This window comes from Polaromonas sp. C04, from assembly GCF_002002705.1.
In the GTDB taxonomy this organism is placed as follows: Bacteria; Pseudomonadota; Gammaproteobacteria; order Burkholderiales; family Burkholderiaceae_C; genus Rhodoferax_A.
The window spans coordinates 1-56,354 of record NZ_MUNS01000022.1; the positions used below are offsets into that span (position 1 = coordinate 1).

Annotated in this window: 51 protein-coding genes and 10 pseudogenes (1 of these 61 running past the window's edge); 22 read left to right on the plus strand and 39 right to left on the minus strand. The window is 59.0% G+C overall.

Annotated elements, in window-relative coordinates:
* Positions 1-150: 150 nt before the first annotated feature.
* Positions 151-393 (minus strand): transposase, encoded by a 243-nt coding sequence (locus tag B0E49_RS03770; RefSeq protein ID WP_286137786.1) that lies wholly within the window; start codon positions 391-393, stop codon positions 151-153.
* A gap of 452 nt (positions 394-845) precedes the next feature.
* Between B0E49_RS03770 and B0E49_RS20805 the strand changes: the two are divergent.
* Positions 846-1,082, plus strand: a pseudogene (locus B0E49_RS20805) (pseudouridine synthase family protein); the annotation flags it as partial.
* Positions 1,083-1,147: 65 nt separating this feature from the next.
* Here B0E49_RS20805 and B0E49_RS03785 read toward each other — a convergent pair.
* The 11 genes and pseudogenes from B0E49_RS03785 to B0E49_RS03840 all read right to left on the minus strand — a co-directional run bounded on the left by B0E49_RS03785 (position 1,148) and on the right by B0E49_RS03840 (position 15,306).
* Positions 1,148-3,235 (minus strand): protein kinase domain-containing protein, encoded by a 2,088-nt coding sequence (locus B0E49_RS03785; protein ID WP_168174990.1) that lies wholly within the window; start codon positions 3,233-3,235, stop codon positions 1,148-1,150.
* Positions 3,235-4,932, minus strand: a complete 1,698-nt coding sequence (locus tag B0E49_RS03790) for a response regulator (protein ID WP_077560652.1) — start codon at positions 4,930-4,932, stop codon at positions 3,235-3,237. The genes B0E49_RS03785 and B0E49_RS03790 overlap by 1 nt, the downstream gene beginning before the upstream one ends.
* Positions 4,929-5,999 (minus strand): chemotaxis-specific protein-glutamate methyltransferase CheB, encoded by a 1,071-nt coding sequence (gene cheB / locus B0E49_RS03795; protein ID WP_077560653.1) that lies wholly within the window; start codon positions 5,997-5,999, stop codon positions 4,929-4,931. The genes B0E49_RS03790 and cheB overlap by 4 nt, the downstream gene beginning before the upstream one ends.
* Before the next feature lie 14 nt (positions 6,000-6,013).
* Positions 6,014-8,326: a hybrid sensor histidine kinase/response regulator gene (locus B0E49_RS03800; protein ID WP_077560654.1), complete on the minus strand. Its 2,313-nt coding sequence runs from the start codon at positions 8,324-8,326 to the stop codon at positions 6,014-6,016.
* 23 nt (positions 8,327-8,349) lie between these two features.
* Positions 8,350-10,077, minus strand: a complete 1,728-nt coding sequence (locus B0E49_RS03805) for a methyl-accepting chemotaxis protein (RefSeq protein ID WP_077560655.1) — start codon at positions 10,075-10,077, stop codon at positions 8,350-8,352.
* A 28-nt stretch (positions 10,078-10,105) separates the two neighbouring features.
* On the minus strand, positions 10,106-10,654 hold the full coding sequence (locus B0E49_RS03810; RefSeq protein ID WP_286137787.1) for a chemotaxis protein CheW: 549 nt from the start codon (positions 10,652-10,654) through the stop codon (positions 10,106-10,108).
* Positions 10,651-12,111: a CheR family methyltransferase gene (locus tag B0E49_RS03815; RefSeq protein WP_077560657.1), complete on the minus strand. Its 1,461-nt coding sequence runs from the start codon at positions 12,109-12,111 to the stop codon at positions 10,651-10,653. The genes B0E49_RS03810 and B0E49_RS03815 overlap by 4 nt, the downstream gene beginning before the upstream one ends.
* Positions 12,105-12,572 (minus strand): chemotaxis protein CheW, encoded by a 468-nt coding sequence (locus B0E49_RS03820; protein ID WP_077560658.1) that lies wholly within the window; start codon positions 12,570-12,572, stop codon positions 12,105-12,107. The genes B0E49_RS03815 and B0E49_RS03820 overlap by 7 nt, the downstream gene beginning before the upstream one ends.
* A gap of 274 nt (positions 12,573-12,846) precedes the next feature.
* Positions 12,847-13,545 carry a hypothetical protein gene (locus B0E49_RS03825; RefSeq protein ID WP_077560659.1) on the minus strand — a complete coding sequence of 233 codons (699 nt, stop codon included), beginning with the start codon at positions 13,543-13,545 and terminating at the stop codon, positions 12,847-12,849.
* A gap of 783 nt (positions 13,546-14,328) precedes the next feature.
* A pseudogene (locus B0E49_RS03835) lies at positions 14,329-14,589 on the minus strand (IS110 family transposase); the annotation flags it as partial.
* 402 nt (positions 14,590-14,991) lie between these two features.
* Positions 14,992-15,306: an HU family DNA-binding protein gene (locus B0E49_RS03840; RefSeq protein ID WP_077560661.1), complete on the minus strand. Its 315-nt coding sequence runs from the start codon at positions 15,304-15,306 to the stop codon at positions 14,992-14,994.
* Positions 15,307-15,520: 214 nt separating this feature from the next.
* Between B0E49_RS03840 and B0E49_RS03845 the strand changes: the two genes are divergently transcribed.
* The 3 genes from B0E49_RS03845 (at position 15,521) to B0E49_RS03855 (ending at position 16,999) form a co-directional block, all read left to right on the plus strand.
* Positions 15,521-15,874: an H-NS histone family protein gene (locus tag B0E49_RS03845; protein WP_077560662.1), complete on the plus strand. Its 354-nt coding sequence runs from the start codon at positions 15,521-15,523 to the stop codon at positions 15,872-15,874.
* A gap of 112 nt (positions 15,875-15,986) precedes the next feature.
* Complete coding sequence (locus tag B0E49_RS03850) at positions 15,987-16,310, plus strand: ATPase with chaperone activity (protein WP_286137788.1); 324 nt, start codon at positions 15,987-15,989, stop codon at positions 16,308-16,310.
* Positions 16,311-16,774: 464 nt separating this feature from the next.
* Entirely contained in the window at positions 16,775-16,999 is a 225-nt protein-coding gene (locus tag B0E49_RS03855) for a hypothetical protein (protein ID WP_077560663.1), read from the plus strand.
* Positions 17,000-17,078: 79 nt separating this feature from the next.
* Here B0E49_RS03855 and B0E49_RS20665 read toward each other — a convergent pair whose 3' ends face one another.
* From B0E49_RS20665 to B0E49_RS03875, 4 genes are all read right to left on the minus strand, one after another.
* Positions 17,079-18,959 carry a UvrD-helicase domain-containing protein gene (locus B0E49_RS20665; RefSeq protein ID WP_217349211.1) on the minus strand — a complete coding sequence of 627 codons (1,881 nt, stop codon included), beginning with the start codon at positions 18,957-18,959 and terminating at the stop codon, positions 17,079-17,081.
* A gap of 558 nt (positions 18,960-19,517) precedes the next feature.
* Positions 19,518-20,354 carry a hypothetical protein gene (locus B0E49_RS03865; RefSeq protein ID WP_077560665.1) on the minus strand — a complete coding sequence of 279 codons (837 nt, stop codon included), beginning with the start codon at positions 20,352-20,354 and terminating at the stop codon, positions 19,518-19,520.
* Positions 20,355-20,494: 140 nt separating this feature from the next.
* Positions 20,495-22,288 (minus strand): DUF927 domain-containing protein, encoded by a 1,794-nt coding sequence (locus B0E49_RS03870; protein WP_077560666.1) that lies wholly within the window; start codon positions 22,286-22,288, stop codon positions 20,495-20,497.
* Between the two features lie 96 nt (positions 22,289-22,384).
* Entirely contained in the window at positions 22,385-22,609 is a 225-nt protein-coding gene (locus B0E49_RS03875; RefSeq protein ID WP_077560667.1) for a helix-turn-helix transcriptional regulator, read from the minus strand.
* Between the two features lie 241 nt (positions 22,610-22,850).
* Between B0E49_RS03875 and B0E49_RS03880 the strand changes: the two are divergent.
* Positions 22,851-23,628, plus strand: a pseudogene (locus tag B0E49_RS03880) (transposase); the annotation flags it as partial.
* Between the two features lie 3 nt (positions 23,629-23,631).
* Here B0E49_RS03880 and B0E49_RS19975 read toward each other — a convergent pair.
* The 3 genes and pseudogenes from B0E49_RS19975 to B0E49_RS20810 all read right to left on the minus strand — a co-directional run.
* Positions 23,632-24,222: a hypothetical protein gene (locus tag B0E49_RS19975; RefSeq protein WP_144264417.1), complete on the minus strand. Its 591-nt coding sequence runs from the start codon at positions 24,220-24,222 to the stop codon at positions 23,632-23,634.
* 294 nt (positions 24,223-24,516) lie between these two features.
* Positions 24,517-25,599 carry an IS630 family transposase gene (locus B0E49_RS03885; protein ID WP_077560668.1) on the minus strand — a complete coding sequence of 361 codons (1,083 nt, stop codon included), beginning with the start codon at positions 25,597-25,599 and terminating at the stop codon, positions 24,517-24,519.
* Positions 25,600-25,802: 203 nt separating this feature from the next.
* Positions 25,803-26,095: pseudogene (locus tag B0E49_RS20810) on the minus strand (transposase); the annotation flags it as partial.
* A 187-nt stretch (positions 26,096-26,282) separates the two neighbouring features.
* Here B0E49_RS20810 and B0E49_RS03890 point away from each other — a divergent pair.
* The 5 genes and pseudogenes from B0E49_RS03890 to B0E49_RS03915 all read left to right on the plus strand — a co-directional run bounded on the left by B0E49_RS03890 (position 26,283) and on the right by B0E49_RS03915 (position 30,996).
* Positions 26,283-27,245, plus strand: a complete 963-nt coding sequence (locus tag B0E49_RS03890) for a Bug family tripartite tricarboxylate transporter substrate binding protein (RefSeq protein WP_077560669.1) — start codon at positions 26,283-26,285, stop codon at positions 27,243-27,245.
* Positions 27,246-27,279: 34 nt separating this feature from the next.
* Positions 27,280-28,461 (plus strand): FAD-dependent monooxygenase, encoded by a 1,182-nt coding sequence (locus tag B0E49_RS03895; protein ID WP_077560670.1) that lies wholly within the window; start codon positions 27,280-27,282, stop codon positions 28,459-28,461.
* Positions 28,462-28,643: 182 nt separating this feature from the next.
* A pseudogene (locus tag B0E49_RS03900) lies at positions 28,644-28,885 on the plus strand (transposase); the annotation flags it as partial.
* A 129-nt stretch (positions 28,886-29,014) separates the two neighbouring features.
* Complete coding sequence (locus B0E49_RS03905) at positions 29,015-29,830, plus strand: IclR family transcriptional regulator domain-containing protein (protein ID WP_077560671.1); 816 nt, start codon at positions 29,015-29,017, stop codon at positions 29,828-29,830.
* Between the two features lie 839 nt (positions 29,831-30,669).
* On the plus strand, positions 30,670-30,996 hold the full coding sequence (locus tag B0E49_RS03915; protein WP_077560672.1) for a hypothetical protein: 327 nt from the start codon (positions 30,670-30,672) through the stop codon (positions 30,994-30,996).
* Between the two features lie 433 nt (positions 30,997-31,429).
* On the opposite strand, the pseudogene B0E49_RS03920 reads toward B0E49_RS03915, so the two are convergent.
* The 5 genes and pseudogenes from B0E49_RS03920 to B0E49_RS03940 all read right to left on the minus strand — a co-directional run bounded on the left by B0E49_RS03920 (position 31,430) and on the right by B0E49_RS03940 (position 35,893).
* A pseudogene (locus B0E49_RS03920) lies at positions 31,430-32,480 on the minus strand (porin).
* A 109-nt stretch (positions 32,481-32,589) separates the two neighbouring features.
* The gene (locus tag B0E49_RS03925) at positions 32,590-32,916 is read right to left on the minus strand and encodes a LysR family transcriptional regulator (RefSeq protein ID WP_077560673.1); all 327 of its coding nucleotides are present in this window, start codon (positions 32,914-32,916) and stop codon (positions 32,590-32,592) included.
* A 4-nt stretch (positions 32,917-32,920) separates the two neighbouring features.
* Positions 32,921-33,385 (minus strand): annotated as a pseudogene (locus B0E49_RS03930) (IS630 family transposase); the annotation flags it as partial.
* Positions 33,386-33,450: 65 nt separating this feature from the next.
* Positions 33,451-34,686, minus strand: coding sequence for an MFS transporter (locus B0E49_RS03935; RefSeq protein ID WP_077560674.1), 1,236 nt, complete (start codon positions 34,684-34,686; stop codon positions 33,451-33,453).
* Positions 34,687-34,714: 28 nt separating this feature from the next.
* On the minus strand, positions 34,715-35,893 hold the full coding sequence (locus B0E49_RS03940; RefSeq protein WP_077560675.1) for a flavin reductase: 1,179 nt from the start codon (positions 35,891-35,893) through the stop codon (positions 34,715-34,717).
* 143 nt (positions 35,894-36,036) lie between these two features.
* Between B0E49_RS03940 and B0E49_RS03945 the strand changes: the two genes are divergently transcribed.
* Complete coding sequence (locus tag B0E49_RS03945; protein ID WP_077560676.1) at positions 36,037-36,576, plus strand: flavodoxin family protein; 540 nt, start codon at positions 36,037-36,039, stop codon at positions 36,574-36,576.
* A gap of 41 nt (positions 36,577-36,617) precedes the next feature.
* Here the strand turns inward: B0E49_RS03945 and B0E49_RS03950 are convergent, their stop codons facing one another.
* Positions 36,618-38,057 carry an aldehyde dehydrogenase family protein gene (locus B0E49_RS03950; RefSeq protein ID WP_077560677.1) on the minus strand — a complete coding sequence of 480 codons (1,440 nt, stop codon included), beginning with the start codon at positions 38,055-38,057 and terminating at the stop codon, positions 36,618-36,620.
* A 66-nt stretch (positions 38,058-38,123) separates the two neighbouring features.
* On the opposite strand from B0E49_RS03950, the gene B0E49_RS03955 reads away from it, so the two are divergent.
* Complete coding sequence (locus B0E49_RS03955; protein WP_077560678.1) at positions 38,124-39,563, plus strand: LLM class flavin-dependent oxidoreductase; 1,440 nt, start codon at positions 38,124-38,126, stop codon at positions 39,561-39,563.
* A gap of 50 nt (positions 39,564-39,613) precedes the next feature.
* Here the strand turns inward: B0E49_RS03955 and B0E49_RS03960 are convergent, their stop codons facing one another.
* Positions 39,614-40,303, minus strand: coding sequence for a TetR/AcrR family transcriptional regulator (locus B0E49_RS03960; RefSeq protein WP_168174991.1), 690 nt, complete (start codon positions 40,301-40,303; stop codon positions 39,614-39,616).
* Between the two features lie 364 nt (positions 40,304-40,667).
* Between B0E49_RS03960 and B0E49_RS03965 the strand changes: the two genes are divergently transcribed.
* The 5 genes from B0E49_RS03965 (at position 40,668) to B0E49_RS20670 (ending at position 44,870) form a co-directional block, all read left to right on the plus strand.
* Complete coding sequence (locus tag B0E49_RS03965) at positions 40,668-41,696, plus strand: ABC transporter substrate-binding protein (RefSeq protein ID WP_144264418.1); 1,029 nt, start codon at positions 40,668-40,670, stop codon at positions 41,694-41,696.
* A 64-nt stretch (positions 41,697-41,760) separates the two neighbouring features.
* On the plus strand, positions 41,761-42,585 hold the full coding sequence (locus tag B0E49_RS03970; RefSeq protein ID WP_144264419.1) for an ABC transporter permease: 825 nt from the start codon (positions 41,761-41,763) through the stop codon (positions 42,583-42,585).
* 4 nt (positions 42,586-42,589) lie between these two features.
* Positions 42,590-43,435 (plus strand): ABC transporter ATP-binding protein, encoded by an 846-nt coding sequence (locus B0E49_RS03975; RefSeq protein WP_217349212.1) that lies wholly within the window; start codon positions 42,590-42,592, stop codon positions 43,433-43,435.
* 14 nt (positions 43,436-43,449) lie between these two features.
* Positions 43,450-44,652, plus strand: a complete 1,203-nt coding sequence (locus B0E49_RS03980) for a CaiB/BaiF CoA transferase family protein (RefSeq protein ID WP_144264420.1) — start codon at positions 43,450-43,452, stop codon at positions 44,650-44,652.
* Complete coding sequence (locus B0E49_RS20670; protein ID WP_077560682.1) at positions 44,652-44,870, plus strand: hypothetical protein; 219 nt, start codon at positions 44,652-44,654, stop codon at positions 44,868-44,870. Before B0E49_RS03980 ends, B0E49_RS20670 begins: the two co-directional genes overlap by 1 nt.
* A 99-nt stretch (positions 44,871-44,969) precedes the next feature.
* Here the strand turns inward: B0E49_RS20670 and B0E49_RS03990 are convergent.
* The 6 genes and pseudogenes from B0E49_RS03990 to B0E49_RS20820 all read right to left on the minus strand — a co-directional run.
* Positions 44,970-45,062 (minus strand): annotated as a pseudogene (locus B0E49_RS03990) (transposase domain-containing protein); the annotation flags it as partial.
* Between the two features lie 52 nt (positions 45,063-45,114).
* On the minus strand, positions 45,115-45,273 hold the full coding sequence (locus B0E49_RS20435; RefSeq protein WP_168174992.1) for a hypothetical protein: 159 nt from the start codon (positions 45,271-45,273) through the stop codon (positions 45,115-45,117).
* Positions 45,274-45,519: 246 nt separating this feature from the next.
* On the minus strand, positions 45,520-45,726 hold the full coding sequence (locus B0E49_RS04000) for a hypothetical protein (RefSeq protein ID WP_077560684.1): 207 nt from the start codon (positions 45,724-45,726) through the stop codon (positions 45,520-45,522).
* Positions 45,727-45,738: 12 nt separating this feature from the next.
* Positions 45,739-45,939 (minus strand): annotated as a pseudogene (locus tag B0E49_RS04005) (transposase domain-containing protein); the annotation flags it as partial.
* A 44-nt stretch (positions 45,940-45,983) separates the two neighbouring features.
* Positions 45,984-46,229: a hypothetical protein gene (locus B0E49_RS04010; RefSeq protein ID WP_286137809.1), complete on the minus strand. Its 246-nt coding sequence runs from the start codon at positions 46,227-46,229 to the stop codon at positions 45,984-45,986.
* Positions 46,230-46,527: 298 nt separating this feature from the next.
* Positions 46,528-46,737: pseudogene (locus B0E49_RS20820) on the minus strand (thiolase C-terminal domain-containing protein); the annotation flags it as partial.
* A 41-nt stretch (positions 46,738-46,778) separates the two neighbouring features.
* Between B0E49_RS20820 and B0E49_RS20990 the strand changes: the two are divergent.
* On the plus strand, positions 46,779-46,904 hold the full coding sequence (locus B0E49_RS20990; RefSeq protein WP_353647341.1) for a hypothetical protein: 126 nt from the start codon (positions 46,779-46,781) through the stop codon (positions 46,902-46,904).
* 520 nt (positions 46,905-47,424) lie between these two features.
* A complete protein-coding gene (locus B0E49_RS04030; protein WP_077560688.1) occupies positions 47,425-48,732 on the plus strand; it encodes a site-specific integrase in 1,308 nt (435 codons plus the stop codon).
* 149 nt (positions 48,733-48,881) lie between these two features.
* On the opposite strand, the gene B0E49_RS04035 is transcribed toward B0E49_RS04030, so the two are convergent.
* Positions 48,882-49,424 carry a thermonuclease family protein gene (locus tag B0E49_RS04035; RefSeq protein ID WP_077560867.1) on the minus strand — a complete coding sequence of 181 codons (543 nt, stop codon included), beginning with the start codon at positions 49,422-49,424 and terminating at the stop codon, positions 48,882-48,884.
* A gap of 482 nt (positions 49,425-49,906) precedes the next feature.
* On the opposite strand from B0E49_RS04035, the gene B0E49_RS19995 reads away from it, so the two are divergent.
* Positions 49,907-50,272: a hypothetical protein gene (locus B0E49_RS19995; protein ID WP_144264421.1), complete on the plus strand. Its 366-nt coding sequence runs from the start codon at positions 49,907-49,909 to the stop codon at positions 50,270-50,272.
* Positions 50,265-50,621, plus strand: coding sequence for a hypothetical protein (locus B0E49_RS04040; RefSeq protein ID WP_144264422.1), 357 nt, complete (start codon positions 50,265-50,267; stop codon positions 50,619-50,621). Before B0E49_RS19995 ends, B0E49_RS04040 begins: the two co-directional genes overlap by 8 nt.
* Before the next feature lie 243 nt (positions 50,622-50,864).
* On the opposite strand, the gene B0E49_RS04045 is transcribed toward B0E49_RS04040, so the two are convergent.
* Both B0E49_RS04045 and B0E49_RS04050 read right to left on the minus strand, forming a co-directional pair.
* Positions 50,865-51,596, minus strand: a complete 732-nt coding sequence (locus B0E49_RS04045) for a hypothetical protein (protein ID WP_144264423.1) — start codon at positions 51,594-51,596, stop codon at positions 50,865-50,867.
* 119 nt (positions 51,597-51,715) lie between these two features.
* Positions 51,716-52,201 (minus strand): helix-turn-helix domain-containing protein, encoded by a 486-nt coding sequence (locus B0E49_RS04050; RefSeq protein ID WP_168174993.1) that lies wholly within the window; start codon positions 52,199-52,201, stop codon positions 51,716-51,718.
* On the opposite strand from B0E49_RS04050, the gene B0E49_RS20440 reads away from it, so the two are divergent.
* On the plus strand, positions 52,200-52,340 hold the full coding sequence (locus tag B0E49_RS20440) for a hypothetical protein (RefSeq protein ID WP_168174994.1): 141 nt from the start codon (positions 52,200-52,202) through the stop codon (positions 52,338-52,340). The genes B0E49_RS04050 and B0E49_RS20440 overlap by 2 nt on opposite strands.
* Before the next feature lie 105 nt (positions 52,341-52,445).
* On the opposite strand, the gene B0E49_RS04055 is transcribed toward B0E49_RS20440, so the two are convergent.
* From B0E49_RS04055 to brxL, 4 genes are all read right to left on the minus strand, one after another.
* Complete coding sequence (locus B0E49_RS04055) at positions 52,446-52,871, minus strand: hypothetical protein (protein WP_077560692.1); 426 nt, start codon at positions 52,869-52,871, stop codon at positions 52,446-52,448.
* A gap of 231 nt (positions 52,872-53,102) precedes the next feature.
* On the minus strand, positions 53,103-53,648 hold the full coding sequence (locus B0E49_RS04060) for a hypothetical protein (protein WP_077560693.1): 546 nt from the start codon (positions 53,646-53,648) through the stop codon (positions 53,103-53,105).
* Positions 53,649-53,738: 90 nt separating this feature from the next.
* Entirely contained in the window at positions 53,739-53,951 is a 213-nt protein-coding gene (locus B0E49_RS20000) for a hypothetical protein (RefSeq protein ID WP_144264424.1), read from the minus strand.
* A 1,188-nt stretch (positions 53,952-55,139) separates the two neighbouring features.
* On the minus strand, positions 55,140-56,354 hold the 3' portion of the coding sequence (gene brxL, locus B0E49_RS04070; protein WP_144264425.1) for a protease Lon-related BREX system protein BrxL. Its footprint extends 831 nt past the window's final position; 1,215 of the gene's 2,046 nt are visible here — the last part of the coding sequence; its start codon lies beyond the right edge, outside the window; its stop codon occupies positions 55,140-55,142.

Consider the following 56,354-nt stretch of genomic DNA (forward strand, 5'->3'; position numbering starts at 1 on the left):
TCCCCACCCACTACAACCCCCAATTACCGCAGGTAGGCAGTAAATGTGGGTACCCACGCGCTGCATTCAGGCCACTGCGCGATACCGACAATAACTCGCACATCATCGTCGTCGTGTCGGTCCGTCGATGTTGTTCAATCCATGTGTACTTCACATCGACTCCCTGGCAAAGTACGCCGCCGCTTTCTTTAGGATTTCCTTCTCCAGCCGCGACCGGGCGTTCTCCTGTCTCAAGCGGCTCAACTCCGCCTCAATTTCCGCAACCGGCTTTGCCGGCACACACATGAGCAGCGCCTGACCCTTGCGGGCTCGGTACACCCAGTTGGCCAGCGTCTTGCTCAATATCTCCAGCGACCGTGCCATCGCCGAAATTCCTCGCCCGCCATCTATCAATTACTTGACGCCGAGTTACGAAATTCAATCGTGTAAATCCTAGCAGCGCACCCAGGACACTGTGAGGAGGCCGGCTCGAGCCAACGCTTGGGACGGGGGATGCGGGCTTAGAACTCAGTCTTGAGGACGACGAATTTATCCCCGGACTTCTTCTCGGTCATCACCTGGCCCTTGAACATCGGGTGCGGTGGGTAACCGGGCGACGCCGCGGAGATAACTTTCTGGCTCACTTTTGGCGCCGGCGGGCGCGCCACAATCCTCAAGGAAACCTGAAAGCTGGTGCTGCCTTGTTCCGCGCCAACCGACATCGGCTGCATCAATGTAGCCAAGGCAATGAAGATGGTTGAAGCGAAACATCGCTTCGCCCTCAGGCGCTCGCTTCCTCCACCGAACAACTCGCGCGCCTGCGCCACGGCCTGCGCCACGGCCTGCGCCACGGCCTGCGCCACGGCCTGCGCCACGGCCTGAGCCTGGGCGGCCAGCTCCTCAAGTCGGCAAAAGTTGGCTGGCAAAACCCCGAACAGCTGCGCTTTGTGCTGACCGAGTGCAAGAAGCGCCAGATCCGGCGCATATGCGAGCAGGTCGGCCTCAAGGTGGTGGGCCTCAAGCGCATCCGCATCGGGCTCGTACTGCTCGCCAATCTGCCCGTGGGCCAGTGGCACTACCTGGCGCCGCATGAACGGTTTTGAGCGGGCAGCGCGACGCTTCTTGTGCGCCTTCGAAGAACGCGCAGTGGCATGCATGGTTGCTTGTGTCATTCCCCCTGTCGGACCAGCGCCAGATCGCGCAGGAGATCTTGCGCGCGCGCGTAGCGCAGGCCAGGATCTTTAAGCATCAGCTTGTCGACAACAGGCTGCAGCACGGCATGTTCTTTGGGTAGCATAGGCGTTGGCTCACGCGCATGAAGTGCCAGCATCGAAACCAGGGTGTCGGCTTGAAATGGCCGCTGACCCGACAGTAATTCAAACATCACCACCCCCAGACTGTAAAAATCCGTCTGTGGCGTAATCCGCTGGCCACTCACCTGCTCCGGGCTCATGTAGGAAGGCGTACCGATCAGGTCCCCGTGGCGGGTCAGGGCCAGATCCGGGTTGTCGGATTGGAATATGGATTTGGCAATGCCGAAATCCGTCAAGACTATTGAGCCATCGGCGCGCAGCAACAAGTTCTCGGGCTTCAGGTCGCGATGCACCACGCCCAGGTCATGTATCACCGACAACGCGCCAGCGATCTGGGATACCAGCGCGATGACACTTCGTTGGTCCACTGCGCCACCCATCCGGGAACGCAGGTTGCCACGTTCAAAGTACTCCATGGCGGTGTAGGCATGGGTGTCGCTAAATCCCTGTTTGAATATCTTGACGATATTGGGGTGGTCGATTTTTGACAGCAAGGTATATTCTTGGATAAAGCGCGCCATGCGGGCGGCCGATTGACTGCCTGTATTGAGCACCTTCAACACGGTCGGCGTATCGTCCAGTTCATGTACGGCCAGATAGACGTCCGACATCCCGCCGGTCCCGATCCGCCGAAGGATCCGGTACCCCGCCAGGCGCAACGGCGCTTCGGCCCCGGCAAACGAGAGGTGCTTGAGCGCCGCCAGTTTTGACTCAAGGGCTCCCTTGACGGCGCGTGCCACCATCTCGGAGTTTCTTTTGAGGGCAGTTTGAACTTCGTTGGTCTGCTGTCCCAGACTCCCCGTCGTACTGATCGTGTCGTCCATGGAAGTATCCATGCCCCGCACTTCGATCACCTTCACGCCCGTACTTTTGCCTTGAATCTCCAACGACGTCGAGGCCCCAGTCTGCACGTGGGGGCCGGCCTGCTGCAGCACGGTTGCGCTGGCGACAATCAGCCAGCCCAATTGCTTGCTGGCGAACTGAAGCCTTGCCGCTGTATTGACGGCATCGCCTGTCGGTATGGCCTCCTTGCTTTGCAGGGAGTCCGGCCGGCACATCGCGACGTCTCCCGCATGGAGTCCTATTCCCACCGCCACGGGCGGCAGGCCACGATCGGCAAAGCGTCGTTCGAGCTGCCATCGAAACACGCTGGTGGCCAGCACGATGCCCAGCGCCGCCGCCACAGCCCGACCGGCGGCGGGTACGGCTTCGTCCGCGCTGTCGGGGAAAACGGCCATCAAACCGTCACCAAGCTGCCTGAGGTACTGCCCCCCGTTTCGCCGTACAGGTTCGTGAATTCTTTCAAAGTATTCGCTAAGAAGTTCCGCAACTTCCGCCGTCGTGAGCTTCTCCGCCAACGAGGTAAAACCGAGGATGCCCGAAAACAGAACGGTTGCCTGAATCGCTGGTTCCGCCACCGCACCAACGGGTGGTGCAAGCTCGAACTTGCCGAACGAGTTGCCGCCCCCGAGGCTGTCGCTGTAGGCTCGGCGCAAACGTTCTTCCTGCGCCGTCTGTGCCGCCGCGATGGCACCTTGAATGCGAAAGTTTTTCTTGATCAGGCCTTCGAGTGCATTGAGCAACTCGACGTCGGTGAAGGGTTTGACCAAGTAGTCGTCGGCTCCGAGCGTCATGCCCAGACGCATGCTGTCGCGCGTGCCCCGTGTGGTCAACAGCATGACCTGTGTTGAAGCCAGGCCGGTGTCATTGCGAATGGCCTCCAGCAACTGAAAGCCATCCATCTCGGGCATGTTGACATCGGAGATTACGACGTCCGGTTTGATTTGCATCGCCATTTCAAGGCCAAGTCTCCCGTTGGCTGCAGACACGAGGTGAATGCCTTCGAGGGTCAGGCAACGAATGATGCCGTTACGAACGACTTCATCGTCATCGACGACGAGAACCGTGACTATGTTCGATGCCAACTGCTTCGTATGGGTCATCATGATCTCCCTGCGGGTAGCGAAAAGTGGAACACCGCGCCGGCATGGGGCTTGCTCTGCGCCCACACCCGACCGCCATGGCGTGTCACCACTCGGTGCACAATGGCCAGACCGACGCCCGACCCCTCGAATTCCCCGGCGCCGTGCAGGCGCTCGAACACTTCAAACAGCTTGGGGTAATGCTCCATACTGAAGCCCGCGCCGTTGTCCTGAACTGAATAAACGATCTCGCCGCCCTCTGTGCGCCCACTCACCTCGATCTCGGGATTGGGAGATTTGCCACTGTACTTGACGGCATTGGAGAGCAGGTTCATCCACACTTGCCGAAGCAAGCCGGGGTCTGCGCTCGCCGGTGGCAGCGGGCCCACTGAAAGCCTGGGTGTTTTGCCCACCGGATACCCCTGGAGCACTTCCTGGACGACGCCATGGACCAGCTGATTCATGTCCAGATCAGCGCTGGCGATGGTCTGCTGGGAGCATCGGGAGAAGGCGAGCAGGTCGTAGATCAGTTGGCTCATTAACTTGACGTTGCTGCGGATCGTGGACAGATACTCAAGCCCAGTCTGGTCCAGCTGGCCGGCATACCTTTTCTCGAGCAGGCCGACATAGCCACCGATCACGCTCAGCGGTGAGCGAAGATCGTGTGAGGCAGAGTAGCTGAAGCTCTCCAGATCCTTGTTGACGGCTTCAAGATGCTTCGCGCGTTCCTGGAGTTCGGTGTTCAGTTTCCGTATTTCCCGTTCCATCTCCCTTTGCTCGGTCACATCCTCGGAGATTCCCAGCAGATGCCCTGGCCGCCCAAGGCCGTCGGGCACCAGGACCTTCTTGGTGTGAAGCATTCGTATGCCCTTGTCACGGGTCTGCACCGCTTCCTCGCGGATGTCCAGAGCCGTACCGTGCGTCAGCACTTCCCGGTCCTGCGCGGTGAAGTGGTCGGCCAGTTCCCTTGGATAGATGTCACGGTCGCGTTTGCCCACCACGGCGTCGCGCGCGTGGCCGAGCAAGGCTTCGCCCGCGCGGTTCCAGCGGACATATCGCAAATCCACGGCGTCCTTGATGAACACCAGGTTGGGCATGTTCTCGATCACGGAGTCGAGAAAGAGATTCGCCGCCGCGACCTCGGCCGAGCGCCGCTCCAGCGTATCCCGGATTTGCCCGAGTTCCTTGTTGCGCTGTATCGCTGCGTCGTAAGTGGATAGCAGCAGGTTGAGGATCTGCAGCCGGCCGGCCGTGATGTAGTGTCGCTGGCCATTGAAAAAGATCTCCACCCCCATGCCTGAATTTTCAGTCGCACCGAACTCGTGATTGAGCAGCATGTACTGCACGCGCCCGAGCAAATACCGCTCCTCATACGGTTTGAGAATAAAACCGTCGGCACCACATGCCAGTCCGCGGATCACGTCGTCGGGGTCGGACATCGTGGTCACGAGAATCACCGGAATCCTGGCAAGAGCGGGGTCGGCCTTGAAGCGCCGGGTGAGATCGTAGCCGTCCATCTCCGGCATCACCACGTCGCTGATGAGCAGCCCGGGCCGAAATTGCGCCGCCTCCGCCAGCGCCAGCCGGCCGTTGCCGACGACTCGCACTTCGTATCCCTGTTGTTCAAGAAAATACCGTAGTCGCTGGGCCTGCGTCGGGCTGTCTTCTGCAATTAGAATTTTTGCCAGAACGATGGATTGGCGATCGGACGAACTCATGATTTCTCCTCCTTCGCTACTCTCGATTTGCCGACAGATGAAACAAGTGCCTGGGCAATCTGGTCTGCGGGCAGCACATGCGTCGCGCCCCCCAGCGCAATGGCCTGACCGGGCATGCCGTGCACGATCGAGCTGGCCCGGTCCTGTGCAATCGTCCGGGCTCCCCGATCCTTCATGAGCTTGAGTTCGGCTGCGCCGTCCTTGCCCATCCCGGTGAGCAGCACGCCGAGCGCGTTCGCACCGCGCACTTCAGCCAGCGATCGGAACAAAAACGCCACCGCGGGCCTGAGTCCGCTTTCGGTCGGCTCGCTGGCAAGAATGATGCGGCCGCTGGCATCAATTCCCATATGGAAGTCGTCCGGCGCCAGATAGACGTGGCCGGGCATCGGCAGCGTGCCGTGCGAGCCGACCTGCACTGGCAAGCGGGTGCTTTGTTTCAGCCATGCGGCCATGCCGGACAGGAACCCCGGTGCGATGTGCTGCACCACGAGAATCGGTACGGGAAAGTCGTGCGGCAGTCCCGACAGGATGGTTTGCAGCGCCGGCGGTCCTCCCGTGGAGGCGCCGATACCGATGATGTTCACGCTGGCTTTCGCTGGGCGTCCCTGAGAGGACACTGCCGGCGACGGCGCAGCGCTGGCCCGTGGCCTCGGTCGGCGCCGCACGACCTTGACTTCTGACATCAGCTTCACCGTCTGCAGGAGTTTGCCAGCCACCGCTTCAACATTGGAATGGCCGCGATCGGTTGGCTTCTCTATGCAGGCGATCGCCCCCGCCGCCAGTGACCGAAATACCGTGTCGCTTGCCAGCGCGCTGCAGATGACGATCGGTACGGGCCTTGTTTCCATGATGCGCTTTGTCGTCTCGAAACCATCCAGCCCCGGCATGTGAATGTCCATCAGGACGACATCGGGCATGCTGCCGTCAAGGTAATCGATGGCAGACTGGCCATCCGCGACGGCGCGGATCACACGGATCTTTGGGTCGGATTCGAGCAGGCGAGCGAGGAACATGCGCGTGGACGCGGAGTTCTCCACCAGCAGCACGTCAATCTTGCCTTCAGCCATGGTGGGTTCGCCCTTCAAACAAGCCGCTGGACGGCTTCGAGGAGATTGCCCTGCTCGAAGCCGCTCTTGACAATGTATGCGTTGGCCCCCACGTCGACCCCGCGTTCCCGGTCCTCCCTGGTGTCCAGCGCCGTCACGAGTACCACCGGCAGATCGGAGAGCTTCGGGTCGGATCGGATCCGCGCCGTCAGGTCGAATCCATTCAGACGCGGCATTTCCACATCGGACACCAGCAGATCGAAGTGCTCGGTACGCAACCGGGAAAACGCATCCAGCCCATCCACCGCGGTCTTGACGATATGGCCTGCAGATTCCAATATGGCCTTGAGCAGCATCCTCGAAGTGATCGAATCCTCGGCGATGAGAATCGAACGGGTCGCGATGCCGGGACGGCTCGCCACGGCGGCCGCGCGCACTTTTGCGGAGCCCGGTTTGGAGGCGGATATGAGCAGGTCGGATACGTTGAGAATCGGCGCCACCTGCCCACTGCCGAGCACCGTGGCAGCGGCAATATTGCGCACCCGTGACAGGGGCTTGCGCAGTGGCTTGACCAGGACTTCCTGCTCGTCAAGAACGGCATCGACAGTGAATGCAACGAGAGCGTCGCCGGCGCCAAGAATCAGGACGGATGCTCCGCCGGCATGAACGGCCGGGTCGCGCTCCACGGACGGCAGCTCCAGTACATCGGCCATTTGCAGCAGCGGCACCGCGCGCCCCTCATACGAAATGGTCTCGTGCCCCTCGATGGCTTGGATATCGACGGGTTTGACGCGGATCGCGCGCTCCACTTGGGCGGTCGGCACGACCATCAACCGTCCTGCCACCACCACGACAATGCCCCGAAACGCTGCCCGCGTTGCCGGAAGGAGCATCCGGAACGTCGTCCCCCGGCCCGCGCTGCTTTCAACCGAGACTTCCCCTCCCAGTTTTTCGGCCTTCTCTCGCACAATGGGCAACCCGAGTCCGCGACCGGACAATTGCGAGACGGTTGGACTGGTTGACACATCGGACAGGAAAATCAGCGCCTGCGCGGCCGAATCGTCGAGTTGACAGGCCTCGCCTGGGGACAGCAGGCTGCGCCGCAGCGCCGACTCCTTCACTTTAGCAAGGTCGATGCCTGCACCGTCATCGGACAGAGATAGCTGCACTTTGTTGCCGTCGAGCCGCGACACAATGAGCGTGATGGCGGCCCTGGACGGCTTGCCGAGCCGGGTCCGCTCACCCGGTAACTCGATGCCGTGATCGATACTGTTGCGCAGCAGGTGGACGAGCGGATCTTTCATCTCCTCAAGAATGCGTTTGTCGATCTCGACGTCTTCGCCGTGGATCGTCAGATCGGCTTCCTTGCCCTGATCGCGGCACAGATCGCGCACCAGTTTCGGGAACGAGGCCGAGATCGTGGCAAATGGCAGCAGTAGCAATTCCTTCGCGTGCTCAAGCAAATCATCCGCCAGCTTACCGACGGCATGCCGGTCCTGCTCGGCCGCCCTGACGAGCGCACCCGTCTTGCGCTCGAGCCATTTGAGCGTGTCCAGACTGGCATCGAAAAAGTCAAGCAGGCGCGGCAACGCCGAATGCGCGTGCAGGCTCGCCTCGCCAGCGCCGCCCTCTCGCGCGTGACGCAGCACTCGCGCGTCCGGCTCGACCGCCAGCCAGGTTTTGCGCCAGACTTCAAATCGCCCGGCCAATTTGCGCAATTCCGCCTCCTGCTGACTGGCCGCGAGTTTTGCGGTAAGCATTTCCTCGGCTTCGAGCAATTGCGACTCCAGTTTCGCCACCGCGACGCGGACAGTTTCCTTGGGAGCGGACCCGCCACCTTCACGCGCGGCAACGAACACAGGCTCGGCCGGGGAGTCCCCCGATAGCGCCGGGCTTGCGTAAACAGCGCCCGGCGCAGCAGGAGCAGGAGGGGAAACAAGAGAGGGAGAAAATTCGAGTTGGCTCAGTGACTGCCGCAGCGACGACGCAAGGGCCGGGGCAACCATGCCGCGCGCTTCGGCGGGTGCCGCAAGGCTCGAACCAATGGCGTCCAGCGTGCGGTGCAGCGTGTCCCGTGCCATGGGAGGCGGCGTGCTGTTCTGCCGGCGCCATGAGGCGAACACGCTTTCGATGGACTGGCACAGCATCTCAATCGCCGTAAGGTCGACCGCCTTTGCGGCCCCCTTCAGGCTGTGGGCGGCGCGGAACATCGCCTCCACGATTTCGCTCCGCGCCCGTGGCGCAGATGTCCTGTCGAGCGCCATTAAGCCGTTCGAAATGGACTGCAGGTGCTCATCCGCTTCGACCTTGAAAGTTGCCCGCAATTGCCGTAGGAATTCGTCGTCCATGGTGCCGGTGCATTACTGCTTGGCTAAAGCTGGTATTGCGTGGTCAGTTGCTTCATCCGCTGACCGAGCTCATTGAGGTTGCGCGCGGCACTATCGAGTTGTTTCGCACTGGCCACGTTCTGGAGGCTCGCTTGCTTGATATCCTCCATCGCACCGGCGACCTGGTCCACACCCACCAATTGCTGCTGGCTGGAGGCCGCGATCTGGATCGCTGATTGGGCGGCCTCGTTCACGCTGGCGGCCAAATCCTGGATTGCAGCGCCTACCACCTCATTCTGCCGGGCTCCGGTTTCCACCGATTTGCTGCCCTCTTCCGTCGCCATGGCGGCGCCGACGCTGGCCTTGTGAATATCGCCCAGGATGGTGCGCACCTGGTTGGTCGCCTGGCGCGATTGCTCTGCCAGACTCTTGACCTCCTGCGCAACCACACCGAAACCCTTGCCGTGCTCGCCCGCCCTCGCCGCCTCAATCGCCGCATTCACAGCCAGCAGGTTCGACTGTGTAGCGAGCTCTTCGACGGTCGCAATGATCTGGCCGATCGCCTGGGTTTGCTCGGACAGTCTCACCATGCTCGCCGAGATCAGTTCCATCTGCAGGCGAATGCGGTTCATGCCGGCCGCGGCGTCGTCCAGCGACTTGCGTCGATCCTGGGATATCTGCACCGCCTTCTGCGCGTCGTCGGAAATCAGCTTGGCTTTCTGGCTGGCGACATGTGCGGTCTGCCGTACTTCTTCCACCGTGGTGGTGGTCTCGCTCACGGCCGCAGCGGATTGGCTGGCACTCGCAGCCAGCTGGCTGGTGGAGGTGGCAATTTCGCTGGCGACCGAACCCAGAACGTTGGCACCTTCCACCAATTGGTGAATTTGGGCACGAAGGTTTTCCGTCATCCGAGCAAACGCATTGCCAAGCACATCCTCGGGGGATTGGGGTTTGACAGTTGAACGCAGGTCACCTGTCGCAATCTGCCCCGCCGCGGCGGCCATGGTCCGCAGTGACTGTGTCATGCGGTCGAACGCGCGCGCCAGCGCTCCCACTTCGTCACTGCGATCGCTTGGCGGCAATTGCCCGCTCAGATCGCCAACGGTAATTCGTTCGACCACGGTGGTAAGGCGCTGCAGCGGCCGCGCAATATTGCGCGTGATCAGGAAGCCCGCCAGCAGGGCGAGCGCGAGTGCGATGAGCGTACCCAGCGCAATGATCGATTTCGCCGTCCGGGCAGTGGCGTTCGCCTCGTCTACTCGTTGCTGGAGCAAACCTTGCTCCTCGCTTTGCATCTGACCGATGAGGCTTCCGATTTCGTCGTTCATTGCCTTGCCGTTGCCGCTCCTGACGCGCTCAATAGCGGCTTTCTGTCCCTGGGTCCGGTAGATTTCAACCGTTTTCCTGGCATAGTCCAGGCGAGTTTTGATGAGCGATTCCAGGACGCCCAGGCGCTGCTGCTGGCGTGGATCGTCGAGGGTCAGGCTGCGCAGCTCCTCAAGGATCGGAGCGACCTTGTCGGCTGCGGCGCGCGACTCTTCGAGAAAACGCTCCTGGTCACTGAGGTAGTAGCTGCGATTGCCAAGCTCCACCTCCCGTAACAACGACAGTGGCTGCGCCAGTTGAGCCAGCACCCGATAAGAGTGTCCACGCCAGTTTGACGCCTCGATCAGATGAATCGTTCCACGGTAGGAAACGGCACCGACAACGACAAAAATCGTCAACGCCAGACCGAAGCCAGTGGCAATTTTGGTTCCTACATTCCATTTCATTGCGCCGCTCTCCCTTGAGTATTGATGTTCAGTTCTTCACTTCCTCGTGGACCAGTATGGCGGGGTCCGCCAGAATGCGGCTCAGGTCCAGCACCAGAATGCCTTCGGCGGCAACGCCCATCAGGTATCCGGCACCGATCTCGCTGAGCGTCGCAGGCGCGGGCTGCAGGCTCTCCAGTGCAAGGCTTCGCACCCCCATGCGCATGTCGGCCAGCAGGCCAAATTCGAGACCGTTGCCGTTGACAACGATAACGCGATGCAGGTCGGTCAAACCCTGCTCGGGCAAGCCAAAGAATTTCCTGAGGTCCAACACCGGTACGATGCGGCCACGCACATTCACAATACCTAACACAATCGGCGGCGTGCAAGGCAGCGGCGTCAGATTTTTCAGCGGATGGACTTCGCGCACGTAGCGGGTTTCGATCGCGTAGCGTTCCATGGCCAGGCGGAATTGCAGCACCTCCACTGAAGCCTGTGGCGCCAGCTCTCTCTCTGGCGGACGGGCCAGTGCTTGCGCGCGGGCACGCAAAATTCGCAAGACGTCAGGTTGGGGCGGCATCAGTCCAGTGCTCTTCATGATGCCATCATTGAGTTCGTGAGCGAGGCGAGGGTCTCGGCGAGACGGCCGGCCGTGAGGCCGTCTGCTTCGGGTAGTGGATCGTCCGCCCGGAAAGCGCGCAGCAAATGCTGCACGTTGGAAAAATGCTTGACGGCCTCCGCGTTCTTGCCGCAGCGACGCGCGAGGTTGCCCAGCGCAAAATGTGCCAGCACGAAGCCATAATCGAGATAGACGGCCCGTTGCAACGATGCACGCGCGCGCTGCGCATCGCCTTGCTCCAGCACCACCATGGCATGCAGGTAGTGGCCGGCGGGGTCAACTTTATCGGCCGCGATCCAGCGCTTGCACCACGTCAGTGCATCAGCCAGCCGGCCCTGGTTGGCCAGGGCGCGCGTCAGCAGCGAAAGTGCCGCCGGCGCCGTCTGACGATCCCTACAGGTGGCCAGCAGCGTGTCTGCAGCTTGCGCATAGTGGCCTTGCCGGTACAGCGTTTGTGCCGTGGCCAGCACGTCGAGCGTTGCCTGTGTCTTCGCCAGTGCCGGTTGCAGCGCCGCTGCCTCCCGATGGGCTGCCGGCGCTGCCGACCCTGTGCGTGGCGACGACTCGTTGATCGAGGGAAGCACCGGCGCATTGCCTTTCCGGAACAGGATTGCGTCGGGAAAGTTGACGCTGACGAACCGTGGAAACAGGGCCTTCGAGGTTTCGCTGGGACCTACCGCCAGCCATCCGCCTTCGACCAGCGCGCGGCTCAGGCGGCAGATGACTCTGTCGACCTGGGAGGGTGTGAAGTACATCAGCACGTTGCGGCAAAAGATGATGTCCAGTGCGTTGGTGTTGATCGCCGGCAGGGGATTGTCATTCTCCACCAGGTTCAAATGCGTGAAGGTGACCAGCTTTCTGATTTCGGGGATGATCGCGTAGCGACCTTCTGCGGTGCGCTTGAAATAGCGTTGCTTGAGCCAGGGCGGCGCATTGCGGAATGACCACTCGCTGTAACTGCCGGCCGTCGCCTTGCGCAGAAAGTGTGGATTGATATCTGTCGCCATGATGCTCACCTGCCAGTCCCGCGGATCGGGCAACAACTGATGCAGCAGCATCGCCAGCGTATACGGCTCTTCGCCGCTACTGCACGCCGAGCTCCAGATGCGCAGCCGCTGATCGCGGCCGCGCCGGGAGCGGATCAGTTCCGGCAGAATGGTGTGGGCGAGCGCATTCAGCGTTTTCTGGTCGCGGAAAAAGTACGTCTCGCCGATCGTGAGGTGGCTTGCGAGTACCTGAATCTGCTCCGTGCTGGGCGGCACTGACAGTGTCCAGTCAACGTACTTTGCAGCATCCTCGAAGCCGGACTCCCGCGCCGCGCCTGCCAGGCCGCGCTTCAGTTCCTCCCACCGTTCCGGCGGGAAGCTAAGGCCCATCGTCCGGGCGATGTGCGCGCTAAGTTTCGACCGCGTGGCTGCCGAGACCTGGCTCAGCATGGCCCAGCCCGATCCAGCGCCACGTCCAGGGTGCTGGCATCTTGCAGCGAAAGGAATTTATCCAGGTCGTGGATCAGCATCAACCCGTCGTCAAGCTTGATCACTCCCTGGAGCTGGTCCTGGCCTGGCATGAACAGGCTCACAGGGACGATCGTGGCTTGCTCGCACCTGATCACTCCCAAAGCTTCATCCACGACCAGTGCCACCACTCGTCGGCAGCTACGCGCGATGACAAACTGATCCGAAACCCTGATGGGCCGCTCCGGCAACTGGAACCGGCGCCGAACATTCAACACTGGAATGACATCGCCCTGAAAATCGATGACACCGAGGACGATGCCCGGCGCATTCGGCAGCGGCATGACCTGTACAGCAAATACTACGCGACGGACGACGGACAGCAGCAACGCATGGCGTTGGCCCTCCAGTGAAAATCCGACCAACTCCACCAATCCGTTCATACGCTCATACGTTTAACACGTTGTTTCGATGTATGGTAGCGTACAAACGAGCGGTCGTGGGAGAAACGCAAAAACGCAACGGATGCGTCCAAAAGCCTAGCAGCTCCCGGTGGTCCGAATCGCCAGCCGCAGAAGCAACCTCGTCATCAAGCAAGACAACCTCAGCCTGAACCCGACCATCCACCGCACGTCCAAGGCCTCAGGTCGGGCGCCGTTTGCGCATGACACAGTGCCTTTACAAGGATCCGATCAACCAGCGATGTGGAAATGTCGACTACGTACGGGAACCGAGCTTGCGTTTGTCGATGGTCAGCCCGTTCAGGGCCGACTGGCAAGCGCGTGTGAAGATGGCAGCCGCATGTTGCAGTGTCGGTAGATCTGATGGCGCATATTCCATACGCAAATAGACCTTGCCGCGCAACAGCATCAGCATGAAGGGTGTGGTGACCCGAGGTGCGGGCTCAGGCCAATGCAACAGTAGGTTGGATAGTGCCGGCTCCAGCCAGACGATGGCATCGTCACGCCGCGATGCCAGCACCGAATATTGGCTCCAGAACGCGGGAGTCATGCTGCCCCATCCAACTTCCTGGTACATGGCCAGCCAGCGCATCTCCTCGGTCAGCAGTGGGTCGACAGATGTTTGCAGCATGTTGGTATAGATCCGATAGGCTTTCTTTTCGAGGCTCTCTTTCAGCGGACGGTTGAAGACCAATACCGACACCTCTCCATCAAGATCTAGTTCCGCGCGGGCACGCAACTCCTCGTCGCGGACGAAATCGCGCGACGGGGTCCCACATTCAATCTTCCAGGCCTTACCGGCGATAGTGCTGGTCAGTGAAAATCCTGATCCATCACCCCGTTCGCTAAAGGCTAGGCCCTGCCGCAGTGCCCATTCGGAGACCGCGGCGCGGGCCGACCGGCGGCCTGGCTTGGAGGGCGCCCGAAACAGCCCTCGTTTAACCCGTTCAAACATGAAGCCCTAGCCCCCCCTAAAAGCGCATTATTCAATCAATCCCAATCATGCGATAGTTCATGAGTGAAGTTTTTTTCCTGGTCCACCGCCAACGGCCACAAGGTTCAGGTCGAATCGGGCGGCCGCCCGGTCCGGCGATCGGAGCGGGTGCCGGCCGTGCCGCAGACCCGCCGAATCGAGCTTCCATACTATGACTCGGATGTCTTCTTGGCATGCGACACAGTGCTTGACCACTTTGACTTCAAGTTACCTCCATGTGAATGGCGGTGAATGGGTACCGCATCGCGCTTCAATTGCATGAAGCTGTCGCGCAGCAGCTGGGGCGTGATGTGGTGCAGCAGCGCCGTGAACCATACTCCTTGCCCGCGGCCTTGGCGGCCCGGGCTGCTTCACGTACACCATCGAGCCCCATCGATGCGCGGGTCCGGCTCCGCGTCCGGGGCGCAGCGGGCACTTCGGTGCTCCTCTTGGCTTCTCGCCTCCCCTCCGGACCCTCCGCCTGCGCCGGTTTGGAGGCGGCGCCCTTGTTCGGGTCGTTCATCGGTACTAAGCAAACATCCGACTTCTCGCCAGTGTGGACGTCGGGCGTACGGCCAAGGGCCTTCCCCGACTCGCCCGCCGCTAACTTCACGGCGGGCGCTGATGCGATCTCACAGTTCCTGTTCGGAGAGCTTCTGCGCATGCTCAGGGTCTTCGACCGCGTGGGGCTCGTCGAGGGCTCGCGCGTAGTGTCCTCGCCGATGTGGCCTTCCGCTTCGCTTAACAGCGTCGGCGGCGGCGGCGTTTATTGGTCTTGACGTAGGACTCGACGAACTGAGGCGCCATCAGGCGCACGGTATGGCCTATCGCCACGAGCTTGCCCGCCCAGTGGTGTGCGCTGGCGCAAGCTTCCATGCCGATCAAGCACGGCGGGACATTCACGAAGAACGTCGCCATCTGTTCCCTGCGAAGCTGCTTCTTCACCAGTACCTTGCCATGCTCATCGACTCCATGGACCTCGAACACGCTCTTCGCCAAGCCGATGCCAACAGTCGTAGGCTTCATGGTGGGCGCCCCTTCTCGGTTCAAGTGGTTGATCAGCCTCTCCACTTTGGCACGTTGATGCCGTTATGGGTGGGGCGTTCGCCCATTGCTTACGGAGCGCCAGTGTGTGTGCCTGTCTTTTGAGCACCATCGGCATGCCCATGGTTGGCGCCACGTTCGCGAGTTGTGCATGCTTTTATCCACAGTTTAGGCCTCAGTCTTCGGGCGTGGCTTTTGATGGCACTTTCCGCTTGCATCCAGTTTGGTGACCTCAAGATGAGTCTCGAGCCACGGATACGAGACTCTTCGATGAGGGGCCATTGCCCGCTCATAAAAATTGCCGCCAGACCCTTCGGATCAAGCGGCATCTACTTTTATTGACCGACGCGGGGCCGGCCGGGGGGAGGAGGTGAGTTGTGCCGACTACTTGGCAGCCGCTTTAGCGGCCTTGCGCGCAGCAGCCTTGGGATCAACGATGGCCTTGAACTTTGACCCGGCAGTGAACTTCGGCACTGTGCCTGCTGGGATTTTGAGAGCAGCGCCAGTGCTCGGGTTCTTGCCTGTGCGGGCTGCGCGCTTTGCGGATTTGAAGGTGCCAAATCCGACCAGGGTGACTGAGTCGCCCTTTTTTACCGCAACCTGGATGGTTTCAATGAGGGTATCCAGGACGTTGCCAGCAAGTGCTTTGGAGATTTCATTTTTGGAAACGAGCTTTTCGATGAGTTCGGAGCGGTTCATTTTTGGTCGACAGCAATGGAATTGGTGAAGCGGCAATCTTACTGGATGAGCGGTTGGGGGTCGCAGGCATCCGTCTGCGGGGTGACCGGAATCGAACTTCGCTGGAGTTGGGAGAGACGGGCATTCATTACGTCCCACTCTAACTCGATGGACTCAATCGCAATTGATTTGCGCTATGCTCTGCGCCTCTTCTCAAAAAAAACAGGACTTAACAATGGCAAAAACCCTCGCTCAATTGAATGCCCAGATTGCAGAACTGCAAAAGAAGGCTGACGCGGTAAAGGCTAAGGAAGCGGTCGGCGTGATTGAGCGCATCAAGGAGGCGATTGCGCACTACGGGCTGACGGCTGCCGACCTCGGTTTCTCGGGGCAAACCGTCAAGGCTATCAAGGCAACAGGGAACCTCGTTGCAAGGAAAACGCGCAAGAAAGCGGCAAAGAAGCCCGCGGGCGTTATACGCTACCGCGACGAAGCGGGACAGTCCTGGACTGGGCACGGCAAGCGACCGCGGTGGTTCCTGGCAGCGATTGAGTCGGGAAAGACGCCGGAAGACCTGGAAATCAAGTAGGACGAAATCCATTGGTGGTCAAAATTGCCGTCCACTGCCGCTCCACAATGTTGGTGCCCGGCTGTAGTGCCCGGGCACGGTTTACCTGGCAACGGACGTAAGGAACCTCATCGTGTCGTCGGACGAATATCAAATTGAGATTCCCCAGTCGTTCATGGCGCTGTACACCGACCCCGGGCGTCTCAAACCCAACGCCCCGCGGGAGGTCGTAGCCAGCCGCTATGAACTCTGTGAAGATATGGCCAGCATGCTCACAGAGCCTGCCAAAAATATGTCATTCGGTCTGGACCACACTGAGACAGAAGTGCTCATGCGCTGCTTCCAAGGCTTGAAAGTAGATGCAGCAGCTGTGACCGGAGATGAGGCGCAGTGGGTGATTCGCCGGCTGGCGGAGTTGTTGGACTGGGCCCAACCGAATCTTGCCGACGTCGAGTAAAGATATTGGGAATCAGTCGATGGTGGCTGGTCCATGCCCCGGACTTCCATGACGACACGGTCAGCGAAGACGAGGGGGCCCCTGCGTATCGGTGCAGTGTGCCGCCGTCGTTAGCCTTGACAAGCTGCAGGTCCACAAGGAGGCCCTCGACCCCGGGCATGTGCTCAAAAACTACCGGGCCGATGGTCCATCGCTTTTTGGGCGGAAAAATCATCGTCCCAGTCACAAGATTCAGCGCGGTGCGCGAGACGGCTGTGCCCAAAATGGCGCCACGAATGACATCAAACCCTCAGTCCTAAAGCTCGCGGCACTGTCATCTTGATGGGTGTCCCCTGCCCTGTCAGCAGCATTTCAGTGGGTTAGGAATCTGCGCCGTACATTGATGCGAGAATCAGAAGGCGACCTGCACCGCGCGGTGCTACCCCCAAAAGCACCGGGTTTCGACAGTGTGAAAGACACAAAGAATGTTTCGAGCGATTCTGACGACCGTCCTTGCTTTGGCGTTGATCAGCGCGTGCCTGCTGGGCTTGTCGCAACTCGCGTCGGCGGTGCTGGGGCGGGTACTTTCTGCCGCTGAACTGGCTGCAGCAGCGGTCGTGCTGGTCGCAGCGATTTTCGTCGCCCTACTCTGCCGAAAAAGGCATGCCCAAAGAAAATACCTGGAGATGCAGGATTCGGCTCTTTGGTAAGCCGGCTGCAGTTCCGCGTTGAACCAGTTCCCGTCAAGCTTTGATATGGCCAAGGATGGGTGCGCTGCTCTGCAACCGATCAGCGAATGGCGTTGCCCTTGATCACCTCAAGCGTGTCGCCACCAATAGCCTCCGACAAGAACCGGCTTTGCGCCACAAAGCGCTGGCGCGTACGCGCATGCGGCACCGGCGCGTGGTACAGCCGCACCCACGTGCGCGCCCGGGTAACGGCCACGTACAACAAGCGCCGCTCCTCCTCCAACTGCGCCTCGGTCTTGCAGTGGTAAATGGGCCATAGCCCATCGGTCACCCCGACGACAAACACATAGTCCCACTCTCGGCCTTTGGCTCGATGCACGGTCGAGAAGGTGATGGGCGTGCCGCTGCCCAATGCCAGTACCTGGCGCTTCATGGCCCTGGCGGTATCGGTCTTACGGCATAGCGGCTCAAATTCGTTCAGGTAGTTGCGCAGCGGTTTGTCGGCATTGATGCCACCGCGCCATCGCAGGTAGGCAGCGGCGCACTGGCTGTAACGGCTTTCCAGATTCCTGACGGTGATCGCGTTGATCTCCCGCGCCAGCTTGCGCCATTTATCATCGGTCGTCTCAACCGTCAGCCTGTGGCGCAACGTGCGCTCGCTAATCTCCTCGCCTTCCTCGGCCCGTCGCTCCACCTGGGCAATGAGCCACAAAACGTGCAGCAGATCGGCTTGATGCGCGCTTACACCGCTTTGCTGGGCTCCCACGCCGGCGGCCCGCAGCGTTTTCATGATGGGGTGCAGCACCGCGTTCAGCCGCGCCAGCACCGCGATGCGTGACGGGTTCACCCCATTGGTCAGCAATGCGCGGATGTGCCGCACGGCTGTCTGCGTTTGCTGCGCGCTGTTCTCGTTCACGATCAGGCGCGGCTTACGCCCCACCGTACGCGTCGCAATCGGGGTGCCGTCTAACGGGGCCACAATGGCGCCAGCCAGGGCAGCGGTTTGCTGAGTCAATCGGTAAGACGTTGAGAGTTTGAGCCGCTGCACGCCGTCGAGCAATTTTGCAAGCGGTGTGTAACGTGCACCACCGAAGCCGTAAATCACCTGCAGGCGATCACCAAACACCATTAGGTTTGGAATGCGCCGGGCCAGCGCAGCCACTAAATGCACCTGCTGCGGGCTGCAGTCCTGATATTCGTCGACGATCAGGTGCCGATATCGCGGAATTTCGGCACCTGGACTGGCCAGCGCCACGGCACCCAGGCGCGGCATGCTGTCGAAATCAATTTTCCCCGTCTGCAGCTGCCGCTTTTCGTATCGGGCACACAGCTTCTCCGCCCACTTGAGGCGCCCTTGCAGCAGCCGTGTGCAGGCGTCAGACTCACGCAAGAGCTCGGCCAACGGTGTGCGCGATACCGATGCCAGAGATAACAACGAGGCGAGTGAGCCAAGGCGCTTCGGTTTGGCAATCCGCTCTAACCACGCGATTCGATCATCGAATTTAGATTTGCGGTTGGCCATGGCTCGGCCTTTTCGCGCCGCCCTGCCCTTGCTGTCCCCATTCTTCACCTCCTTTTTCGCCTTCCGTTTCAGTTCTCGGCGCCAGTCGGCAATCACGGTGGTCAGCATTTCGGTGGCTTGGCCTGCCTTGGCCACGGTCGGTTCACGATCAAACCCCAAAAGTCTCCAATGTCGTCGCATCACCTCCAGCCCGAACGCGTGACAGGTGGAGACGCGAACGCCGTTAATTCCACGCTCGCGCAGCCGCGACTCGAAGTGCGACTGGGCGTCGATGGAGAACGTAAGCACCAAAATCTGCTCGGGCGTCACGCCGCCGGTAGTCAGCAAATACTCGATGCGCGCGCCCGCTGTAGTCGTTTTTCCGCTGCCGGCACACGCCTGCACTTCGACGCGGCGAGCCTTGGTTATGACGATTTTTCGAGACTCGGCCGAGAGGACTATTGGTGTCGGAGCTGTCATACCGTCAGCCCCTGACATACGCAGAAATTCCGATGAGAAGGGAGCCCATTTGATGGCCGATTTCCGAACTGGTTGCGGTTTTGCGGGTCGTGTTGAACACAGAAAAGCTCGAAAGTACTGGAGAAAACATACTTAAACCGTATTTTTAGAGGTTTTCTGCAGTGAGGTGGATAACAACATTAACTATCTGAATTAGTTGGGCTGGACAGGTAAATGCGGATCAGGCTTCAGGCTCACTTGAATCGCTCAAGTCGGCCTCGTCCTGACCTGTCTGATTCGTGAATTGATCTTGAACGGATGCCAGGCTGACTCGACGCGACGCTTGATTGGCGATCCAACCTTGGTAACTTCTGACGGCTGACAGCCGGTTGGTGATTCACGACTGGTAAACCGGAATTCTGGTTGCGGTTTTGCACGGTTCTATGCCCGCAAAAACAGCGAATCCAACGTGATTTCGACAGAGAAATGACGTGTTATCACTGCTGATACGTCCTGAAGATCTACAACAATTAGGCATCTATATCAGTGGGACGGCAGCGAGTCGAAATCACTCCCCGTTCACGGCATCGACAACGGCATCAGTGCGGCAGCACGTGCATCTCGCTCCCAAGCGCGAAAGCCGATACGGGGCAGTTTTCGGAATGGCGCAGCGTGTTCGCGCGCGGCATTTTGCAGCACAAAGTGGCCGGCGACGCGGTTGGACGAGTGAGTGAGCAGTTTGTCAGCACGTTTTCGCAGGGCCGTTCCCGACACGTGACGTTGGGCCGCCGTGCCGAGCAGCCGGCCAAGATCCGTCTTCTTATGCGGCAACGTCACAAACTGCAGGCGCTTGGCCCAGAAGGCGTCAAAGTCGTAGTCGATGAAGTCTTGAACCTTGATCAATTCATGCTGGCGCGCGGCCCCAGTATTCGACAGACGCATTTCCACATGCAGGCATGGACGCTCCCGAGTGGGTGCCGTTGGCTTAAACCACTCGTCCGAATACACCGCAAGCACGCCAGAGCGATGCCCGCGCGGCGCGAAATAGGTCACCGATCGGTTGTGCACTACCTTGTGACGGAGATAGGGCACGAGTACCGAGCCCAAGAACAGGCGATGCAGACGATAGGCCTCTATGCGGGTCCATACAATGAAGTCGCGCGCGATCTCCACCTCCTCGACCTCAACGGCGACGTCGGCACCAAGTAGTTCAAGAAACCGAAGAAACCACTCCGACTCCGGTTGCAGCACCAGCACCGACGATTTCCATCTCGGGTGGTATTTCGGGGAGTAGACGGTGAGGGTCGTGTCTCTGCACCACGGCTTCAGAAGCGTTTTCAAATCCACGCCCAACTCGGCGCGGTCCAGGCGAAACGCCACGCGGTCATAACGATCAACGGTTTCGGTTTTTGGCATATGTTTTCCAATTCGATTTCATGTCAAAAGATGGGCCTTTGGCCCTGGCGGACCGGGCGTGCGTGACACCACGCGAGCTTTGAAATGTCGACTCCGACATTCCGACAACGTCGCGTCCGGCACGCACATTGCCCGACGGATCAATCGAACCGGATTGCCTCCTTGATCGCGTAAAACGGCGTGCGTGCATCCGCCTCGCCGTCCTTGCGGCCTGGCATGCGGCACAGCAAGGTGCGGGCCCTCTTATCCGAAACTAGCAGGCCAGCGTGCTGCAGCGCCTTCACGGTCGCCTCGATGCCGTGTTCACGGCAGAGCTCATTCTCAAAGTATTCACGGCGCAGCAGATACAGGAGCCCATGCGGTTGATGGGTCTTGACATACACGCTGCCGCCGAGGTGCTGTTCCCAGTCTTCAAAGGGCACGAACACGGCCGGTTCCTGCAGCTTGAAGAAGGCTCGCATCGTCGCCAAGGGGGCGACATGCAACTCCTCCTTGCGGGCTCGCCAACCGGCCAGCCACTGGCCAAACACATGCCGCACGGCAGCCAGGGGCGCATCGGCTTCAAGCGGGAGGATCTCAAGTCTGACAGCCAGCCGGCCCGTGAGCGCCACCACCGTGAACTGCGCCAAGACGCGACGCTCCAACTCGGTCATGCTCGCCAAGGGAATGTCGCCTGCGACTTTGGTCTCGTAGCTAGACCAATGCCGTTGGACCACCTCCTGCGCGCCGGCGAACTTGGCGATGAGCTGCTCCACGAAGGCGGGGTAGGCCACGCCGAAGTTGTTGGTGATGGCTTCGCTCACGTCGGCGGTAAACGCCGCCTCATCCGCTGCGCCATGGAGGTCGGTGTAGACGCCGAGATGCTCACCCACCCGTATGGTGGGCAGGAAGGCCTCGTGGCCAGCGCGGGCGGTATCGCCGGTGGCGCGCGCCTGCTGTGCGACCGAAACTTCGCCGGTTGCGAAGATGGCGGCTCGCAGTTCTTGCCACTCCCGCAATTCGCCGCTCGCGGTGGCGCCGGCCTTCGTGATGCCTCCGCCGAGCCGGGAAATGGCCTTGAGCACGTCGGCACCGCCCCGGGCGCCGAGTTCGTCCAGCACCAGTGGCAGGTCGCGCGCTCTTGCGGCTAGCATTTCCAGGCTAATGTTAGTGTGGGGCAATTGATGCGGGTCACGGGGCGGACCGAACAGCGAATGGATCACGTGGGTCAGGGTGATTTTGTCGGTGCTGGACAGACCGCACAGCAATACTCCAGGCATGGGCAGCCCGGTCAACGTGGCCAGCGGTGGCGCAAGCCCAAAGCACAGGGCGAAAATGAGCAAGGGGTTGCCCGGCGCCAAGCGCTTAAACGGCTGTTGCCACGCCTGCAAGGTTCCTTTGGCGGCGTAGCCACTGGGGCCGCACAGCACCGGCACGACAGGCTCGGCGCCATTGCCGTATACGGTGTCGCCCAAGACGGCGATGGGCCTGCGTTCCTCCCCGGCGCCTAGCCAGTGCAGGCCCTCAACGCCAATGACGATCACGCTGCTCAGTTCGGCAACGGCGGCGATGTATTTGGCAATGGCTTTCAGGCCGGCGGGTTCCAACGGGGTCTTTAAGCCCAGGCCCTCCAGGACGGGAGCGAGCTTGCGCGGCTCACGCAGCGCCGCCATTTTCACCAACTGGCGGCGCAGGACGCCGCCAACTTTGCGGCTGATCAGCACGCCCAAGAGGGTACGGTCAGGGGCATAGGCATAGCCTCTGACATTGAAGCGCTCGGTCAGCCTGCAAGGCTTGGCATCCAGCGTGACCACGATATCGTCATCGGTCTCACTTATGCCGTGAAGTTTTTGAAGTTGACGCAGGATCTTTTGTTTCTGGGCTCGGTGATTAGAGGCTGGTTTTGCTAAGTGCGAATTGTTTTTAATGGTCGAGGTTTGGGGTGCGGTGGCCATGGTTTTTTGCTCCGATTGGAATAAGATGGGCAGGCGCGGGTCGAAACGGCCGGCCTGCTGCGGACAAGTTTTGATTGGGGTTAGCGTTCGACCGAGCTACGCGGCGCCCGGAGCCGAAGCGACTGCCTGGGCGATACGACGCTGAAGAAACGCATCAACGTCAGCGTCGCTGATGCGCACGGAGCGTCGCCCCACTCTAATGGCGGTGAGTTCGCCCTCGGCGATGAGGGTATTTACGCTGCCCAGGGCCAGGTGCAGCCGCTGGGCGACCTCGCGTTTGGTGGACAAAGTGGTAGGGGTGGAGGGGGATTTTGCTGCCATGTTTTTTTGCGCCTTTCTATGCGTGGTTAAACATGGTGCGACTATGTCAAATCATTCCGCTTTCAACCACGGCAATTGCAAGCCAACGGGTGCAATTGCACTGGACTGAGCTCTTTACTGGACATCACAAGTGATGAGGACTAGCTCGGCCCATGCGGCCTGCGCTTTCTGGCGCTCGGAGTCCGCGCGCCAGAAGAGGAGATCCTGTCGACGTAGGAGGAGGTTGTATCGTTGAGTTGCTATGCCTGCGAACTACCTCCCCTACGACCCGAACCAGATGTTGCTGTTGCCCGAGGCGATGCAGGAGTGGTTGCCCGATGGTCACCTGGCGCACTTCATCAGCGACACGGTGGACGGTCTGGATCTGAGCGCATTCCACGCCCGTTATGACAAGGACGGTCCGCGCAACCAGCCGTTCCATCCGGCGATGATGGTCAAGATGCTGGTGTACGGGTACGCCACCGGCGTGTTCAGCTCCCGCAAGATTGGGCGCGAGCTGCACGAGGATGTTGCGTTGCGGGTACTGGCAGCCGGTAACTTCCCGGCGCACCGTACGATCCGCGACTTCCGCGACTTCCGCGCGCTCCACCTGAAGGAGCTCAGCGAGCTATTCGTGTAGGTGGTGCGCCTAGCGTGAGATGGGACTGGTCAAGCTGGGCACGATCGCGGTGGACGGCACCAAGGTCAAGGCCAACGCGAGCCGACACAAGGCGTTGAGCTACGACCGCATGCTCAAGGCCGAGGCCGAGCTGAAGGCGCAGATTGATGCGTTGCTGAACAAGGCGCGCACGGTCGATGAAGCCGAGAAGGGCGAGCCCGAACTGGACATCCCGGCCGAGATCGCCCGGCGCCAGGACTGACTGGATGCCATTGCTGCTGCGCGTGCCCGACTGGAGCAACGCCAACGCGAGGCGGACATTGAACGAGGGCGCAGCGACGACGACGACCAGAAGCCTCAAGGCCCACACGGTAAGGCCAAGACCGGTGCTCGATACAAGAACCCATTCGGTGTGCCCGAACTCCTAGCCGGCGCTTTTACGCTCACGCACTACGTCGCCCACTTCTTGTATCCAGCTAACTATGCTACGCCCCTCAACGGGTAGGGTCGCATCTTTCTGCTTTAGCCATTTCTCGACAAGGGCTCCCGATTTTTGGGGGTGTTCAGAGTCGAAGCCATCCACTGTGTGCCGCAGCAGTTCATGCATCAGCATCAGGTAGTTGTTCTTCTGCTTCGGCATGAACTCCTTGGGCTTGCCACTAGATATGCCTAGGCCTTTCTGCATGGGATCAAGTCCGGACCAATCCAACGCCTTGGCGAAAAAGTAGTAGTCCTGCAACGGAATGTACTTTTCTCCCGCCTTGGCGCCTTCGCTGAAGTGATCCGGAAAGTAGTCGATATCGATGCCAACCCTTGCGCGCGTGATGGCGAGCCGTTCTGTGTACTCTTGGTAGCGCGCGGGGTCCGCCTTCTTTAGGGCCTCTCTGGCCTTTTTCGACGGTTCAATGTTCATCGATAAAAGCACGGCGTACCATGCGCGCACGTATTTCCGTTGCTGCCAGTGCGGCCAGTGCGGTGGCTTAATGTCTTCTGGCTTTGGGCTTTTCTTGGGCATGTGTCGCTTCTCCTGTTGGACAGCAACAGTTTATTTGAAGACCAGGAATCCTGCGCGGCGGCGCTACCGCAGCGTTAGCGGCAGTCTGGTCAAATTACCAACTTACTACAACACCCTCTTACCGTAAGTAGGCCCCGTTGGCACTGTTGTGCGTGACGGAGTCTGAACAAGATACGAATGTAAGAAATAGCGCCACGGGGTGGGGTAGCTTGAAAAAATGAATTATTCAGGACGGACTATCGAAGCGCTCGAGGTCCGGACTCGACTAGTGCAGTGCGCCACTCTGTTCTGTACTTATCCCGAAGTAGCTGCGAGAGCAGCCTTGGCTCGCGTGACCTTGGCCAGGATGTCAGAGGCGCGTGCGGTCCAGATGAACGGCTTGGGATCGATGTTGTGATGGGCGACGTACAGATCGATGGCCAGCTCCAGTTCTGCCACGCTGGTGAAGCTGTCACGCCGGATGCGCTTGTCGGTGATGTCGCGAAAGAAGCGCTCGACCATGTTCAGCCACGAGGCGCTGGTCGGGGTGAAGTGCATGACGAAGCGCGGGTGCCGCGCCAGCCACTGCTGCACATCGGGGTGGCTGTGCGTGGCGTAGTTGTCCACGATCAGATGCAGGCTCAGGTGCTTGGGCGTGCGCCGCTCGATGAGTCGCAGGAACTTGAGCCACTCGCCGTGGCGGTGCCGTGGCTGGCACATCGAGATCACGCTGCCGTCCAGCGTGTTGAGCGCCGCAAACAGCGTGGTCGTGCCATGGCGCTTGTAGTCGTGGGTGACGGTGCCAGCCCGTCCGCGCTTCATCGGCAGGCCCGGCTGCGTGCGGTTGAGCGCCTGAATCTGGCTCTTCTCGTCACAACTGAGCACCAGGGCATGCTCGGGCGGGTTCAGGTACAGCCCCACCACGTCCAGCAATTTGTCCTCAAAGCGCGGGTCGCGCGAGAGCTTGAAGCTGCAGCTCAGGTGCGGCTTCAGGCCGTTGCTGCGCCATACACGGCGGATGGTCGTGGCACCCAGGCCCAGGTGCTCGGCCAGCGTGCGCGTACTCCAGTGGGTGGCGTTGACGGGCCTGTCATGCAGCGTGGCGTGCACGATCCGCGACTCCACCTCGGCCGTGACAGTGGCAGGTCGGCCCGTGCGCGGCGCGTCCTTGCGAAGCGCATCGATGCCGCCGTCTAGAAAACGTTGACGCCACAGCGCCACTTGCCGGCGATCGAGCCCCGCCTGGACCGCGATGTCCTTGTTTTGAAGGCCCGCGGCGGCCATCAGGACCACGACCGCTCGCTGCTGAAGCCGAGCCTGCACTCGCCGGCCCTTGGCCAACACACGAAGCTCCCGCTCGGTGTGCTCATCCAGTTCAATTGTCTTGGCAACCCGCATCGCTCCAGCCTCCTGAGCGATTGGAGTATGCCGGGTCAGATAAGTTCTATAACTTCACGCGCACTGCACTAGCTATTTTAGGTCGGTCGAGTACCTCGGCAACTTAGGTACTTTGCGCATCCCCAAAACTGCGCACCCGCGTTTACGCCCTTCTTGGCCATCCGCTTCATTTCTGAAGCGCACACCGGGCACAATGGCCCCATCGCGGCCGTGCTCGGCGTCAAATGCATGTGGATTCGCGGATGCTTGTCCAGCCACGCCCGCACAGCGGGGTGCTTGCGTGTAGCGTAGTTGTCGGCAATCAAGTACAGCGTTTTGCCCGTGGGCGTCTCGCGGTCGACTTGCCGCAGGAATTTCAGCCACTCGACGTGCGTGTGCCGCTGCTGCACTGGCCGATGATCTGACCATCCAGTACGTTGAGCGCAGCGAACAAGGTGGTGCCATTGCGTTTGTAGTCGTGTGTCATGGTGGCCGCGCGTCCTTTCCTCAGCGGCAGTCGGTAGTGATCGGTAGTGCGCGGTAGTGGTTTCTTGCGCATAGCGCAAGCTATGGCTTGTTTGGCTTGTTTTCCACTTTCGCGCAACGCACAATTCATCCGTTTCGCTACTTGTCTCAACTCGTTAACCTTGATTGAGAATTTGGGGCACATTTATTTATATCTAATATGTTTTAAAGGATAAATAATGATCAATAGGCGAGATTTTATTGGCACAATTACCGTATTTTCAATCCCCCCGATTGCTGTTTCTGGCGACTATCCGACCCACCCTATCGATATCGTTACACCACTTGCGCCAGGAGATGCAGCAGATTCCGCTGCACGTCTTATGGGGCAGGAGTTATCCCATTTACTGGGAGTCAACATAATCGTGACAAATCGGCCCGGTGCAGGGGGATCAATTGGTACGGAACTAGTAATGAGAGCACCGAAGGACGGCTACATGATTCTCTATGCGCAAAACAGTGCGCTGACCATCCGTCGTGTGCTAGAGCCTAAGATAGCCGCGTACGACCCGTCCAAAGACTTAACCCCTTTGGCGTTGACGACACGCTCACCATCGGTTTTAGTAGCACGTACCGATGCTAATTTCAAAAATTTCAAAGAAATGGTGATGCAGGCAAAAAATAAGTCTGGCAAAATCAGTATAGGTAACGCAGGGCCAGGCTCGGCGGGTGACATTAGTGTACAGCTCATCAGTTCGATAACTAAGGTAGATATAGAATCTGTAAATTATAAAGGTGCAGCTCCCGCAATTGGTGACCTATTAGGAGGGCATATAAATGGTGTAATTCTTGCTCTCGGGGCGGTAAGTTCGCATATAAGGGCGGGTACATTGCGGGGCCTTGCAATTTCGTCTCCATTTGCTGATTTTCCAGATATCCCCACCTTGGGGCAGTTGGGGTACAAGCAGGAGCTACAAGGCGTTTGGTTTGCCTTCTTCATGCCAAAGGGTGTACCGAAGAATGTGAGTAAAAAAATAATTTTGGCACTTGAGGCCGTTGCACGGGACTCTAAAATTGCGGAGAAGTTACGGCCGATGGGAATCATACAAGAGTGGACTCCGGCACCGATACTGATCAATGAAATGCAACGAGAGTACAGCATCGTGCAAGATTTGTTTAATCGCAACCATATAAATAAGTAGTAATTAATTTTCGAAAATATTTGATGAGGTGTTTATGGGGAATGATATTCATGTGGCGGTCGTTGGCGGTGGCATCGGAGGGCTTGCTGCCGCAGTCGCGCTGTCTAGGCGAAATATCAATGTTTCAGTATATGAACAAGCTAAGACGCTAGGTGAGGTTGGGGCGGGAATTTTTATTTATCCCAACAGTTTGCGGCAGCTTGAACGAATGGGGCTGAAGGATGCGTTGGCTGCTGTAGGCGCAAGAGTTGGTGATGGCTCTAAATACCGTCGAATGGATGGATCGGTCGTGGGTTCCATTCTGACCACTGACTCTACAGGGTGGAATGGAATGTACGGCATGCATCGCGCAGACATTTTGAATGTTCTTGCAGCACACATACCAGCTAACGCTATTTATACCGATCATCGTTGTGTTGATTTTATGCAAGATGATCAATGCACACACATAACATTTGAAAATGGAAAAACAACTCAAGCTGATATTGTAATAGCAGCAGATGGCATACATTCAAAGTTGCAGAAATACGTGGTTGATCAATTACCTCCAGAATATTCTGGTTTTCGTGCATATAGAGGATTGATATCGAGAGAAAAATTACCCGATTGGTATCCAGGAACGCATCAAGTTTGGATGGGTGAAAATAAGCACTTCATGGTATTCCCCGTTCGCCGCGGAGAACTATTAAATTATGTTGGCTTCGTGCCAACTATAAATGAAACAATTGAATCCTGGTCTGCAATTGGAGATAAGGACGAGCTTACCGCTTCCTTTTCTGGCTGGGATCCTAAAGTGGGAGAGCTGTTAACTAAAGTTGAAAATTGTTTTTGGTGGGGGCTTTATGATCGCAAGCCGTTAAACCGATGGGTGAATGGGAGGCTTACACTACTTGGTGATGCCGCACATGCGATGCTTCCGCATTTGGGGCAAGGTGTAAATCAGGCAATTGAGGATGGAGTTGCGCTTGCAGTATTACTGGAAGGTAAAAGCAAGGATGATCCAATTGTAGATATTTTGAAACAATATGAAGCACTACGACACCCTCGTACCGATCTTGTTCAAGCGGAAGCTCGTCAAAATGGAATGCGCTATGATTCCAGGTATACTGATCTAAATCAACGGGACAGGGAAATTGCAGACGCAGCAGTTTTTCGTAGAGTACTTTATGATTATGATGTTGAGCGTATTGCGATGGAAGTTCGAGATGGATTGTAGATAAATTTTCTCATTTTTATCGTTCCTTAAGATCGAAACTTCACCAAGGGCGCCTCTGAAATTGCTCACTGCGCGTCAGGCAGTCTGTAAAAATCGATAAGCTACATTCGGCGAGGACGCGGCGGTGCGCAATAAGGCGATCTACCTGGCGCTGGGGGGTTCTCCCCGATGGCACGCGCGACTTCCCGCCGGCCGTACGGTGCGTGGTGTACACGATCAATGCCATCGAGAGCATTCACAGCCAGCTGCGCAAGATCACCGAGGCACGTGGGCACTTCCCCAGCGACAATACAGCCACCAAGCTGACCTGGCTGGCGCTGCGCAACATCGCGGCCGACTGGGGCCGCGCGGCCAAAGAGTGGCGCAACGCGATAACCAGCTCGCAATCGCCTACGGCGATCGATTCATGAAGACGTCTGTATGACAATCCATTACCGACTTGCCCACGGCGGCGTGCGCTCGTCACAGGCAACGCCCGCCACCGTGGGCAAGTCTCAGAACCTCGCACACAGAAATTCAAACAACCCCAAATCACCTGTTAGGCTAGCATAGGATGAGCACATACTTCGTTTCATCGCTGCGCAAAGGGCTTGAGGTTTTGACCTGCTTTGGGCGACAACAAGTGCGACTTACCGTGTCCGATGTGGCGAGGCTCACCAGTGTCTCGCCCGCGTCCGCTCGGCGCTCGCTCCTCACTTTGGTGGATCTCGGTTACCTTGGCGCAGATGGCAAATACTTCTGGATGCTGCCGAAGTGCCTGCTTATTGCCCATGCCTTCTTGTCATCTGGCCCTCTGCCCTCGTTGGCTCAGCCACTACTGGATTCGTTCTCAGCCCGTACACGAGAGTCCGTTTCTCTTGGCCAATTAATGGGAGACGATGTGATCACTGTAGCGCGTGCTACTGGGCGTCGTAGTCTTTCAACGGGTTTAGGGGTTGGTTCACGTCTACCGAGCTATTGCTCTGCGATCGGGCGCGTTTTGCTTGCGGATCTCCCACCGATAGCGGTGGCCGCTCGTCTTGAGTCGATCCCACGCCCTGCACTGACCTCAAAAACAGTCACGGACGTTCACCAAATACTGGACATCCTTGATCGTTGTCGTGAAAGCGGTTGGTCGAGCAGTGATGGCGAAATTGAGGTAGGAGTGCGTGCCCTTGCGGTTCCGGTGCGTGACCTGAAAGGACGCGCGATGGCAGGCCTGAGCATTGCAGCACGCGTGGAGCGTGTTGGCATGAACGAATTCCAGGCAATACTGCTGAAGCCGCTTATGGGGGTACGCGACGCTTTGCAAGAGCAACTTTTCCCCTCTCTTGCTCACAAGTCAACAAGTAACCATCCCCCGGCAAAGCCGGGGGCTTTCAAATTGTAAGCCGCTCAAAGCGGCTATACGGGATCGCTAACGCGACCCCAACTCATGGCGCCACCGAATCGAGCCTGTCCTGAATTTTGTGTTTGAGGCATAAATAGTCGGCCCTGCAAAATTCATCCTTGCGCCCAGGCGACCTGCGAAGCGCCGCGATTGCCCTGGAATGTGGACGTCTAGGGCGCGGGGGCGAGTTGCACGAGCAGCGCGAGCAGCGCGAGCAGGCGGCCCCTGAGCCCCAGGCGCACCATCGCGCGCAGCAGCCAGCGGATGTTTGTCATGCACGTTTGCCGCTATCACGACCGCGCTGTGGGCCAGTCCGCTTTGGCTATCCACACCGATGTGAAGTTTCATTCAGAAATGGTGAGTCGGCCGAGGGAACTGCCCCCTCAGCCGCTCACAGAACCGTACGTGACACTCTCGCGTCATACGGCTCCCGTTATCCAACCTGTGCTCCGGCCGAACGCGCCAGCGAACGGGAGTTGGCCCATGGGCTGCTGCCAGTCTCGTGGACACCGACCTATGGTTCTTTAACCTTCTCGAACTCTATCGGGCTACGCGATATCCCCCCGACCATCAAAGCGTTGAGCAATGAATCCTGGGTCTGCCATGTGCCACAGATCACCGATATCAATAGCGTCGGTCACCACACGGTTGTGCCACGCAAACACGCGGGCAAAATTACGAACACTGCGAGGGGCAAATTTCGACCCGCCCGGATCAGTCAGTTTCCTCAGATCCGGATACGCAATTTACGATAGGTGCTTGAACCTTTCCATCTCGGCTTATCCAAGCCGGTCACTCCAGCGTCGCGCCAGGCTCCTTCGCGACCTTATCCTCTTGTCATGAACATCGACCTCACCAAGCTCAGCGAGGCTGAACTCACGGAGCTCAATCACCGGATCGTTGCACGACTGCACTACCTGCAAGAGGCGCGCATGCACCAGCAGATGCAGAGCTTCAAGCTCGGCGACCGGGTCTGCTTCCACGCTCCAGGGCATGATCCAAAGACAGGCATCGTCGCCAAGTGCAACCGAAAAACAGTCACCGTGATCACGGATGATGGACATCAGTGGAACGTGGCGCCCGTGTTCCTCAGCACGGTGATCGTCGCTGAGTCTGACCCCCACGCGGGTCAATCCCAAGTCATTCAGTTGCCCGGCAAACGGTAGGCGGCTGCAAGGCCCGCGACAGTTCGGGCCGAGACAGCCTCTGTTCAAGATGGGATAGCCAGCCGGTTACGGATAAAGGCCGTAGGGTGCTAGGTTTGGATTGATTCGGCGACCGTACTCGAACTCCTTTCCTGTCATGACGCAATCCATGGTCGAACAACTGGCGGACTTCATCAGCCGCAGTCAGTTTTCGTAATTGTCCGCGGCCGCGTCGAGGAACCAAAGCGGCTGCTGCTCGACTCCATAGACCGCGCTGCTTCCACCTCAACAAGGTCTCCATGAAAACGGCAACGGCCCAGTCAGCTCGGACCGTGGCGCCGCGCTGCGAATAGCTCTCCCAAATCAATCAAAAAAAGCCTCATGGCCGTTCAGCCATGAGGCAGATGACCGGTTGGAGAGACTCGAATTCGCCCCGGTCGCGGAAAAGCGCCTTTTAGAAGGTGTGGCGAATCCCCAGATCGAGACCGTCCGACGAACCGTTCGGAGCGGTCACAGCACCATTGAGGGCTACTGCCGAACCGCCGTTGTTGCTGACTCGTGCAAAAGTCGTATACGACGCGGTGCGCTTCGACAGGTTGTAGACGTAACCGATCGCCAGCTTTTTCGCTTCCGGATTGCCGGCCGCGTCGGTTCGATGCAACGAATAGGCCGCCTTCAATTGGCCGACGCCAACCGGCACCACCACGCCAAGCGACCCGCCCTTGGCCGAGACAGTTCCCACACGATCGCGGTTCAGATCGCCAAAGACCTTCGCCACGCCGAAGTCCCACTGGGCGTCGATGTTGCGCTGCACCGCGTCTCCCGCAGCGTACGCCGTACGGCTGTAGCCAACACCGCCGGAGAATGGACCGTTCGCGTACGCCAGGCGGATGCCGCTGCCGGTGCCATCGTTCGACGTCGCGGCACCACTCGCGTTCTCTCCGAAATAGTGCATCACGTTCGCACTGAAGCCGGCGAAAGTCGGAGAGAAGTACTCGAGCGCGTTCGAGGCTCGTGTGTTGGTCACGCCGGTAATGGACGCGGTGTAATTGACGGAAGCACCCACACCCACGTTGCCGAACGGGTCGCCGCCGAGGTAGCCCCAGTATTGGGGCGTGAAGTCACGGCCCGCACGGACCTCACCCCAGGCACCGACAAGCGAAACGGTCGAGCGCCGGGCGAAGGTCAGACCTTGGGCCCCGCCGATCGAAGCCGGCGTACCGGAAGCCTGGTTGTTCGTATTGGTGGGTTGACCTGAGCCGTCGTCGGCGTTGAATCCCGCTTCAAGCCAAAAACCTGCGGACAGCCCCCCCCAGGTCCTCGACGCCACGAAAGCCGAGCCTGCTAGGGGCCAGGCCGCCGCGCAGCATCTGGGTGCGGTCGGAGATGGACCCGGTTCCGCGCGCCAGTGTGGCGTCAACAATGCCGAACAGGGTGACGGAGGACTGGGCGTAAGCCGCTCCGGAGAGGCCCAGAACGGAGAGCAGCAGTAGCGATTTCTTCATGGTAATAGAGATTCCTTTTGAGTTGATGATTGAGCTACGAGGTCAGCTCATCGAGCGTGTGTTTGCTACGTTGCTTCGCCATGCGGGTTACTCCGACGTTTGTGAAATCTCAAGACCCCAAGATTGGTTTCACCGAACGCACCAACCCGTTCATCAAAGCGACGTGCTGGAGGATCGCCCTCCCGTGCGGCACGAAGAGATCACCCGCCTGGGTCGTTTGCAGTCCGCGGTGATCGCGAGTGAAAAGCTGAGTGCCGAGACTTTTCTCAAGCGCGCTCAGGCGGAGACTGCCGGCAGACAGCGAGCAGGGCACACGTTTCGATGCGGCTGAAAGGGAGCCGAGTTCCGCGCACAGAACCGCAAGTCGTATGGACACCAAGTCGACCCTTGCCAGGTTCAAGGCACCTTGCTGATTATTGAGAATTCCGTAATTCATGACATCACCAAAGCGTAGCCTGCATCCAGCAAGCGGCGATCATCGAGGGGCGCTTCTGCGCGCTCTTGAGCTTGTTGCGCGCGGTCGCGTGCAGCTCGCTCAGGTCGTTGGGGCAGTAGTTCGCTAGCGCATGTCGTTTGAGCCAGGCCCACAGGTATTCCACGGGATTGAGGTCCGGCGCGCACGGCGGCAGGAATGGGATCTGGATGTGTTCGGCCAGGCTGTCCAGGTACTCTCGCACCAAACGACTGCGGTGCGCCTTCAAGCCATCCCAGATGACCAGCAGCGGCTGCTTCAAGTGGGCCTTGAGCGCCTTGAGGAATTCGATGATCTCCTGCTTCTTGATACTGACCTCGTACAGCCGGAACAGACAGTTGGTACGCGTCAGGCCAGCGATGACCGAGACATGGTTCCAGTTGAAGTGAACCTGGATGATGGGCGTGTGGCCCTTGGGCGCCCACGCGCCACGACGTTTGTGTCCCCAATGCGCACCCTAGATTCGTTTGCAACGTCGGCAGGGAAATAGTTCACTTCTCACTTCCCGCGCGATGCAGGCATGCGGACAGGTGAAGGGCCAAAGTATTCAGAGGGAAGTGCGACAAGTCGGCGAAAGAAGAGCAATCCGATCACGGGGCCGGGTATGAGGAGCCAGCCTACCTTGCTGCCCAGATCCTGCACCACGGACGTGACCAGAGTAATCGATCCTACCGTCACCAGAAAACCGACACTGTTCTGGATCGCTAGAGCACTGCCAATGACCTCGGGGGGGCACACCCGAGATGCAATCGCCGAGAACTGGGCGGAGTCGGCAATCACCGCAAATCCCCAAATCAACAAGAGCGCCACACTGGGCACGAACCCCAAATGAGCAAGGAAGGGGTACATCAAGCAGAGCGACCCTGAGGTGCCGAGCGCAGCGGCCGCGGTCCTGGCGCTGCCAAACCTGTTGCTTAAGTGGCCCGCGACGACACAGCCGACCATCCCCGCCGCGATGACAGCAAACGAAAGACTCGACACGATGCGATCTTGGGCGGCGAATTTCGAGCCTCGGACCGCCTCAGTCACCAGGAAAGGCACGACCGTCCAGAACGCGTATAGCTCCCACATGTGACCAAAGTACCCCATCGCGCATGACAGGAAGTTCCGGTCACTGAACACGCGCAGTGCCGCACCCCAGCCCATGGATTTTTCACCGCGCGCCCCAGAGAGATTGGGTCCATCGCCGAGAAAAAGTACGGCCGCCCCGCCCAACAGGGCAAGGATGCTCGAGGTCACGACCACCCCTTGCCATGGAAGGTCAGCTCCTGCCGCCCTCACTGCATGGGGCAGCGCAGTACCGAGCGTCAGCATCCCCACCAGAAGACCCAGCGCGGAACCCGTACTGCCCTTTGTCCAGGCGATCACCATCTTCATTCCGAGAGGGTAAATTCCACCGAGGCAAATACCAACGAGAAAACGAAGCACCATTGCCTCGGTGAAGCTGGATGCCAGAAATGCAAAGGCCGCATTGAATGCTGCGCCCAAGAGGCTGGCCAGTGCGAACACGCGGCTCGCCGAATAGCGATCCGCAACGCCGGATGTCGCGAGCAGCAGGCTCCCCACAATGAAGCCGACCTGGACGGCGCTGGTCAACTGTCCGAGTTGTGCAGCTGTCAGCGACCACTCACGAGCCAGGCTCTCCGCTGCACTGTTCGGGCTGAACCAGAGGGACGTTCCGAAGAGTTGCGCAGCGGCAATCAGTGCTATGGGATGTCGAGTGAACGCGTTCATTCTTCAATCGAGCCGTTTCCTGGGCGCACTATTGGACCGACCCTCGATCCTGCCTGGCTCGCTGGATCGATTGCGCGGCCGCCGTGATCGCATCCACGCGCTCCCGGATCTCTTTACCGCTGAACGGACGCTCCCCTCCCCAGAGCGAGAGCGAAACCAGCGGTTCTTGCGCATCTCCAAGGACAGGCACCGACACGAACTGAAAATCGATGAGTTCATCCGCAGGCAGGTCGCGGTTGTAGTCTTCGAGGACGACGTTGATTCTGGAGCGAAGGATATCGAGTGGCAGCTTGGGACACTCGCTGTACTGTTCTCGCAGCACCGCTACGTGCGTGGAGGAACTTGACGCGACAGAAAGCACATGACCGCGCTCGCGTATTCGCTGGATCAGCTTTCGGCAGGCGATTTCCCCTTGGGTGTCGCGCGGGTTCACCGCGCGGATCCACGTTTCCACCGCTTCGGGCCCGCCCCACGCGGCGAAGATCGAGCCCAGGGGAGCCCGAGACGGTAAGCGATGGCCGACCCGTATCCTGTTGTCCGGCAACGAGCCAGCACACGCGCCACCGGCCACAACCAAGTCATCACCGCTGGGTGCTAACGCCGTCACGATGGTCCCGAATTTCTCGGCGAGGTGAGCCATGTGGGGGCGGGCAGCATCAAGGCATGCGAGTAGATCCCCCAAGCTTGCTGCAGCGCCTGCCTCGTCCCGCTGGCTGAACCTTCCGTAGCTTCCATGCGAAAACAGAAGTGCGGGGACAGCTCGCTGGATCTCGAGCCCCAGCATCCGGCAGACGACGATCTCGTGGTCCCCGCCGCGATGAACTTCGGCGATCTCGCAATCGATCGAAGCAACGGCGCCGTCAATCACTGGAGAGCCATGGGACGAAAGTTTCCAGTCGACTCCGCTGAATCTCTCCGCGGCCGAGCGACTAAGTTTCTTGCAGATCTCTTGCTGATCATGCGCCAGTATGCTGATGCCAATCCTTTCCGACTGCTTCAGCGCGGGCCATGTACTCGACGTCAGTGCCACCATGAACGTGACCAGCGGCGGCTCGAGGGAAAGGGACATGAAGGAGCCGACGAGCATCCCCTGTGGTCGATCGTCCCTGGACAACGAGGTGATGGCAACGACGCCGGTGGGATATTGGGCCATCACTTGGCGCAACTGGTCTGACGAAATTTCCAGGCTCTTGACGAACTCGCTCATGGGGGTCTCCGTAGCTAAGTGATAAAGTCTAACGTAACGTTAGTTAAGGGTCAAGCTGTTTTTTTCCTCGAAGAAAATCGTTACCTTGACAAATCTCGACTCTCGTCCTACAAACTCTCTTATCGTTAGTTTTGTGTCACACCATGAAAATCCTCGCTATCCTGTGTTCGCCCCATCCCTCCAAACGCACGAAGGCCGCTGTCGAAGCAGTGCTTGCAGGCGCCGCGAGTGGAGGCTCGGCTACCGAGTTGCGCGAGGTGGCCGATGGCCGATGGACGAGTGAATTGGAAGAAGCAGTTTTGGGGTCCGACGCGGTTGTCCTTGCGTCGCCAACATTTCGCGCGGACGTAGCGTGGCCCTTGAAGGTGCTGCTCGACGAGATGCGAAGGGGTGATATTGCTTCCCCCGGCCCCTTGCTGCGAAAGGTTTGCGCGACCGTGATGTCGGGAGGATCTGCTCATCACTTCATGGGTGGCGACAAGGTACGATCGGTGCTGGATTCGTTTTTTGGCACCCAGTTGTTGTGCCCCGGCATCTACGTTACACCGGACGATTTCTCTTCCGACGGGACACTGGTCGAGCCGATGTCCAGGCGCTTGAACATCGCGGGCCAGGCACTCGTGGAGCTCGCGGGCGCAGTGAAAGCGTCGCCGTCGCTACGCGCTCACATGCCACTCATTTGATCGGGGGGGGGGGCATCCAAAGAGGAACGCCCCCCGGCCCCTCAGATGCCCGGCCAGGGCGAAGCAAGCGGACCCGCAGCGGTGCGGATCGTTACCCGCTTGGTCCGCGTGCAGCCCTCCACGGCATCCGAGCCGAACGCTCCGCCGAGTCCGCTCGCCTTGAATCCGCCGAACGGTAGGCCCGAGTCCATCACCAGCGTCGTATTGCCGTGCACGACGCCGGCGTCGATCGCATCGGTCATCCGGATCAGGCGCGCGGCGCCCGTCGTCCACACAAATGCCGCCAAGCCATAGTCGGCGTCGTTCGCCATTCGCACGGCCTCTTCTTCAGACCCGAACCTCGACACCGCCAGTACCGGCCCGAAGACCTCCTCGCGTGTGATACGCAACGCGCCTTCCGAAGCGTCCAGCAGCGTCGGAGCGACGTACAGCCCCGGCCCGTCCTCGAGGCCGCGGGGTCGGCCGCCGCCTGCCACCAGCCGCGCACCTTCCTCGACACCGCTGCGAATGTACGCATTCACGGCATCGTACTGGCGCCGGCACACGATGGGGCCGACCTGCGTCATCTCGTCGAACGGGTCGCCAACGACGACCCGCTCCAGGCGGCGAGCCACGTCATCGATGAAGCGGTCGGCGATATCGTGGTGCACCAACAGACGGCTGCTCGCCGCGCAGATCTGCCCTGCGTTCGTAACGATTCCGATCACCGCCGCGCGCGCGGCCGAATCGAGATCCGCATCGGGGAACACGACGATCGGCGACTTGCCGCCGAGTTCCAGCGTGACTTTCTTGAAGGTGTCGATGGCTGCCATGAGGATCCTGCGGCCGGTGCCGGGGGAACCCGTGAACGACACGCCCGCGATGTCACGGTGCGAGGTGAGCATGCCTCCGACGACTCCATCACCCACCAGCACCTGGAGCACGCCCCGCGGAATCCCGGCTTCGAGCGCCAGTTCGGCGATACGCAGCGCCGAAAGGGGAGACAGTTCGGACGGCTTCACGACCACCGCATTCCCGCAGGCGAGTGGAGGCATCGTGCGCGCCATGAACCCATGTGCCGGAGCGTTCCACGGAAGCACGACGGCATATGCGCCGAGCGGCTCCCGCTTCGAGTAGGACAGCCTGCCGGGCACGTCGGCGAGTTGCTGTCCGTACAGCTTATCTGCCATGCCCGCCCAGTAGCGCGCATGCCGCGCCGCGCGCCGGGTTTCCGCGATCGCATCGCGCAGGACCTTGCCGGTGCACCGCACGTCGAGGCGCGCAACTTCTTCCGCGTGCTGCTCGAGGAGCGTGCCCAATTTCCAGAGGGCCTCGCTGCGTCGCTCGGGGGCGTACGCCGCCCACGCCTTTTGCGCGGCAACGGCCGTGCTCACCGCCTGTTCCACGTCGGCGAGGGTCGCCTGCCGCAGTGTGCGCACGACCGAGCCGTCGATCGGGCTCACAACCTCAAGGGGCCTGGTTCCTTCTGCTTTCTCTTCCATCGTGATCCTCTGTGTTCGTTGACGCCGAAAACTTCGGCCAAGTCATACTAACGAAGTGAGAGTTTCATGTCAACCCGATCGATCTGGGGCTTGCGTCATAACTCACATTCCGTTATATTGACTGTCCTTCAACGCAAATTCGAACCGGAGATCACAATGCACATCATGGCGTTAACGCAACCCTGTCCCAGGGGATGGCTCAACGAGCTTGACCAGAGCTCGCGCGGGTATACACAGGCCGAGTTCTGGAAGTCCTTGGCGAGAACGTGCGAGCGCGGCCTCCTCGATGCAGTCTTCATCGCGGACATCATGGGGATCTACGACAGCTACAAAGGGAGTTGGCAACCGGCCGTGCAGCATGGGGTGCAGGCCCCGCACGACGACGCGACCCTCGTCGCCGCCACCATGGCTGCCGTAACGGACAAGCTCTGTTTCGGCGTTACGTGGAACACGAGCCTTCAGTCGCCGTACAACACGGCCAGGACGTTCACGAGCCTCGATCACCTCACGAACGGCCGGATCGGGTGGAACATCGTCACCGGCTACGTCAAGAACGTCGAGGACAACGGCATGGGCCAGCTGCTTTCCCACGACGAACGCTACGCCCAGGCCGACGAATTCATGGACGTCGTCTACAAGCTTTGGGAGCACAGCTGGGAGGACGATGCCGTTGTGCGCGACAGGGTTCGGCGGATGCACGCCGACCCGAGCAAGGTGCACGAGATTCACCACAAGGGCAAGTACTACTCCGTCAAGGGCCCGCATATGTGCGAACCGTCGCGGCAACGGACGCCGGTGCTTCTACAGGCTGGTGGCTCCCCTCGCGGGCTGGCCTTCGGAGGGAAGCACGCCGAGGCACTCTTCACCATTAACCCGACGCCGGAGAAGGCTGCCGAGAGCGTGCGCAAGGCAAGGCAAGCCGCAGTCGCAGCCGGCCGCGACCCATCAGACGTCAAGGTGCTGGCAGGCGTCTGTCTCATCGTCGGCAGAACGACCGCCGAGGCTGACGAAAAGTACCGCGCTGCGCGCGAGGCCATCTCGCTGGATGCAGCGTTCACCCTCTTCGGGGGCTGGACCGGGGTGGATCTGTCCGCCTACGATCCCGACGATCTCATCGAGACGATCAAGTCCGACGGGATGCAGGCGGTGATCAAGAACTTCACGTATGTGGATCCAGGACGCGCCTGGCGCGTACGCGACTTTGGCGAATGGCTGAAAGGCGGCACGCTTGCGCCGGACATCGTCGGCTCCGTCAAGGAAGTCGCCGACGAACTCGAACGATGGATGCGGGTTGCGGGCGTCGATGGTTTCATGGTGCAGCCGTACACGACTCCTGGATCGCACGAGGACCTCGTGAACCTCGTGATTCCCGAATTACAGGCGCGCGGCCTGTTTCGTACCGAGTACGAGGGGGATACATTTCGTGAGCGGCTCACAGGCGCCGACCCACGCCTCCCGCAGCGACATCCTGCGAAGAGGCTGGCCATCGGTTCCGGCCGAACCTGACACCTCAACTGCGCCGGGACGCCGGGCAGGCTCGAAGCGTCTCGGTACGCTCATTTGCTGCGACTGACCGTTCGACTCGGCTTTTGCTTCATGTCTGGAGCCTGGACCTCCGAATTCTTCGGAGCGGCCTTCTTGCGGATGACGGCCCGCCTCTTTACGGACGGCCCGGCGCTTTTCGCGTTGCTCGACTTGTCGGACGGGGCCTGTATCGCCTCGACAAGGCGGCCGTAAAAACGAGTCATGCGCTTGTCCAGCATCTCAGTCGTCAAGCCGGCCTCATCCGCAAACTTCTCGCGGAAGAGGCCGTAGCCATAGTAGAGCGATGCAAGGGAGATATGGAGGGCGAGCAGGTCTGTGTCTGCGGGTAACTCGCCCGTCGAGCGGCGCAATTCCAGGAGTTGGAGCGATGGCCGCAGGCCAGGCAAGCTCTTGACCCCACGTTCCCCGTCCAGGTGCATCAGCGCCAGCAACCTGATGTGCAGCGGATCTTCGATTGCGCGCCAAAACGGAGGATCGTTGGCGTCCAGTAACGGATGGTGAGAAGGTTCGTACGCTGCGTACAGTAATTTGTTCGACGCGTCCAGACGTCGCTGCAAAGCCCTGCGTAGCAATTCCTGCCGCGACCCAAAGTACTGGTAAATCAGGCTGCGATTGACGCCTACCGCCTCCGCCACCTCGGCCAGGTTGACTCCTGCCAACACGCCGTCCCGCTCGAGAATCGCCTCGCTGGCATCCAGCATCCGGCTCTCCGTCATTGCTCTATTGCGTTGTTTCCCCACAGTGTCTGACCCTCCATGACTTAACTTCTCCTGATGTTGACGTAGCGCTACTCCGACCAGGAATTAGCGCTTACCCCATCATGGATTATCGCTCAGGCATCTGACAATTCTAACGAATGATTAGAACCTCGGGAGCAGCAACCCGGGGGATACCCTTACTTCACTTGACACGCCATTTTGCTCCGCTAAACTATCTATTCGTTAGTTATCTGTTTTTGCTGGCCAGTCGCGAAACGGCGACGCGAAGCGGGGGCCAGCGAGCAGCACAGACCGTCAGCGAGGTGAATCCTTTGCTGGCACCTACTTCAAACAGGAGAACCTCATCGTGAAAAACCTTTGCAAGTTATTGCCATCTCTAGCCGTCGCACTTGTGCGGGGCCTTCTGACGCTGGTGATTGCGACAACTGGTGCGACGTCCTTTGCGGCGAGCTCTGCGGGCATGCCAGAAGTGAGCTTCGGCGTTTACGGCGCGACGCTAGCCAGTGCTATCGAAGTGTTAGCTATTGAGAATGGGTTCCTCGAAAAGGAAGGGGTCAAGGCAAAGGCCGTGAAATTCACGTCGGGGCCGACCATGATGGCGTCCTTCCTGGGGGGCGACACACCGTTCGCCAGTACGAGCCCCGGGTTCTGGAATTCGCTGGAGCAGGGTGAATGCTTCAAAGCGTTCGGCAATGACTCCCAGAGCTACTTCTCCCTCATTGCGACACAGAAGGCCGTAGCGAAAGTTCCTGCGCTGGCTTCGGGCTATCCGGCGTCTGTGCGCGCGATGAAGGGACTGAGGATTGGAGTGGCGGCACGCGGAGGCGCCAACGAACAAAACACCAATCTCGTCCTCCAGTCCGTTGGCGTCGACCCGAAGGATGTCACGTACATCGCTACTGGCGCGACTCAAACCGCGCTTGTAGCGCTGGAGAATGACCAGATCGACGTCCTGTTGTCTTTTCCTCCTGTTGAACAGTCGCTCAAGAAGCAGGGTGTCCGATATACGGTTGTGGCCAACCTGTACGACGGCTCCGTGCCGGCGCTCAAAGACCTGGTGCTCCTCATGCCTTCCGTGAACTGCGCGTACGCCCAGAAAAATCCCGAGACGACGCAGAAGGTTTGTCGCGGTTACGCGGCGGCCTACCGGTGGGCCATCGACTCGCGCAACTCGAAGCAGATGGCTGCGTTCGTCTCGACGTTGATGAACGTACCGGCGGACATGGCCCAGGAAATCTGGGACGAGTATCGAAAAACCTTCGCGGCGGGACCGGCCATGCGAAGGGATCTCTGGAACGCGCAGCTCAAGTTCTATCCTGCCGTCAAGAAGTTACCCGACTTCGATCGGTATACGCTGTCTTGCGAGAAGTCCTGACATGGAGGCGAGATGCGCGCACTTCTTTTTCTTCTGACGAACGAAGCTAGGTGAGGAGGCTGAAATGATGTCGAACGAAACGGTCGCAACTCAACCCTCTTTCGGGTCGTCGAGCCGACAAAACAAAAAGTGGTGGACGACGCTCGGTCTGCAGGCAGCGGCATTGTGTGCCATGTTGCTGATGTGGCAAGCTGTCTCCCAGCTGGGAATCGGCAGCCCCTCGCTCATGAAGAGTCCGCTGCAGGTACTTGCGGCTCTTCAGCGACTGTTTGAAAGCGGAGAGATTTTGGTCAATCTCTGGGCCACGATGAAAGCGGTCGTGATCGCGCTGCTGCTCGCGGCAGTCGTCGGCACAGCTGCTGGCTTGGTGCTAGCCTTGCATCCTCGGCTGGAAGCTGCCTTGCAACCGGTGATCAGCGGACTGAACAGCATGCCACGCGTCGCGCTGGCGCCTGTGTTCGTTGTTGCCTTCGGGATCACGCTCTCTGCCAAGGTGGCCCTCGCGTTCAGCGTGGTGGTGTTCGTATTTCTATTGAACGCACGTGCCGGTGTGAAGAGCGCGGATTCGGACATCATCCGCATGGCCACAGTGATGGGCGCTACGAAGACGCAGCGGTTCTTCACGCTGCTCCTTCCCGTGGCGACGCCCAGCATCTTCGCCGCAACTCGCCTTGGATTGATCTATTCGCTGCTGGGTGTCGTGACGAGCGAGTTGATCGCCGCTCGCGACGGCCTCGGCCAATTGGTTGCCTATTATTCGTCTACGTTCGAGATGGCCAGTGTGTATGCGATCTTGATCGTGCTGGCGATCGTCGCCGGCGTGCTGAACAGCCTGACAGGCGCACTCGAGAACAGGGTTCTCCGGTGGCAGCCTCACCCAGAGGAATAAAATGATGAGCGTCTATCGCCTGAAGTCGGCTGAAGCAGTGGCCAGTGAACGTGCCGAAAGCAAGGGCGCAGGTAGCGGAACCGACGCGATGCGTCGGGAGTTGCGCGGCACTGCCGACTCCGTTGTAAAGCTTCGAAACGTATCCGTACAGTACGGCTCTTCGCGTGTCCTTGACAACGTCAGCCTCGACTGCGCACCCAGCGAGTTCTTGGTGCTCATCGGACAGAGTGGCTGCGGCAAGACAACCATCCTGAACTTGCTGGCGGGGCTGCTCACCCCCAGTGCCGGACAAATTTCGGTGCTTGGCGAAACTTCGATCAAGGCAAGGCAGCGCATGGCCTACATGTTCGCGCGCGATGCGTTGATGCCCTGGCGTACCGCGCAGCGAAACGTCGAGTACGGCCTATATGTGCATGGCGTCCCGCGGGCCGAACGCAGCGCGCGGGCGCGCGACATGTTGGAGCGCGTTGGTCTCGGAGTTTGTGCGAGTATGTATCCATGGCAGTTGTCGCAAGGCATGCGGCAGCGCGTTGCGCTGGCGCGGACCTGGGCCCTGGAGCCGCAGCTGCTCCTGATGGACGAACCATTCGCCGCGCTCGATGCGCAAACCAAGGTGAAGATGCGCGCCGAATTCGCGCAGATGTGGGAGCGCAGCCGGCCAAGCGTTGTGTTCGTCACGCACGACCTCACGGAAGCCTTGTTACTTGCCGACCGCATCATGGTTGTGAAAGCCGGCAGGATCGAGAGCGAAACAATTGTCCAGTTCGACCGCCCGCGAAAACTCGAGGACTTGGTCGACGACGTGGAGTTCCGCAAGATGGAGCGGGAGCTTCGCTCGCGATTGGAATGACTGGAGCTGCCTACATGATTAATTCGACTGGCCCGCTTTCCGGGCTCCGCATCCTTGACCTCTCCACGGTGATCGCGGGGCCGTGGGCATCGACGCTGCTGGCTGACTTGGGCGCCGATGTTCTCAAGGTTGAACTCCCCGGCAACGGCGACTCGCTGCGCGCCCTACCGCCTCACAAGGACGATGTCCCGCTGTGGTGGAAGGTGACGAACCGCAACAAGCGCGGCATTACTCTCGACCTGCGGCGTACGGAAGGTCAAGACATCATCGCGAAGATGCTCCCTGACTACGATGTACTGGTCGAGAACTTCCGGCCGGGGACCTTGGACAAGTGGGGCATGACGAGCGAATGGCTGTACGAGCGCAACCCCGGCCTGGTGATTCTGCGCGTGACGGGCTTCGGCCAGACGGGTCCCTATAGTTCCATGTCTGGCTTCGCCCGCGTGTTCGAGGCCATGAGCGGCTTTACCAACCTTTGCGGTGAACCCGACCGTCCACCACTTCACGTGGGTTTTCCGATCGCCGATGCCGTAGGCGGCCTCTTCGGCTCCATCGGAATCCTGGCAGCGCTCTTCCATCGTCTCTCCACCGGGGAAAAGAAGGGCCAGGAGATCGACTGCTCGATGCTGGAAGCGATGTTCCGCGTGCTGGACTTCCTCCCCATTGAGTACGACCAGCTCGGTGTAGTTCGGCAGAGATCCGGTAGTACCAGCCAGTACGCCGTTCCAAGCAATATCTATGAAACCTCCGATGGGCGTTGGGCATCGATCGCTGCTTCGACCCAAAGTATCTATCAGCGGCTGTGTACGGCCTTGGACCGGCCGGACCTGGTCAGCGCTCCGCAGTTTGGGACGAACCCGCAACGCGTGCGCAACCGGCAGGAGCTGGACGGGGTAATTGCAATGGAAGTGCGCAAGCGTACGCTGGCGGAGCTGACCCAGGTGCTGACCGAGAACCAAGTGGGATTCAGCCCGATCTATGACATTAAGGACATCTTCGCCGATCCGCACTTCGCAGCGCGCAATGCCATCGTCACCGTGGAGGATCCGGAACTGGGCGCCGTGAAGATGCAGAGCGTAGTGCCTGCCTTCTCGCGCACGCCGGGCAGGGTGCACAGCGCCGGTCCTTCGCTCGGACAACACAACCGAGAGGTCTACGATCATCTGGGCCTCGACGAACAGCAACAGCAAGCGTTGCGCGAGGCAGGCGTTATTTGATGGATGCATTTCACGCCTACTTGATCGAAGCATCCGGCGGCAGCGTGTGGGCGGGCTTCGCGCGGCTGAAGCCTGAGCAGATGATCGAAGGCGACGTCACACTGCGGGTGCGCTACGCGAGCGTGAACTACAAGGATGCTCTAGCGGCCAGCGGCGAGTGGAAGGTCATTCGGCGATTTCCGTGCGTGGGCGGTAAACGTCCGGTGATCCCGTCTTGACGCGACCAAGTCTATACAGCTGTATGAAGAATGGGCGGTCAGGTGTATGCGCGCGGTGACCCCATATTGACCGCGCACAGCGGCCATGCTTGATGTTGTTCAGATGGTGGCAGGTTGCCAGCGATGCGGCAGCAGTTCTTCCACGCGGCTGGCCTTGTGCGTTGGCAGCCGTGTGAGGACATCCTTCAGGTACCCGCACGCATGTCCAGCGGGGTAGTGGCCAGCCAGGCCGCGTCGATTCGGATCATCGCAGCAGCGCCGCCGTCCAACTGGCGAGGTCCGCCGCCAGGCTCGCTGGCCACGTTACACGCAGGGTGAGCGCGCCTTTGCGCAGTTCGACCTCAATGCGCTGACGCTCGGGCTCGGCGGCGGCCGCGGGCAATGGCAACTGTACAAATTCCACCGCAGCGACCTTTGCCGCCACCGCTGATGATGCGTCATGCTTGCTCAGTTGATGGCTGCCGATGCGTGGTAAGCGACCAGTCACGCCACCTTGACACCCGGACAAACGCCAGGGGTCCGCACGGGCACTATCGTTTTGTGGGCAATTGAATGATTTGGGAATGTGCTGCCTGGGAATCAGTTTCGGTGACGATAACCCTGCTGAGAAACACGGGCGCCACGTTCCACTGATGTCCATCATCCGTGATCACGGTGACTGTTTTTCGGTTGCACTTGGCGACGATGCCTGTCTTTGGATCATGCCCTGGAGCGTGGAAGGACACCCGGTCGCCGATCTGAAGCTCTGCATCTGTTGCTGCATGCGCGCCTCTTGAAGGTAGCGCAAGCGTGCAACAATTTTTCGATTGAGCTCAGAGAGCTGGGCCTCGCTGAATTTCGTGATGTCGATTGGCATGGCACGAAGATATCAAACTGTTGTGGCGTTTTGCCAGCGATGCGGTAGTAATTCTTCGATGCCACTGTTCATGTGGCTCGGCAGTCTGGTCAGCACGTCCTTCAGATACGCCCACGGGTCATGGCCATGGAGTTTTGCTGACTGCAGCAGGCTCATTACGACGGCGGCACGCTGGCCGGCCAGTTCACTGCCCGCGAAGAGCCATGCCTTTCGTTTATGTGCAGCTGCACATAAACGAAATAAGGCGAAGCCCGCTTTTATGCGAAGTCGGCGCTGTGGAACGACACGCCGGCCAGGCTTTGGCGTTTGGGCTTGCGAGGGGTGTCAGCGTCTGCAGTGGTGTCCGGCACCTTGCATGCCGCCTTCAGCGCTGCGAGCTGGGCTTCCAGGTCCGCCTGGTCGGCTGCCATTGTTTCTTCAAACAACTGGCGCTGTTCGGCATTCATGCGTTCGGTCTTGGCAGCAACCTGCGGCACATGCGAGACGCGGGTGCTCGATGGCATCCCCGACCACCGCGATGTCGTTCTCAGCGAGGACGAGAGGCGCTCAAACTCGAAGATAATGATCTGTTGCTCGGGCTCTCTCAGTGCCGAGCTAGTGCTGGATATTTAGAGATCAACGGTACGACGAAGTCTCGTCGATATGTGAGCTGAATGTCCAGTTGCCGTGGTATCGAGACCCAATTCTTCGCGCCGAAAAGATGCGCTAACTGTAACCATCAAATACCTTATGATGCGCTTCAGGCATGCTGCGGGCTGCCATGCCTCCCCTTCTCCGGGGAAGAGAGCCTTCAGTTGCCCAGATGGTGATGCAGTTCACGCCTTCTTCGACGCCGTTGAAGCCGCCGCCGTTTTCGGCGATGGCAAAGCGCGCATCGGCCACCTGCCGTGAGGCAGCCTCATGACGCAATTGGGTGACTTTTTCACGCACCTGCGCAAGTCCTGTAGCCCCAATTGGATGTCCTCTTGAAAACAGACCGCCGTTGACATTGATGAGCTTGCGCCCGCCGAGCCAAGGTTATTTCGCAGGATAGGCTGGCGTTGACGGCCGAGGTGGATCGAAGCTGTGTGGGACGAGTTGAACGCGGTGACAACAATGTCGCGATACTGACCTTGGTCCGGTTGACCAACGCCTTGGACATTTCCGTGTCTAAGTTGATGCGCAATGCCGGGCTTTGAGGCAGCCCCGGGTTTGATTGAAGGCTGCGATTAATTCCGTGCTTGTATAGGGCCGCGCCAGGCACATTTACCGTTGGGTCCCCGCCCGTTGAAATTAGGCCAAGCCAGGCCGCACCCTCATAGCGTAACAAGGGCCGGTCGTCACGGGCCGCGATTCGGCCACCCCTGGTATGGCGAAATGCAAGCCCAAAACCGGGACTGCACACTGCCTTACGTCCCTACCGCGCAGTGGCGGCAGTACAGCATCATGGGCTTGGCCCGCAGCCAAACTGGTGCAAAGGCACCCAAGCCAATGCAAATTAAAAGTGGGGTAGAAAATTAGGTAAAAACCTACAAACCTTGAAAAACCGCATGAAATAAGGCTTGTTGGCGGAAACGGAGGGATTCGAACCCTCGATGAGGCTCTACACCCCATACTCCCTTAGCAGGCTACCGCCGGGTTCCTTGTAAATCAATAGCTTACACCAAATAAATCGCAAATTGGAGGAAAAAACCACTGAAAAACCACTAGGATAGACCGATGAAAGACCGCTCACTGCCGCCAGGAATCCGCAAATCCCCTCCCCTCAAGGACGGTTCATTCACGTTCGAAGCCCGCATCAACCGACGCGGCATCAGGTTCTCCAAACACTGGCCCACGGTCAAAAAAGCCCTGGCCTGGAAAACACGAACGGATGCATTGATTGAAAGTGGCATCGACCCCCGCGAATTGGAAGAGAACAAGCGGCGCGAGCACCTTGCCAAGGCGCCGCCTCGAACTACAGCGCCGCCGTTGAGCATCCCGGAGACAGGCGTTCGAGATGTGGCGCCGGTGGCTCAAGTGGACATGACGGTCGAGCAAGCTATCGATGGCTATCTCGCACACCGCAATGCATCGCACCTTAAGCTCAAACCCAACCAGGTGACCGAATACCAACGCGTGCGGGACGACTTAGGCAATCTCAGAATTGCCAATCTGGTCAACATGGACATCGTGAACTACATCTCGCACCTTTTGAGCGCCCCAAGAAAGCGGGACGACCCAAAGGTCGACAAGGTCCGGAAGGCGGTAGCGCCTCCAAAAGCGCCGCTGAGTGCCAAGGCCCGCGCCAACGCAAGGTACAAGGCAAAAATCAAGGCCGAAAAGCCACCGAGAGAGCCCAAGTTGCTTGCCGAAGCGACGGTACGCAAGTACATCCTGGCCATGAAAACCGCCATCAAGTGGCAGGCAAAAAACAATGGCGTGGATTACAACAAGTTTCTCTTCGATTTCGACAACAAGGTGATGCCCGCAGCCTGGAACGGCCGGCGCGACCGTCGGCTATTCACTGGCGAGGAAGAACGACTTTATGCAGCTGGAATTGAACGTGGCGGCTACACGTACACCGAGGAAGACTGGCGCATGTTGCTCGGCTTCGCCCTGGAAACTGCCTTGCGGCAGCAGGAGCTTGCATTGGCCAAATGGCAAGACCTGCGAGGCGACCGCAGCAAGCTATTCGTCCCTAAGAAAAACTCCAAGACCAAGAAGGACCGATATATCCTCTTGTCGCCGCGGGCCCGAGAAATCCTCGAGATGCAAGAATCAACCAGCCCCAAAGGGGGGAAGAGAATATTTCACCAATTTCCGAATTCCAAGGCAATGTGCAATTCGTATATGAAGCTCACGAAGCGGGCCGGAATCGATGACCTGACCTTCCATGATTTACGACATGAGGCAACGAGCCGCCTATGTGAATCTGGAAAGATGTCGTTAATGGAAATCATGGAGATGACTGGCCATGACACCATGGCCACATTCAGAGGTTACGTGAAGCTAATCGCGCATGAAAACTCACGACGCCTAAGTTAAGCTGGCCTCATCTCGGAAAGAAACACGGTTTCGGCGCGCGTACCACCACCATCTCAGATGTGCCGCCGCTGATGTCGGCGGGTTACTGCTTGCGATTGCCGACCGGACACCAGTACTTTTCTTGACGGCCACCTCATGCTTGGCGACCCCTACCGCCGAGTCACCCCACAATCCATGCCCTCAGTGCCAGGTTTATGCCGTCGACAGCTGCGCCAGTCCCAGGGCGGCATGGGGGCCGCATCGTGCCATAGTCCGATTCGCTGCGTGCACGCAAACGCCTCGGCGCGCGAATAGGCCTCCCGGTCCGCTGCAGGCTGCTCGCCGGCATATTTCTTGTAGTGCCAGGCGAAGCCAGCCTTGACTTGTTCGAGATTGGCGTCAATCCCATTGACGACGACCTTGCCGAGGGTGCGCCCATAAAGGTCGCTCTTGTTCGTTTCAATCTGCACCTGCTTGCCAAACACCCAGCTTGACAAATTCCGCTTTGAGCGCTGCCCGAACGGCTGCGCCTTTTCCGGGGCATCGATACCGGTCAGGCGGACTTTGTACTGCACCTTGGCCGCGTCTAGAACCGTCACGGTGTCGCCATCGCTTACGCCAACGACCCGGCCCTCGATGGTCGCGGCGACCGTCAGCCCGGCGCTAAGGCAAAGCGCGAGGGCCAGCAATATTCGTTTTTGGGGGAGCGTCATGTCGCAAGCATAGCCGCCCATCCAGTGGCCCCTGGTCGACTTTCAGCGCTGAAAGTCGCCAGTTGAAAGTGAGCCAGAACGCTGATGGCGAACCGTGCGGGTCCGGCCCGCCCGAACTTTCAACGCTGAAAGTTCTGTCCGTCAGCACATCTACCAGGCTCCCGAAATCGCGGTTGCGTAGTGCCACTTCAACGACGCCGTCCCCGCAGCTGCAACCGGGTCAAGACGGTGTCAACAAGAGCTGCCGCTCCGCCTGGAAGCGGGCTCCAACGCGCCCGTTTTGCCGCAAAAAGGGACATCAAGGGTAAATACTTAGAAAATAATTTTCTCTATAAAAATCAACCGCGTACGGCCGATAAATTCCTAAAACCCTCCATAACGCAAGCAAAGGCTGGAGTTGGATGGAGTTTTCTGGAGTCCGGTGCCTATACGACCTAGAAGCACAGATTGGCTGGCTTCAACACCCCTCATAGGACCGAATCATGAATACCCAAACCGCAGAACCCATCGACGGCGTCTCCAAGCTCGGGACCATCAACCCTGGCGTCGAGCCGCAGGCGACGCACACACCGACAAACGGGTCTACCGCGGCACTAAAGATATCCTCCACAGCACAACAATCCGGCTACGGTTCGGACCGCTACAAGCGCGTGACCTTCATGACCACTGAGGAACGCGCAATGGTGAGGACTGGCACCAGAGTTTTTCTCCGCGCTGACCGCATCTCCGCACGTGGCCCCAAAGGTACCAAATGGCGAGTAGCGGTGCGATGTGAAAACGGCTTTTATCCCCGCGTACCAACGCCAGAGGAAATTGCGTCATTGCGCGCAAGTACTGGCCTTGTCTGACCATCGTAGTCTGCAATGGGTTCGCAAACATATCAACTCCCCGAACAGCGTGTCTGCATCTCAATTCCCGCCAGCCCGAAAATCCACCGACCTGCTCAAAGTCATGCTGCACGAGCAGGGGTTGGATTTCGACATCGATTGGTTTTGGAGTGGCAGAGCGCGTTGTGGGCGTCTGAACATCCGCCCGTCAGGCGTTCACGCCCACGGTCGGCCGCACCTGTTTTCGGTCTGTTACAGCCGCAGCACGCAACTTTGGGGGCAAAGCGATGAACGCCTGGACCGCTTGCGCACCGGCTCTGCCAAACACCAGGCCGTGATGGCTGCAATCAGATTTCTCGAGGCCAATTGAGCCAACGGGGAGACAGAAGCTCGACCACCTCAAGCGGACTGTCGTTGGTTATGCTGAATTCCGCTACCAGCTTGGCGCGATTGTTTTTGCATTAACTCGTTGTCATTTTTTCCTTTCAGCGAAAAAGAAATATTCGAGGTGGCGCGAACCGGCTCCAGGGCTGGTTCGCTTTGAAATGGGTGGCGGCCGCGCACCATGGCGCGGGGCACGCGCGCCAGCGCCGGAGACTGCCTTACCTTTGCCTCAGTTGCCGATGGTGAACATGCGCCCATTGACGAGCGACTTTTCAAGACGCTGCCACTGCTTGCAGCCAAGGGGCGCTGAGATTCGGCGCATCGCTGTATGCCCTGTCCCCTCGAGTTCGACAAGCACCACCCATCCCGGCGATGGTATTTGCGGATTCACCGGTTGCCATTTGTCGCCGAGCCGCGCGGCTGTTTCGCATGTTTGATAGAGCTGCTGCACTCGCTCAAGCTCAAGGCGCAGGACCTCTTGACGCCGCTTGACCGCTGCGACTGCCTGACGGAGCAGTTCCCTGCTTGGCATCCTTGCCGGCGCTTCGAATCGGCGTCGCGTCTTACGTTCTCCCGTGTAATTCTCGATTAATTCAATGCTTTCAGCGGCAACATGGCAGTTGCAGACACAGTCGACCAGCCACCAAATCTCGTCGAGCGCAGGACCTCCCGCAAGGATGCTGAATTCGACCGTCACATCGGGCAATGCGTGCAGGCCACCATCATGCTCCAGCGTGTCACGCGTCTCTTGCCAGTGCAACAGCGATGGCAACAGGACCGCGCGAATGACCTGCGCATCGGCGGCGCACTCGGCGCGGAACTTGAAAGTTGTGTGGTCATTGCTTCTCATGCTCTTCTTTCCATTGTGTGAGCTCAGCGACCGTTCACTTGCCATCATCAAGGCGGCAAAATCGGCTGCGCTAGCGAAATCCGATGCGGCGTCCCCTGTGGACGGCCGCATTGGGTGTTTGTCAAAAATAATGTTCTGAAACTAAAACGCAAATGGAAAACTCAGAAGTCCAGACTGCGCTTGAGCCTGTTGATTGCCGGCGTCGATTGCAATTCGCAGATTGGGACGCGCTAAATCGATTCAGCAAAAGCCTCTACTGCTCGCTGCAGCCCTTGAGCGATAACCGGCAGCCTATTCAATCCCAACACGTCTTGATTTGACGTCTGCACATACATCTTGGCAAGCGCCCCTTTCGCCTCCAACGACAAACTACTCACGCCAGTTGGAAAGCATTTTCGAACTGACGGGTCAGCGTCCATATATCGAATCGTATCCTCAACCGCTTCCTCCTCAGTCAAAGCGTGGAGATGAAAATCGCCGACTCGAATCTGACCCGTGACCAGTTTGATGCAAATAGGTGGCACTCGTAGATATCTGGCGCATGCCTCTACAGTTTTTTGATTGATGGCTGCCGTGCTGCGAAAGCCACTCCTTAGATGACCGATGTATGAATAGGTCACACCAATTTCAGCAGCCATTTCAGTAAGCTTAGTCCCGCGGCGGCGGCATTCGGCGTAGAGCAAATCAACAAGCGCATTGCTGCGGGAGTTGCCCATGGCCCTCTTTACTCGCTTCGGTTTTGAAGGAGTTGCGTTGATTGAATGGTTTGCATTAGACGTTGTTATCATTTCTATTCCTGTGTTTCTGGATATCGACACGGCAGTAAAGATTGTGCGATGCCGCATCGGTATTTAATCTATTTACACCGTTGTGGGTAGTCGAACATGGTTCGTTTTGAGCAAATCGTTTTCGATACCGGAACGGGGCTGAGCTCGGTGCTATGCCTTCGAAAGCTCCGGGCTACGCCGACATGGAAGGCAGGGCGAGTACCATGTCTTCAACGCTACGAGCGAGAACTTCGCAAGCCCTGCGGTGGGCGGCGTCTTGAATCGCCGAAAGTGCATCTTCCTGTTTCTCTGCTGCCCGACCGACTACCCACGTTGTGGTCGTCTCAAGGCCTCCAAAATCCCGTGACACTAGCCGGTCGCCCTTCTTGGCGGCCCTTAGCGACGCTTGGGCGTGGCCACAGGCCAAGGCTATCTTGCCGGGTCCGACGCCATGGTCTACGGCATTTATGTAGAGCGGCAAACTTTCTTTGCGATGCTCTAGGGTTACAACATCTCCCCTGGCCACCCGTCCCCCGAGCCAATCGCCGTGGAGGACAATAAGTCCCTCTTTGGCATAGTGCACCTTGCCAGTGATTTTGAATTCAAATCTTTCGTTCATTTTTTACTCGTGTGAAGCTCGGCTCTCAACTCAAGCCGAGCAATGAAAATGGATGCGCTCCGGATGGCGCAGGCAAGTGTCGAATTGACGTCACAGGCAGTTCAACATGGACGGCCACCGTTTACGAGCTGATGCGTCGGTGCTCGACTATTGCGGAGGTGACGGGGACAATCAATCGCGTCCCGTTCACTGTTTGCCGCGACAACGGCAATTCGGTGGGCACCGGTCGACTTACTTTGCCGGTTTGCTCTTTGTCACCTTGAGCTGCACCTTGGCGCCCTTATTGCCTTTGACTTTCATTCTGGCCAGCAACTCGTCCAGGTCGTCGCATTTGCCGATATAGTTGGCTCCGATTTTCTTGGCATAGGCTTTGGCATCTTCCTCAGTCCAGGGCTTTGGAAACAAGGCCGAGTCTTTTGCCTCGATATCGTCAGCAATTGCGCGAAGGCTGTTAGCCGCGTCTTCCTTGGAAAGAAACGCGCCTGAAGCAGCGAAGCCGTGAAACTCCATGAGCCTGACTTGCAGGTCGGCGAGTTCAAGCTCGCTCTGGGCCAGTTGCAATTTGACGTCGAGCCCTTTGGCCATTTCAGTTCCAGGCTTGAGTTCCTTCAGTTCGTCAACGACGTCCAGTTCGAACTGCTGCCAATAACGTCGTGCCATCGCGTCAGCGAGAAGACTGATGGACTTCAGGTACCCGGACTGTTTTCTCGCGTCTCCGAGGTACTCGTTGCCTTTGACATCATCGAAGAGGGACTGGAGAGTATTGATTTCGTTCATATTTTTCTTTCTTTGCCCGCATTTTGGGGCATGAATATTTAGTTGAATTTTGATTTGCTGAGAACTGCAACTACGGAGGCCCTACCTCCCTCAGCTCAGTCGCAACCATCCCTGCTCTGTTAGCAAGGTTGATTTCTGTTTTTTGTCCGAGGCCTTGGCCTCTTGAGTCATATCGAAATTGCGTTTGCAATTCTTTTCAGGGCGGGTTAATAGCCGCTTGCCCGTTCGGTTGACTCCACCGTCGTTGTTAAAGAACAGATTCGTCGGCCCGACATCGGGACGATTTGGAGCGCGATGGCTCATGGAAAATAGCAAAAGAGAGAATCTAAAGTTCCCGAACTTGGGAACCTTGTCATCCGCAGCAAGCAAGTTGCTTTGGACTAAGACGCACGCAGTCCCTCAGGGGATTGCCGCGGTGTGATGAGCTACCTTGAAGGCAAGGCAGTCATTGATTGAAGAGACATAATGTAACCGAAGTCTTCCGCTTTGACAAGAGGGCGTGTCTCTTTTTTGTCAAATGCCTTTGCAATGATTCCCAACGCGCCTAACGTAATGTGCGAGTTGGTCTGCGAGCTGGCATCCCGGCAGTGGCAAACCGAAGCGTTGCCCTGGCCTGGTTTCCGTGGGCTCTCCCTACATGGGACGAAACCTCGTCGCGATTCGGCCATCGTGACGGACAGAATGGGCAAACCAGTTCACCGGATTCTGACTCCGCCACCAAGACACTGCGCACTTTCGACATGTCGATATGCTTCGCCTTCTTCATGTGCCTGGCAAGGTCACCAACCATTGAGCCGCAGACAGGACATTTCTGCAGAGTGAACAGCGGATTGGTGGGCATCCTAGCCACTGAATCGGCCGCAGGCAGAGACTCACTCACGTCGACTGCCTGGACTGCCTGGACTCCATGCACTTTGCTTCGGTGCTTCTCCAAATCCTTGACAATGACACCGCAGTCCGTGCAGGTCAGGTCGACTTCCTTGCCAAGATATGGCTCCTCCACGCGAACGTACTGGGCCTGTCCATCGGCTTGTTCGCTACGGGCTTGCGTCTTTTGGTAAACAGCTCGCGAGAGCAGGATGTGTGTCGGCTTCGCCGGCTTCACAATGCCAGCAACCAGACAGGTGAAACAGTGCTTGTTTTTGCCGCCACAAGCGCAAAATGCTGAGCCGACTGCCAATTTGAATCCCCCTTCAGAGCCACGCAATAACTAACACGAGCTTACCAGCGCCCGCGGTCAACTTGGCTACTGGCGCGCCTCATGGGCATGCTTTTATGCGTGCAGAGCGCAGGTTGGTCAGCTCTTGGCTCCTATATGCCCGAAGCCGCCAACTGGAATCTCGCCCTGTTTTGCCATCAGCGGCTGCCTGCACCTGGAACATTTGTAGTTGCTGCCGAGCCCTCACTCGACCTAGCAAGCATCGACGACCTCCCCGTCTGACAAGACGCCGAAGGGGATGCTATCTGCTGTGAGATTTCATTGCCGCTGGCTCACTCCACCCCCAACGCCTTAAACACCGCATCCACTGGGTCCGAATAAAAGCCCGTCTGAAACTTAGCAAACAATTCCCCCGGCACTGAAGCAATGTCGGTCACGCTGGACATCGGCAGCAGGATACGTTTGGCTCCGGCATCAAACGCGACCTGCATGCACTCAGCCAGGTTGCGCACCTGCACGATGGTGCCGCCCAGGCTCATGTCGCCCAGCACCGCCAACTGCGACTGCACCGGCTTGGCCAGCGCGGCCGAGCACAGGGCGATGAAACTAGCCAGCGTCAGCGCCTGCGGGGTACCGCTGTTTTGCAGTTCAACCAGGTGGGTGTGAAAATCCCGCTCCCCAGGCTTGATGGATACGCTGACCCGGGATGAGTTGGCTTTGAAATAGTCAAACGCCACCCGTACAGCCTCACGCGGGGCCACGCCTGAGACGTTGGCCTTGCCTGAACCGGGAATTGATTGAATCTCCAGTCGGTAGATGCCGGGCATCTCGCTTGAGCCCATGCTGATGGTGTGCAGCGTGCCAGGATTCAGGCGACCTTCGGGCACCAGCGCTCCGCCCGACTGCTCGGGCACCGTCACAAAGCGCTCCACGCCATCTTCCAGGTCGATGTAGCTGAAATGGACGTCGTAAAACTCCATACCGCCAATTTTCTTGAGCTGCTCCTTGATGCGGCGACGAACTTCGAGCGCGTATTCCAGGCACTTACGCACCGAATCCTTGGTGTATTCGCCATTGGGGCACACCAGCTTGAGCAGGCCTGAAGTCGTGCGACGAACTGCGATGGTGTCGCGCTGGTTCAGGTTATTGCCCAGCTTGAACCACTTGTCGATGGCGTCCGAAAAGCTTTGCTTGCGCATCTCGCGCAGATATTCAGCCAGGTAGTCAACAATCAAACCGTATTGGTTGGTGAAAAACTCTGGCCGCATCTTGGGGATTTCCCAACCCGGCACATAAGCGTGAAAGCGGTCAAAAAAGGCTGAATCAATCATCGCCTCCGGAAACGGCGCTAACAGGTGCGAGGTCTTGACCAGCGACTCCACGCTCTGGTTGATGTTGCCCACAAACACCATGGCGGCGCTGGCGTTAATCGACTCCCGCCCCCGGCTGAATGAGCCCGAGGCCATGTAGTCCTTCATGATTTGTACGCCGTCGTGGTCTTTGAAGTTGATGCCGGCCACCTCGTCAAACGCCACCACGTCCCACAG

Excerpts from the sequence above, each read along its gene's own strand:
- B0E49_RS20000 (WP_144264424.1), bottom strand. The coding sequence starts at position 53,951 with ATGAGCCATCGCGCTCCAAATCGTCCCGATGTCGGGCCGACGAATCTG.
- B0E49_RS03870 (WP_077560666.1), bottom strand. The coding sequence starts at position 22,288 with ATGGCCACCGCACCCCAAACCTCGACCATTAAAAACAATTCGCACTTA.
- B0E49_RS19995 (WP_144264421.1), top strand. The coding sequence starts at position 49,907 with ATGAATACCCAAACCGCAGAACCCATCGACGGCGTCTCCAAGCTCGGG.
- B0E49_RS03875 (WP_077560667.1), bottom strand. The coding sequence starts at position 22,609 with ATGGCAGCAAAATCCCCCTCCACCCCTACCACTTTGTCCACCAAACGC.
- B0E49_RS03945 (WP_077560676.1), top strand. The coding sequence starts at position 36,037 with ATGAAAATCCTCGCTATCCTGTGTTCGCCCCATCCCTCCAAACGCACG.
- B0E49_RS03790 (WP_077560652.1), bottom strand. The coding sequence starts at position 4,932 with ATGAGTTCGTCCGATCGCCAATCCATCGTTCTGGCAAAAATTCTAATT.
- B0E49_RS03810 (WP_286137787.1), bottom strand. The coding sequence starts at position 10,654 with ATGAAGAGCACTGGACTGATGCCGCCCCAACCTGACGTCTTGCGAATT.
- B0E49_RS03805 (WP_077560655.1), bottom strand. The coding sequence starts at position 10,077 with ATGAAATGGAATGTAGGAACCAAAATTGCCACTGGCTTCGGTCTGGCG.
- B0E49_RS03785 (WP_168174990.1), bottom strand. The coding sequence starts at position 3,235 with ATGACCCATACGAAGCAGTTGGCATCGAACATAGTCACGGTTCTCGTC.
- B0E49_RS03855 (WP_077560663.1), top strand. The coding sequence starts at position 16,775 with ATGTTTCGAGCGATTCTGACGACCGTCCTTGCTTTGGCGTTGATCAGC.
- B0E49_RS03890 (WP_077560669.1), top strand. The coding sequence starts at position 26,283 with ATGATCAATAGGCGAGATTTTATTGGCACAATTACCGTATTTTCAATC.
- B0E49_RS20440 (WP_168174994.1), top strand. The coding sequence starts at position 52,200 with ATGGCCCTCTTTACTCGCTTCGGTTTTGAAGGAGTTGCGTTGATTGAA.
- B0E49_RS19975 (WP_144264417.1), bottom strand. The coding sequence starts at position 24,222 with ATGCCCAAGAAAAGCCCAAAGCCAGAAGACATTAAGCCACCGCACTGG.
- B0E49_RS03970 (WP_144264419.1), top strand. The coding sequence starts at position 41,761 with ATGATGTCGAACGAAACGGTCGCAACTCAACCCTCTTTCGGGTCGTCG.
- B0E49_RS04050 (WP_168174993.1), bottom strand. The coding sequence starts at position 52,201 with ATGGGCAACTCCCGCAGCAATGCGCTTGTTGATTTGCTCTACGCCGAA.
- B0E49_RS03825 (WP_077560659.1), bottom strand. The coding sequence starts at position 13,545 with ATGTTTGAACGGGTTAAACGAGGGCTGTTTCGGGCGCCCTCCAAGCCA.
- B0E49_RS03865 (WP_077560665.1), bottom strand. The coding sequence starts at position 20,354 with ATGCCAAAAACCGAAACCGTTGATCGTTATGACCGCGTGGCGTTTCGC.
- B0E49_RS03800 (WP_077560654.1), bottom strand. The coding sequence starts at position 8,326 with ATGGACGACGAATTCCTACGGCAATTGCGGGCAACTTTCAAGGTCGAA.
- B0E49_RS03840 (WP_077560661.1), bottom strand. The coding sequence starts at position 15,306 with ATGAACCGCTCCGAACTCATCGAAAAGCTCGTTTCCAAAAATGAAATC.
- B0E49_RS03975 (WP_217349212.1), top strand. The coding sequence starts at position 42,590 with ATGAGCGTCTATCGCCTGAAGTCGGCTGAAGCAGTGGCCAGTGAACGT.
- B0E49_RS03815 (WP_077560657.1), bottom strand. The coding sequence starts at position 12,111 with ATGCTGAGCCAGGTCTCGGCAGCCACGCGGTCGAAACTTAGCGCGCAC.
- B0E49_RS03820 (WP_077560658.1), bottom strand. The coding sequence starts at position 12,572 with ATGAACGGATTGGTGGAGTTGGTCGGATTTTCACTGGAGGGCCAACGC.
- B0E49_RS20670 (WP_077560682.1), top strand. The coding sequence starts at position 44,652 with ATGGATGCATTTCACGCCTACTTGATCGAAGCATCCGGCGGCAGCGTG.
- B0E49_RS04055 (WP_077560692.1), bottom strand. The coding sequence starts at position 52,871 with ATGAACGAAAGATTTGAATTCAAAATCACTGGCAAGGTGCACTATGCC.
- B0E49_RS03950 (WP_077560677.1), bottom strand. The coding sequence starts at position 38,057 with ATGGAAGAGAAAGCAGAAGGAACCAGGCCCCTTGAGGTTGTGAGCCCG.
- B0E49_RS04060 (WP_077560693.1), bottom strand. The coding sequence starts at position 53,648 with ATGAACGAAATCAATACTCTCCAGTCCCTCTTCGATGATGTCAAAGGC.
- B0E49_RS03960 (WP_168174991.1), bottom strand. The coding sequence starts at position 40,303 with ATGCTGGATGCCAGCGAGGCGATTCTCGAGCGGGACGGCGTGTTGGCA.
- B0E49_RS03905 (WP_077560671.1), top strand. The coding sequence starts at position 29,015 with ATGAGCACATACTTCGTTTCATCGCTGCGCAAAGGGCTTGAGGTTTTG.
- B0E49_RS03915 (WP_077560672.1), top strand. The coding sequence starts at position 30,670 with ATGAACATCGACCTCACCAAGCTCAGCGAGGCTGAACTCACGGAGCTC.
- B0E49_RS03895 (WP_077560670.1), top strand. The coding sequence starts at position 27,280 with ATGGGGAATGATATTCATGTGGCGGTCGTTGGCGGTGGCATCGGAGGG.
- B0E49_RS04000 (WP_077560684.1), bottom strand. The coding sequence starts at position 45,726 with ATGCCAATCGACATCACGAAATTCAGCGAGGCCCAGCTCTCTGAGCTC.
- B0E49_RS03925 (WP_077560673.1), bottom strand. The coding sequence starts at position 32,916 with ATGAATTACGGAATTCTCAATAATCAGCAAGGTGCCTTGAACCTGGCA.
- B0E49_RS04045 (WP_144264423.1), bottom strand. The coding sequence starts at position 51,596 with ATGCGGCCGTCCACAGGGGACGCCGCATCGGATTTCGCTAGCGCAGCC.
- B0E49_RS04010 (WP_286137809.1), bottom strand. The coding sequence starts at position 46,229 with ATGCCATCGAGCACCCGCGTCTCGCATGTGCCGCAGGTTGCTGCCAAG.
- B0E49_RS04030 (WP_077560688.1), top strand. The coding sequence starts at position 47,425 with ATGAAAGACCGCTCACTGCCGCCAGGAATCCGCAAATCCCCTCCCCTC.
- B0E49_RS04035 (WP_077560867.1), bottom strand. The coding sequence starts at position 49,424 with ATGACGCTCCCCCAAAAACGAATATTGCTGGCCCTCGCGCTTTGCCTT.
- B0E49_RS03935 (WP_077560674.1), bottom strand. The coding sequence starts at position 34,686 with ATGAACGCGTTCACTCGACATCCCATAGCACTGATTGCCGCTGCGCAA.
- B0E49_RS03955 (WP_077560678.1), top strand. The coding sequence starts at position 38,124 with ATGTCAACCCGATCGATCTGGGGCTTGCGTCATAACTCACATTCCGTT.
- cheB (WP_077560653.1), bottom strand. The coding sequence starts at position 5,999 with ATGGCTGAAGGCAAGATTGACGTGCTGCTGGTGGAGAACTCCGCGTCC.
- B0E49_RS03845 (WP_077560662.1), top strand. The coding sequence starts at position 15,521 with ATGGCAAAAACCCTCGCTCAATTGAATGCCCAGATTGCAGAACTGCAA.
- B0E49_RS03980 (WP_144264420.1), top strand. The coding sequence starts at position 43,450 with ATGATTAATTCGACTGGCCCGCTTTCCGGGCTCCGCATCCTTGACCTC.
- B0E49_RS03940 (WP_077560675.1), bottom strand. The coding sequence starts at position 35,893 with ATGAGCGAGTTCGTCAAGAGCCTGGAAATTTCGTCAGACCAGTTGCGC.
- B0E49_RS03885 (WP_077560668.1), bottom strand. The coding sequence starts at position 25,599 with ATGCGGGTTGCCAAGACAATTGAACTGGATGAGCACACCGAGCGGGAG.
- B0E49_RS20665 (WP_217349211.1), bottom strand. The coding sequence starts at position 18,959 with ATGACAGCTCCGACACCAATAGTCCTCTCGGCCGAGTCTCGAAAAATC.